We start from the raw sequence: 56,453 nt of genomic DNA on the forward strand, positions 1-56,453 counted from the left end.
GGGGTTAGCAGCAGTTTCAAGGCAACCTAACCCCGCCGCTATAATAAAAAGACCGACAAGAAACAATGTATAATTCATTAACTCAGCCGCAGGCCAGAATAATGCAGCACCAATAGCATATAAAAACAGCCCGGTAATGATACCTGCCTTATAGCTGAGTTTTTTCATCAGTATTCCGGCAGGCACTGGAATGACAAAGTAGCCGAAATAGAACGCAGATTGTATCAGGCCAGCCTGGAAGTTTGTCAGGGTAAAGGCTTGCTGAAACTGGGGGAGTAAAATGTCATTCAGGTTATTAGCGACTGCCCAAAGAAAAAAAAGTGAGCAGAGTAACGCGAAAGGAATAATGTAACGCTGGGCTTGCCCGGCATTGACCGCACGAAAACTCTGCGTTGGTATTGTTGTATTTCCCATAACACCCTCGTTAGTCAGAAGCGTCAGAATGTGACTTTCCTTTCTTTCCAGACGGTAAAAATAAAAGGTGCTTTACTCTTACTGGTGCGAATCTGGCGATCGGAATGATCTCGTGAATGCATTTTCATGTAAAAAAGGGGGGCGAATATGATGACAATCACATTTAACGGCAACGCGATATCTTTATGTGATCGTTATCACTTTAAATTTAATAAAAACAACCCTCATCGGGGAAAATAAACATGAAAAACCACAACCCCAGTGACCGATTTAATGTATTACTCCGGAAACGGGCATTTTCACGGTAAAAATCATCAAAACGACTGTTTGAATAAAAATCTTCTGAATCGGTCATTTTTACCGAAATGAATTAATCGAATAAGGATCAATTCCCTACTATTAATTGACGACGATCACAAAGTGAAACCACCGGAATTCTTTTAGCGTTATTCCCTATAAAGATGGTGCGCAAATATACGGTTAATTCATCAGGACAACAGGCTTGTTCTGCTGGTGCTTTAGATCATCAAGAGAGGTAACAAATGGAACGAAATAGACTGGCGCGGCAGATTATTGATACCTGCCTGGAAATGACCCGTCTGGGGCTAAATCAGGGCACGGCTGGCAACGTCAGCGTGCGCTATCAGGACGGGATATTGATAACGCCAACGGGGATCCCCTATGAAAAACTGACGGAGTCACACATCGTTTATATTGATGCCGACGGTCAGCATGAACAGGGCAAACTGCCTTCCAGCGAGTGGCGTTTCCATATGGCCGCCTACCAGACGCGTCCGGATGCGCAGGCGGTGGTGCATAACCATGCGGTGCACTGTACCGCCGTGTCTATTCTTAACCGCCCTATCCCGGCCATTCATTACATGATTGCCGCCGCAGGCGGTAATTCCATACCCTGCGCGCCATATGCCACATTTGGGACACGCGAGTTGTCCGACTATGTCGCCTTTGCCCTCAGGAACCGCAAAGCAACGCTGTTACAGCACCACGGATTAATTGCCTGTGAAGCAAATCTGGAAAAAGCCCTGTGGCTGGCGCATGAAGTTGAAGTACTGGCACAACTGTACCTTTGCACGCTGGCAATAACGGATCCGGTCCCGGTACTGGATGACGATGCTATCGCCATTGTGCTGGAAAAATTCAAAACCTACGGACTGCGCATTGAAGAATGACATCGCATAGCAAACAGGAGAAATGCCATGGCGAAAAGAATGATTTTGAACGAAACGGCCTGGTTTGGCCGGGGCGCGACAGGGATGCTTTGCGATGAGGTAAAGCGTCGCGGCTATCAAAAAGCGCTGATTGTCACCGACAGGACGCTGGTACAGTGTGGCGTGGTGGCGAAGGTCACGGATAAGCTGGACGAAGCGGGGTTGGCCTGGGAAATATACTCCGGCGTGCTTCCTAACCCGACAATCGGAATAGTACAGGAAGGGCTGGGTGTTTTTCAGAACAGCGGCGCAGATTACCTTATCGCTATCGGGGGCGGCTCGCCTCAGGATACCTGTAAGGCAATCGGCATTATCAACAATAACCCGGCGTTTAAGGATGTTCGTAGCCTTGAAGGCCAGTCCCCAACCCGTAACCCCAGCGTACCCGTTCTGGCCATTCCCACTACAGCCGGAACAGCGGCTGAAGTGACTATTAACTACGTAATCACTGATGAAGAGAAGCGGCGTAAATTTGTTTGCGTCGATCCGCACGACATTCCGCAGGTCGCTTTTATCGATGCAGATATGATGGACGGTATGCCGCCAGTGCTGAAAGCAGCAACCGGCGTTGATGCGCTAACCCATGCGATTGAAGGGTATATTACCCGGGGCGCATGGGCCTTGACCGATGCGCTACACATCAAGGCGATTGAGATTATTGCCGGCGCGCTGCGCGATTCAGTCAAGGGCGATCGAGATGCCGTCGAGGCGATGGCGCTGGGCCAGTATGTTGCCGGCATGGGCTTTTCCAACGTTGGCCTGGGGCTGGTTCACGGTATGGCGCACCCGCTGGGTGCTTTTTATGACACACCGCACGGCGTGGCGAATGCCATTTTGCTGCCCCATATCATGCGTTACAACGCTGACTTTACCGGCGATAAATTCCGCGATATTGCACGAGCGATGGGCGTGAAGGTTGAAGGGCTGAGCCTTGCAGACGCGCGCAATGCTGCCGTGGATGCCGTCTTCAGGCTTAATCACGATGTGGGCATCCCGCTCCATCTGCGTGAGGCTGGAGTACAAAAGGAAGATATCCCGATGCTGGCCCAGGCGGCATATGATGATGTCTGTACTGCCGGCAACCCACGGGAAGCGAGCCTGGCAGATATTAGCGAGCTGTACCATACCGCCTGGTAGTGCGACTGCGTTACCCGGTTTAGAGGCCCCTTCTGGGCCGGGTGACGCAGAGAGACAGTGCCATCAGTATTTAAAACCGTGATTTCGCAGCTGACGATCTACGCCGACAGATCCTATCGCTAATGGCCATTGTTGGGCATGATTGCCCTCTTATTGTGGCGAAGTTGAAGGGTGAAACTAGGGTATACGGCGAAAAACAGGCACAAAAAAACCACCTTTCGGTGGTTTCACGACACTGCTTATTGCTTTGATTATTCTGCTTTTTCCCATGGTAGCCGGAGTGGGACTTGAACCCACACAGCGCGAACGCCGAGGGATTTTAAATCCCTTGTGTCTACCGATTCCACCATCCGGCCAGGGAAGAAAGTGGAGGCGCGTTCCGGAGTCGAACCGGACTAGACGGATTTGCAATCCGCTACATAACCGCTTTGCTAACGCGCCGTAAAACTTTTTTACGCGACACCCGCGATTGCGCATGTCTTTAATCTGGAGCGGGAAACGAGACTCGAACTCGCGACCCCGACCTTGGCAAGGTCGTGCTCTACCAACTGAGCTATTCCCGCATGTCATCAAGTTAACTTCTAACCACTTGATTTCATTATCGTCCGGCTAGCTGTGCCGCCGTTCGATGCGTTGCATTCTACTGATATGACGGTATGAGTCAACGTTATTTTTTGCATCCCCGGATCGTTTGTTGAAAATTACGTCGAAACGATCACTGATCAAGCAAATCGCCGCGGGCAGCGTTTAAATATTGCAGCATAGACCACAGCGTTAGTACCGCAGCAACCCACAGCAGCCCAATCCCCGCCCACTCAACCCAGGCGTTTGGACGCCAGAGCATCCAGACCAGCGAGGCCATCTGCGCGGTGGTTTTCACTTTACCAATCCACGATACCGCGACGCTGCTGCGCTTACCCAGCTCCGCCATCCACTCACGCAGCGCAGAGATGATGATCTCACGACCAATCATAGTTGCTGCAGGCAGCGTTACCCACCACGTGTGGTAGTGCTCAGCCACCAGCACCATCGCGATAGCGACCATGACCTTATCGGCGACCGGGTCGAGGAAGGCACCGAAGCGGGTGCTTTGGTTCCAGCGGCGTGCCAGATAACCATCAAACCAGTCCGTAACCGCAGCCACCAGGAAAATCAGTGCACAGGCAAAAGGGGCCCAGACGACTGGCAGGTAAAACGCCAGTACAAAGAACGGGATAAGCACAACGCGAAAAAGAGTGAGCAACGTAGGGATATTAAATTGCATAATGACGGTAACTGTTTGTTGTCAGTAAAATTTAGCTCTATGTTGCTACAGAGCCCTCAATGTTTCAACGAGTAGTAGATCTTTTCTGCCAGCGCTTGCGAAATACCCGGCACTTTTGCAATTTCCTCCATGCTGGCATTGAGTAATCCTTGCAATCCGCCCATATATTTAAGCAACATCTGCCTGCGTTTTGGCCCGACGCCTTCGATGGTCTCAAGCGTACTGGTGTTTTTTACCTTCGCCCGTTTTTTCCGGTGCCCGCTGATGGCGTGATCGTGTGACTCATCGCGGATATGCTGGATAACATGCAGTGCCGGAGAATCCGGCGGCAGGCTGAAGCCCTCCCCTTCCGGTTCGAAGAAGAGCGTCTCCAGACCGGCTTTACGATCGGCCCCTTTTGCCACACCCAGCAGCAACGGATGGTTTTTATCCCAGCTCACATCAAGTGAGTCAAAGACCGCTTTCGCCTGCCCGAGCTGCCCTTTCCCGCCGTCAATCAGTATCACATCCGGGATTTTGCTCTCTTCGATGGCTTTACCGTAGCGACGGCGCAGCACCTGGTTCATGGCTGCATAGTCATCACCCGGCGTGATCCCGGTGATGTTATAGCGACGATATTCCGCGCGCAGCGGGCCGTTAGCATCAAACACCACGCAGGAGGCCACGGTCTGCTCGCCCATCGTGTGGCTGATGTCGAAGCACTCCATCCGTTTAACCTCCGGCAGCTTCAGGAGCGTAGCCAGTGCCGTTAAACGCTGGTGGACCGTCGATTGCTGGGACAGTTTTGTGGTAAGCGCCGTCGCCGCGTTGGTCCGGGCAAGTTTCAGGTAACGCGCGCGGTCACCGCGCGGTTTGGTCTGCACGTTAACCCGACGACCAGCCAGTTCTGACAGCGAATCCGCCAGCAGTGTTTTATCATCGAGATTGAAATCAAGCAGGATCTCCGATGGCAGCGTACGCATCTGACTCCCCTGCAGATAGAACTGGCCGACGAAGGTTTCAACCACCTCACCCAGCTCCGTCCCCCCCGGCACTTTCGGGAAATAGCTGCGGCTCCCGAGCACTTTACCCTGACGAATAAACAGCACATGCACGCAGGCCATGCCGGCGTCAAAGGCAACGCCGATCACGTCGAGATCGTCACCGGTGTTCGAGACAAACTGTTTCTCAGTGACTCTGCGCACCGCCTGGATTTGGTCGCGGATCCGCGCGGCCTCTTCGAACTCCAGCGCTGCACTGGCTTTCTCCATCCGGGCAATCAGCTGCGTTAATACCTGATCGTCTTTCCCGGCTAAAAACAGGCGCACATACTCGACCTGCTGCGCATACTCGTCTTCACTCACCAGTCCGGCAACGCATGGCCCCAGACAGCGGCCAATCTGGTACTGCAGACACGGGCGCGAGCGATTGCGATAGACACTGTTTTCACACTGGCGAACAGGGAAGATTTTTTGCAGCAGCGCCAGCGTCTCACGTACGGCATAGCCGTTGGGAAACGGGCCGAAATATTCACCCTTGGCATGTTTTGCACCGCGGTGCATAGCAAGCCGGGGGTGCGTATCGCCACTCAGGAAGATGAACGGATAGGATTTATCATCGCGTAACAGCACGTTGTAGCGCGGCTGATAGAGCTTAATATAGTTATGCTCAAGCAGCAGCGCCTCCGTCTCGGTATGCGTGACGGTAACATCAATATTCTGTATGAGTGCGACCAGTGCTTCGGTCTTGCGGGAGGCAAGGTTACTGCGAAAATAGCTGGAGAGGCGCTTTTTGAGATCTTTCGCTTTCCCCACGTAGATAACCGTACCGCCAGCGTCATACATACGATAGACGCCAGGCTGGCTGGTTACGGTTTTCAGAAATGCTTTTGAATCGAACACATCACTCACTGACTTAACAACGTCTCCGCATTACATAAACCATGCCGGATGGCCAGATGAGTCAGTTCAACATCACCATGAATGTTCAGTTTGCTGAACATGCGATAACGATAGCTGTTCACCGTTTTCGGGCTAAGATTCAGCTGTTCCGAGATCTCATTTACCTTCTGACCTTTGGTGATCATCAGCATAATCTGCAATTCACGCTCGGACAAACTGGCAAACGGCGATTCCGTTTTCTCGGGTTCGATCTGACTCAGGGCCATCTGCTGAGCAATGTCGGAAGCAATGTAACGCTGTCCGGCAAACACGGAACGGATAGCATTGACAACCTCCTGCGGCGCGGCACCTTTACTCAGGTAACCGGCAGCGCCCGCCTGCATCACTTTCGCGGGCAGCGGGTTTTCAGTATGCACGGTCAGCATGATGACTTTTGTATCAACAAAGGTACGCGCGATTTTGCGGGTTGCTTCAAGACCACCGATACCGGGCATGTTCATATCCATCAACACCACATCGGCCGAATTAGTGCGGCACCATTTTACGGCATCTTCGCCGCAACAAGCCTCACCAGCAACTTTAATACCTTTTATATCTTCAAGAATGCGTCGTATCCCTGCGCGCACCAGTTCGTGGTCATCAACAAGAAGGACGTTGATCAAAGGAAATGTCTCCAGAATAGGGATAACGCTACTGAGTGATAATTTGGTTTATATTAACGGTTTTCCTCACAAGATTAAAACGTTAAAAAATCGGCTATTCGATTTCGCTCTCGTTTTTGGAAATTAGGCTGTACAGAACGTGGAAAGAGAGCCCGCGCCACCAGGGCTTGTGCAGCTTTTTTTAAGCATCTGTATTCAAAAAGTTACAAAAAACCTGTCGCCTGAGTCCGTAAAAAAACAGTTCTTAAATTTTTGTAACAATAATTAACGACAAGCGAACCGGGTATAAACAATTCGTCGCTATTAACGCCGCACAGTTTAGCGGCACGCGTTGTTTACGCAAATAAACATCCAGTGTAAAAGTACGAAAAACAACCGCTGCATTTTTTGCTGCGCCTTGTGGTATACTCCGCCGCCTTGACTTTCATCGTCGCGCACGAGCGCCGTTTTATAATGAGGAAAATAAATGAGCACACCTGAATTTGCCACTGCGGAGAATAACCAGGAACTGGCACAGGAAGTAAACTGCCTGAAATCGCTGCTAACGCTGATGCTACAGGCGATGGGCCAGGCTGACGCCGGTCGTGTGATCATTAAAATGGAAAAACAAATCGCGCAGATGGAAGACCAGGCTGAATCCGCGGTATTTGCCAACACCGTTAAGCAAATTAAACAAGCCTACCGCCAGTAATAAAAAACGGCTGGATGCGGTGCATTCAGCCGTTGCCTCGTCTGACACGCAGAACGTACTCTCTACTCAAATAAGCCCGGTCGCCGCCGCGTAACACGCGATCTGCGTCTTGTTAGGCGCATTGAATTTCTTCTGCATATTCTTCTGATGAAAGTTAACCGTATTCTCTGAGATGGAGAGAATGATCGCAATTTCCGCCGACGTCTTCCCTTCCGCGGTCCATTTAAGAATTTCCCGTTCACGTTTGCTGAATTTCATCTCAGGCGGCATCACCATCTCATCTTCAAATCGAATCAACGATGTTAAGGCCACTTGCACCAGCAGTTGTAACCGCAGCTCTATTTCCTCGTGGTCTAGCGGGCTCTCCAGCATGCTAGTACGAGAAACCGACAGAAAACCGAGAGCATGATTCGGCAGCATCAGACACTGCGTTATTCCTGTACGTAAGCCGTGCTCCCGTGCGCTATGCCATAATTCCTCAGCATCCGCGAATAATTCGTCAGTCCAGGGTAAATGCCCCTGGATGAAATTCTCCGGTTTTAACACCGGGTCAATGGCGAAATAATTCTTCGACTGATATTGCGCCTGCCACAGTGGCGGATAAGTGGTATGCACAGAAATCTTAGGCCGCGTAAAAGGCACGGGATGGCGTACGCAGAGTGCGTAATAATCGAATTCTAGCGCCTGAGTTTGTCGCTGAAGTTCCTGATATACCTCGTCGGCACAGGTCAATTTCTGAAACCGGAGGGAGCATTCCCGTCGCCAGGTGAAAAAGTCTGAATCCTTCATACTTACTAAATGAAGCCTCTGAAATGATATTCATTATTATGGTGAATATAACCTAACACATAAAACTTATTTCTAACTACAAAATATCGGCAACAGCACAATTAACTTTACGTTTGATAAGGTTTATTGGGCCTGAGCGGAATAAAAAAACACGGTGTCGGGCGCAGGGGGAGAATAATTTGCCCCAGATGAATTTTCTGGAGCAAATTAGTGCAAAAATTCTACTGCATAAGGAATTTTTCAAGGAACTGACGGGTTCGCGGCTGCTGTGGGTTGGCAAATAAGTGTTTTGCCGGCCCCTGCTCCACGATCCTTCCCTGATCCATGAAAATGGCGCGGTCCGCCACGTCACGAGCGAAGCTCATCTCGTGGGTAACGATAACCATTGTGCGTTTCTCCTGTGCCAGCTGGCGGATGGTGTTCAGCACCTCGCCCACCAGCTCAGGGTCGAGCGCAGAGGTCGGTTCATCAAAGAGGATCACATCCGGGCGCATCGCCAGCGCGCGGGCAATTGCCACACGCTGCTGCTGACCACCTGACAGGCGGCGCGGGTAGCTGGTTTCTTTACCGGCCAGCCCGACTTTTGCGAGCAACTCGCGCGCGCGAACCGTCGCGTCCTCTTTGGCTTCCCCTTTTACAATGACCGGGCCTTCAATGATGTTCTCCAGCACCGTCCGGTGTGGGAAGAGATTGAAGTTCTGGAAAACAAAGCCCACATGCTGGCGCAACTGGCGAATCAGACCTTTTTGCTGGCTGATGGATTTGCCGGTATCAATCGTAATATTCCCCACCCGAATCGTGCCTTCTTCAGGCTGTTCAAGCAGGTTGATGCTGCGCAGCAGCGTTGTTTTCCCGGAACCACTCGGGCCGATAATGGCGACCACTTCACCCTGCTCAACCTCCAGATCAATCCCGTGGAGCACCGTTTGACCGTGGAATTTTTTCACCAGGTTTTTAACGTCGATAGCACTCATTTTGGATCACGCTCCTGGCGGTTAAGCTGGTTTTCGAAATAGTTTTGCAAGGCGGATAACACCGTCGCCATTACCCAGTAAATCAGCGAGGCCGCCAGATACATGGTGAACACTTCCAGGGTGCGCGAGGTAATAAGCTGCGCCTGACGGAACAGTTCCGGTACCTGAATAGTGGCCGCCAGCGACGTGTCTTTCACCAGGCTGATAAAGCTGTTGCTGAGCGGCGGAAGCGCCACACGCGCCGCCTGAGGCAGAATGGCTCTGCGCAGCGTTTGCCAGGGCGTCATACCGATACTGGCCGCCGCTTCCCACTGCCCTTTATCAATGGACGAGATTGCCGCACGCAGCGTTTCAGAGGTGTATGCCGCCGTATTGAGCGACAAACCAATCATCGCCGCCGGGATCGGATCCAGCTCAATACCAAACTGCGGTAAACCGTAGTAGATCATAAAGAGCTGCGCGATAAGCGGCGTGCCGCGAAACACAGAGATATAAAAACGCGCCACCCAGCGTACTGGTAAGACGGGTGACATACGCATTAAGGCCAGCACAAACCCGAGTACCAGTCCGAAGAACATCCCGCCAATACTGAGCTGTAACGTAAATACCGCACCTTTAAGCAGGTACGGCAGGGAATCAATAACCAGTTGAATACTTTCTTGCATTATTATTTTTCGACCTGATTTTAGATATGAGGATGGTAGGCAAACAGCGCAGGTGCCCCGCCGGTGTGAACAAACAAAATCGGCCCTTCATCCTTAAAGCGCTTCTGTTCAATGCCATCGATAAGACCGGCCATCGCTTTGCCCGTATACACGGGATCAAGCAGTATACCCTCGAGGCGCGCCAGCAATTTCACCGCGTCCATCCCCTCTTCATTAGGCGTGCCGTAGCCTGGTGCAAAATAGTCGTCCCAGAGCTGGATATCAGCCGTTGCCTTCAACGCCAGTTGCTCTGCCACCGCCTGCTGTAAGGTGACCACTTTCGGCTTCTGGTCCGCGATGCTACGCGATACCGTCACGCCAATAAGCTCGACGTCGGGTAATAATTGCTCCAGACCAACGGCCAGCCCTGCGTGGGTACCTGCACTGCCGGAAGCAACAACGACAGAAGAGAGGCTGACCGCCCCCTCGCATTGCTGGGCAATCTCCAGCGCACTTTCCACATACCCCAGCGCGCCCAGCGCATTCGAGCCGCCGACAGGAATAACGTAGGGACGAAAACCCTGCGCTTCCAGACGCGTCGCCAGTTCATCAAGTTGTGCGGTCGGGTCGGTTAATGCCTCGACCATTTCGACTTGTACGTTAAACAGATCCAGCAGCAGACGGTTGCCGTTAGTCAGATAGTTTTCTGCGTGCGTTCCAATTGGGTTTTCCAGCAATGCCACACAGTGGAGACCCAGCTTTGCGGCCACCGCGGCGGTCTGGCGGACATGGTTAGACTGAATGGCACCTGCGGTAATGAGCGTATCCGCGCCTTCACGCAGGGCGTCAGCGGCCAGAAACTCCAGCTTACGCAGCTTATTGCCCCCCATCGCCATCGGCGTTACGTCATCGCGCTTGATAAAAATATCGCGTCCTAAATAGTCAGAAAATCGCGGCAGATACTCCAGCGGAGTCGGCGCGCCGATAAACTCCAGGCGGGGAAAGCGCGTTAAATTCTGTAGTGACATGGGTTCTCCGGTAACACAGACTCAAGGTGATATTTTTCATTATGCACGCAGACGCGTAAGAAATAAAAAAGGCGCTTTTAAAAGCGCCTTTTTTTAACGTCAAAGACTTATTTCGTGACGTCTGCCCCGAACCACTTCTCAGAAAGGGCTTTCAGGCTGCCGTCTTTTTGCATGTCAGCAATCGCGGAGTCAATCGCTTTAACCAGGTCGTCGTTGCCTTTACGAACGGCTACACCGGATTCCTGACGAGAGAACGCATCACCAGCTACCGCCAGGGTATTGTTGGTTTTCTTCACCAGATCCAGCGCGGCTAGACGGTCAACCAGAATCGCATCAATACGACCTACGCGGAGATCCTGGTATTTTGTCGGGTCATCATCGTAAGTGCGGATATCCACACCCTGAACGTTCTGGCGCAGCCACTCTTCATAGTTGGTTCCCAGACCGACACCGACTTTTTTGCCTTTCAGGTCAGCGGCCGTTTTGATGGTGCCTTCGTTACCTTTCTTCACCAGCGCCTGGATACCAGACACGGTGTACGGCGTGGAGAAGTCATACTTCTTCTTACGCTCGTCAGAAATGGTCACCTGGTTAATCACCACATCAATACGTTTGGAATCCAGCGATGCCAGCATACCGTCCCATTTGGTCGGTTTGATGGAGGCTTTCACGCCAAGGTGTTTCGCCAGTTCCTGTGCAAATTCCACTTCAAAACCGGTGAGTTTACCGTCATCGCCCTGGAAGCTGAACGGAGGATAGGTTCCTTCCAGCCCGACCAGCAGCGTACCGCGCTCTTTCACTTTATTCAGCAGATTTTCTGCGGCGAACGTTTTCACGCTCATACCCGCGACCAGCGCGACTGCCATTACACCCATCAGCGCCTGACGACCCAGAAGTGCTAATTTCATAAATACCCCGATATAGTGGAATTTTTGAGTAGTGTAGAGAAATCACCTGCAAGGTCAAAGGCGACTGCGCTACATCTTATTCTTTTTTAATATATATCAGAAGTTGTTCCAGCGTGGGCTTTCTGCTTTATCACACCCGGCATTTGTACCTTATATTGTGCATACTTGCGCAGCGCAATGCGGTAGTTGTTGGTGCTGGTCGCAGGCAGCCACGGCTCAAGATTCTCATCCAGATAGCCGGTCTTCAGCAGATCGCGGGAGATGTTGTTCACGGTGAGATGTTGTCCGAGACGGCGCAGGCGGACGACATATTCGCGTACGGTTCCGTGGCTCATCTCCGTTTGTTCAAACAGGAACTGTTTGAAGCCGATAATGTCGAAGAAGTCGCTTTGCTCTTTGCAGTGGAGATCACCGCAGAAACGGCAAAGCGCCACCCACTCTTTTTGTTCTTCGAGCCATGCTGCTTCATCCATCAACGTGTCGAGGCGTGAAATCGCGATCTTATTAACGATTTCGCCTCGACGAACCAGCGTGATACGATCGAGTAACTTGTTACAGTGGGCGCAATGCGTCTGGCTGTGTTTAAAGTCTTTCAGGTAGCGGCTTAAAGGCCGTCTTTTAGATTGCTGCACCGTCATGATAACTCCTGGTTGTCAATACGTTGTGCGGCATTTTTCAGGTGAATCAATCACCTATAACTTACCCAGCTTTGTGCGTAAACGTTTAATGGCCTGGCTGTGCAACTGGCTCACCCGAGACTCTCCCACTTCCAGAACAGCGCCAATCTCTTTGAGATTAAGCTCTTCCTGATAATAGAGGGTCAACACCAGCTGTTCGCGCTCAGGTAAAGCCTCAATCGCTTCCATTACGCGCTGGCGTAAATTACCTTCCATTAAATGGTGTAACGGGTTTTCTTGCTGATGCTCATCCGTCACCAGCTCGATGCTATCGCCATGCTCTTCTCGCCACTCGTCATAAGAGAAGAGTTGGCTATTATTGGTATCGAGCAACATCTGACGATACTCTTCAACAGCAATGCCAAGACGTTCCGCCACTTCTGTTTCCGTAGCGTTACGTCCCAGTTCCTGTTCCAGCTGCCCCATCGCATGCGCCACTTCGCGCGCGTTGCGGCGAACACTGCGCGGCACCCAGTCGCGGCTGCGCAGCTCATCCAGCATCGCACCACGAATACGCTGAACTGCGTAAGTCGTAAATGCCGTTCCTTGCAGAGCGTCGTATCGGTCAACTGCATTCAATAACCCGATACCGCCCGCCTGTAGCAGATCGTCAAGTTCCACGCTCGCCGGCAAACGCACCTGGAGGCGCAATGCTTCGTGACGCACCAGTGGGACATAACGCTGCCACAGCGAGTGTTTATCCATTACACCTTCAGCGGTATAGAGTGAATTCACGATAAACAGCCCTGCGTTAGTTGAGTTATCGGCATGATTATCCGATTCTGCAGGGCGTTCAATTGGATGAATAGTGGGTAAAATGGGGGGTTATTTGGGGTAATAAAGACACCGCAAGATAGTAACCTTTTGTTTTATGTTGAAATTATTATTTTTCAATATCATTCCTGGCAGCAATTTGTAGCTAACGCGGGATTCTGCCCCCAATAAAAAAGGTCTTTCGTTACGTTTTGCTTTAATATATCTATTACAACCCTAATGCCAACACACGTTTTAATGAAGAAAAACCCGCTTTTTCCAATCCGCTAATTAACGAGAAAAAATGACGGCTATTCCTTCCCTGAGAGGTCTCGCTCATGGTTTATCTTAGGCCCAAAGTATTAATTCAGGCATCCTGGCAGTTAAGAAAGCAAGGTTGCGGCGAGACTCAGTCAGCCTTTAGAACGTTGGGGATAAGATGAAACTGGCAATTTATGGCGCAGGTGGCCTTGGTAGAGAAGTGCTCGAACTCGCACAAGAGATAAACGCTACGGAATCGCGCTGGGATGCTTTGTGTTTGATCGATGATAATCCCCAATTCGATCAATTAAACAGTTATCCCGTTGTCACCCTGCACGCTCTCATACCCGACGAATGTGAAATCGTTATTGCTGTTGGCGAACCTTCACTGCGCCGCGCCCTGGGACAGAGGGCCTTTGAGGGCGGATTCCGGCTGGCCACGCTTGTCCATCCCAGTGCCCGCCTGAGCCCATCCTGTACCCTCGGAGAAGGATGCGTAATCAGCTATGGTGCATTCATCTCTTGCGACACCGTCATTAGTCGCAATGTGCATCTTCAGCCTAATGCCAGTTTGGGACATGATTGCTATATAGGGCAGGACTCAATTATCTCTTCTTATGCCAATCTTGCTGGTAAATGCAGGATCGGCGAACGCGTCTTTATTGGTATGAACGCCGTCATCCGTGAAACCACAGCCATTGGTGATGACACTGTTGTCAGTATGGGGGCCGCCGTTTTTAACGATATCGCACCCACAATGATTGTGATGGGTAATCCAGCGCGGGCGATTCGTCCGAATATAGATAATAAAGTATTTAAGTAGACCCTGTTTTTGGGCGCTCACAAAAGCATGAACTTTTGGCCATAACCAGTTCACCTAACACATTTTAGGTGTTAAGAAATTTCCTCGCTATACTGGAGAAAAATGATGTCAAACTTGGAAACTTACAACCGCATCTTCACTGAAACCTTTGAAGTTTCAGAAGATATTTTGTCTGGCTATAAATATCAGGATACACCATCCTGGGATTCAGTTGGTCATATGACCATGATTGCATCACTTGAAGATGCATTTGACATCATGATGGACACGGATGACATTATTGAATTCGCATCCTGGGAAAAAGGCAAAGAGATCCTTAAAAAATACGATGTAGAAATTCAGGGCTAAGTGATGATGCTTCACGCAAAAACGGCCGTGATCACAGGATGCTTACAGGGTATCGGTAAGGCTACGCTGGAAACGTTCGCCCGTTCGGGTGCGACAGTATTTGCTTGCTGCCAGGCTCCCGAACCTGCCTTTACTGATTTCATCATAGAAATTAGCGAGAAATATCAGGCGGAAATTATTCCACTGTATTTCGACCTGCAGGATAACGATGCAATAAAACAAGCCGCAATGACGATTCAGAAGACTAAAAAAAAGGTTGATATTTTGGTCAATGTTGCTGGCGCAAATTTTGATGCCAATTTTCAGATGGTAACGCTCGAACAGTTGCAAAAAACATTTACTATCAATTTCTTCTCGCAAATCGCTTTCACGCAATATATTGCCCGTATCATGCTTCGCCAGAAAAAGGGCAGCATTATCAATATTTCCAGTATTTCTGCCCTTGACGGAAACTCGGGTCAACTGGCCTATGCCAGCGCAAAAGCAGCGTGGATTGCGGCCACCAAAACACTTTCTGCTGAACTCGGCCCACAGGGCGTGCGTGTTAACGCTATCGCGCCAGGCGTTATTCGTACAGCAATGACAGCCGCACTCTCAGAAGAAGTTATGGCACGACAAATGGCGCGTTGCGAATTAAAACGCCCGGGTTTGCCTGAAGAAGTGGCGAATACGTTGATGTGGTTGGCGTCCGATGCCTCCAGTTATACCACCGGGCAGGTTATCCGCATCGATGGCGGAATGGGTTGAGGGAAGCAGAAATGTTGATGCAAGGTAAAACCGTTTTAATTACTGGCTGCCGCCGTGGCATGGGTCTTTCTATGGTCGAGGTATTTGCTGCCAATGGCGCAAACATTTACGCCCATGCGCGGGAAGCCGATGATGTGTTCATAGAGAAAATGGCTGCCATAGCCGACCACCATCAGGTTGCGATCTGGCCTGTCAGTTTCGATATGACAGATTATGGCGCAATGAAACTGGCCATAAAAAACATCATGTCCGACAAGCGTCCGCTGGATGCGGTGATCAATAACGCCGGCATCACGTTGAATGGTCTGTTTCAGATGACCAGTGAAGCGCAGCTTCGTGAACAGTTCGAGGTGAATTTCTTTTCCGTTTATCTTTTCAACCAGTACATCGTCAGAATGATGGTTCGCAATCAGCGCGGCAGTATTGTTAATATTGCCTCGACTGCAGGAGAAGATGGGAACCCGGGAAAATCTGCCTACGGCGCATCAAAAGCAGCGCTCATTGCGATGACAAAATCCATCGCGGCGGAATTGGGTGAAAAAGGTATTCGCGCCAACTGTATCGCACCCGGCATTACGGATACGGATATGCTGCTGACGATGCCCGCTCACGTCATAGAAGAGGCAAAAAATAGTGCCGATCTGCGACGCGCAGGTATCCCTGCAGAAATTGCAGAGGCGGCACTGTTCCTCGCAAGCGATCTCTCTTCCTACATTACCGGCCAAACGATCCGAGTTGATGGCGGTTTGAAATGATACACACGCACTCAGAAACAGAAAACGCCTCTCGTCGTATTAGACAGCAAATTGTGCGCGTGGCTCATCACGCCCCAAGCGATGGTGTTCATATCTCACCTGCCCTTTCGATGGTGGATATCCTCAGCGTTCTTTACGGGAATGTAATGCGGTATGAGGCAAACGACATTACCAGCTCACATCGCGATGTTTTTATTCTGAGTAAAGGTCATGCAGCGTTGGGGCTTTATGCCACTCTGTGTGAGTTTGGCATCATGACCCCTGAGCAACTTAACACTTTCGAGTTGAATGGTTCTGTCCTGCAAGTGCATCCCACTAAGCATCCTGAATACGGCATCGATTTTTCTGGAGGTAGTCTGGCTCAGGGACTTTCCTTTGCTACCGGGCTGGCATTGGGACGCCGTCTTAAGGGTGACACGTGGCATACTTATGCGTTAGTAGGGGATGGAGAATGCAATGAAGGTGCCATTTGGGAATGTGCGTTCATGGCCGCACATCATAAAGTGGATAACCTGACGCTGATTGTCGATCGTAATGGTTTACAGTCTGATGGACACACTGAAGATGTCATGCGCATGGATCTCGAAGCCCTCTGGCGTGCTTGCCACTGGGAAACCATTGTCTGTGACGGACACGATCTGGGGGCGCTGGTTAATGCTTTTGCTCAGCCGCACAACGGCAAACCCAAAGTTATTATCGCCAATACCATTAAGGGTAAGGGCGTGTCCTTCATGGAAAATAATAAAGAGTTTCATCGCAATCGCATTTCTGCACAACAGCTCAACGATGCGCTAGTCGAACTTAATGGGGCACATCATGCTTGAGTTTAAACCCGCCACCATCCGTTCATGGTCAATGCTCGGCTCACGGGGCACCTTTGGCATGGCGCTGCTGGAACTGGCACGCGAACACGAAAATATCGTGGCGCTTTCCGGCGATCTGTGTAATTCCTCCGGCCTTGACCGCTTTAGTACCACCTGGCCTGAACGCTTTTTTAACGCCGGAATTGCCGAGCAGAATATGGTCGGTGTGGCTGCGGGCCTTGCGGCCAGCGGCTTTGTCCCCTTTGTCACTTCGTTCCCCAATTTTCTGACCCTGCGTGCAGCCGAACAGGTGCGTTTAAACCTGGGCTATATGCAGGAAAACGTTAAGCTGGTCGGCCTGGCTTCAGGATTAGCAACAGGCATGTTTGGCGCAACCCATCATGGTATTGAAGAACTGGCGATGCTGCGATCCGTTTCGAACATCACTATTTTCTCCCCAGCGGACTGTACGGCCACGGTGAAAATGACCCATGCCGCCTTTGAACATAAAGGACCGGTCTACCTGAGGTTAACGGGTGGAATGCGTGCGCCAATCGTCTATAAAGAGGACTTCGAACTGGTGCCAGGCAAAGCCAATACGTTGCTTGAGGGTGAGGATATTGCCATCATCGCCACCGGCAGCATGGTCCACACTTCGCTCACCGTAGCCGGGCATCTCGCGGACCAGGGCGTGCAGGCAACGGTGATTGACATGCACACAATCAAACCTCTGGACGTGGCGACACTTCAACAGCATCTGGATAAAAAACTGCTCGTAACGGTAGAAGAGCACAGCGTGACGGGTGGTCTGGGAAGTGCAGTTGCAGAATTTCTTGCCGGGGAAGAGTGTCGGCCGAAACTGATGATTGCCGGTATTCCTCAGGGTTATCCACACGCAGGAGACTATGCCTGGATGCTTGAGCAAAGTGGGCTCACTGCAGCACAACTGACAGCCCAGATATTAGGTGCATTATAAATTATGGCGTTCTGGCATACTGATAAGGTTTCACCTGACCATCTCGCTCTAGTGGACGATCGAGGACAGGCGCTTCGCTGGGGTGAACTCACAGACCGCGTTCAGAAGCTGGCTGAAACTATTCCGCCTCGTACATTGGTCTTTATTTTTTGCAAAAATCAGTGTGACACCATAATTGGTTATCTGGCTTGCCTTAAGCAAAATGCAGTTGCACTGTTGCTTGATAGCGAGCTTAACGACGCAATGGTTAAGTCACTCATCGACACCTACCACCCCTCGTATTTATGGCGCGAAGAGCACGGTACTTTCCGCCTGCAAGCTACCGGTCTTACACCATTCCAATTGCATGATGATCTTGCCCTATTGATGACAACCTCGGGATCCACTGGAAGTAGCAAACTGGTGCGATTAAGTCAACGCAACCTGGAAAGTAATGCTACAAGCATTGCGAATTATCTTGCTATCGACTCTCAAGAGCGCGGGCTGGTCAGCCTGCCGCTGAATTACGTGTATGGGTTATCAATCGTCAATAGCCATCTGAAAGCTGGCGCGACGCTGCTTCTGACAAGCGCAAGTGTCATGCAGCGTGAGTTCTGGACATTTGTGCGTGATGAACGTGCCACCTCGCTTGCTGGAGTGCCCTACACTTGGGAAATGCTCAAAAAATTGCGTTTTATGCGCATGGATCTTCCTGATATGCGAACGCTAACCCAGGCTGGCGGAAAATTGGCTCCTGCGCTGGTCAAAGAGTTCACCGATTATGCCGATCAACACGGAAAACGTTTTGTGGTGATGTATGGCGCAGCTGAAGCAACATCTCGCATGGCCTGGCTTGCCCCAGAATTTGCGCAACGCAAAAGTAGCACCATTGGTACTCCCATCCCCGGCGGCGAATTTATATTGCTTGACGAAAACGGTGACATTATCACTGCCCCCGATGTTGACGGAGAGTTGGTCTATAAGGGTGAGAATGTGGCGCTTGGCTACGCAGAGCGTGGTTGCGATCTGGCATTAGGAGATACATTCCAGGGCATTCTGCACACCGGCGATATTGCTCGCGTAGATACCGACGGGTTTTACTCTATTGTTGGCCGTAAAAAGCGTTTCCTTAAAATTTTTGGCAACCGCCTCGGTATGGATGAGATGGAAACACTACTGAAAACAGCATTCCCGGATCTTAACTGCGCATGCGATGGGCGCGATGATTTAATCTGTATTTTCATTACAGATGCCGCTTTTGAAAGCGCAGTAAAACACTATGCAGCTGCTAAAAGCCAGCTTCATCATTCCGCGTTTCGCGTTATCACACTGGATGAGATACCCAAAAACGCCGCGGGTAAGACGATTTATCCTAAGCTGAAAAATTATGTCCCTTCCGTTTGAAGCAATATTAGCGCAGGCGCCCTACTCGCTCGCACGGGAAGAAAAGCACGCGCTGCAACTGGCCAGGCTGCGCGAGCTTACCGCGCACCATTATGCGCATTGCGAACCTTATCGTCGTATGCTGGATGCACAATCCTTTAACCCCGCTACGCTTAGCGATGTAACCTCATTGCCTTTTCTTCCAGTTTCTCTGTTTAAAACACTGAAATTACAAAGCGTACCGGATAGTGATATTGTAAAAACAATGACCTCATCCGGCACAACCGGACAGCAGTTCTCCCGAATTTATCTGGACAAGGCAACAGCATCCCATCAGCAAAAAACGCTGGTAAAAATTGTCAGTCAATTTACTGGCTCTGGGCGTTTGCCTATGCTGATTATTGACTCTCCTGAAGTGTTAAAAGATCGGCAGCAATTCTCTGCCCGCGGCGCCGGAATTTTAGGCTTCTCATTATTTGGTAGCGATCGTGCCTGGGCATTAGACGAGAGCATGACGCTGAATTTACCCGTAATTGAAGCCTTTTTAGAGAAGCATCAAGGTAAGCGGATTCTGCTGTTCGGTTTCACCTTTATGGTCTGGCAGCACTTCTATCAGGGATTAAAAACAAGCGCTCATCAGATTGATCTCAGTAATGCCCTGTTAATTCACGGCGGCGGCTGGAAAAAGCTGCAAAGTGAAGCGGTGACCCCCGAGGTCTTTGCTGAAAGTTTGAATGAACTTTGCGCCCTGTCGGCGGTACACGATTATTATGGCATGGTCGAACAGACCGGCTGTATTTACATGCAATGCGAGCATGGACATCTGCACACGTCGATTTTCTCGGACGTCATTATCCGCGACCCGCACGATTTTTCCGTTCTCCCCCACGGCCAGTCAGGCATTATCCAGGTAATATCCCTGTTACCCGAATCCTATCCCGGACACGCTTTGCTAACCGAAGATGAAGGCGTCATTCTGGGTGAAGATGACTGTGATTGCGGGCGAAAAGGCAAATACTTGCGTATTTTAGGACGGTTGAAGAAAGCCGAATTACGGGGGTGTAGCGATACATATGCAGCACAATCTTAGCGGTCTGGACTTTATTCTGGGGGATGAAACGCTCCTGCACAGTATGCCTGAGCAAAAAGCGTTACCACTTTTTGCCCCGGACATTATCGAGTTTCTGGACACCTTTTCCCGCCTCACGTTAGCCGATAACGAAGCGAAAAACTGGCCAGATGTGATCGGTCTGGGTTTCTGGTGTCGTCCCTCATCTATCGCTCGTATGCAGTATGAAAACTGTTCAGTTGCTCACCGCTATGGACGTGGAGTGGCATTTCATATCGCTCCGGGCAATGTAGCCGTGAATTTTGCCTATTCGCTTATTGTTGGGCTACTAACCGGTAACGCCAATATTGTCCGTTTACCCGGACGCGTTCACCCCCAGACGGCGATAGTGGTACGGTTATTTAATAGTGCGCTCCAAAGCCACCCAATGATGCGGCCAAGAATTATTCTTGTGCGTTATGATCGACAACGACACATCAATGATGCGCTGTCGGCAATATGCGACACACGCATTATCTGGGGTGGCGACAAAACCATAGCAGATTTGCGTCAATCTTCACTTCCCCCCCGGGCTCTGGACATTGCATTCGCCGACCGTTACTCCATCGCGGTGATTAACGCAGATGCTTATCTGGCGCATCCTGAAAAGGAACAACTTGCGCGGGCATTTTACAATGACACGCTCTTAAACGATCAGAACGCGTGTACTTCTCCGTCTCTTATCGTCTGGCTGGGTGAAAATCTACAGCAGGGGCGAGCCCTGTTCTGGCAAAATTTTGAGGCGCTTGCCGCTGCTCGTTATACGCCTGAGCCCGTCTCTGCGGTGAATAAACTGACGCAATTGTACTTGCTCAGTGCTCGTTTTGCTGGCGTGAGAAAAGTGTCCGGGGCACAAAATATCATCGTGCGCGTTGAACTCTCTGCCCTCGAAAAAGAGACGCTCGACTGGCGCGGCAATGGTGGTTTTTTCATGGAGTACGTGGCGCGGTCGCTTGATGAAATCAATCCGATTTGTCACTCACGTTGCCAGACAATGGCCACCTTTGGCGTCTCGTCTGATGAGCTGAATAATTGGCTTGCTTCGGGTCTCAGAGGGGTAGACCGTATTGTCTCCCTTGGCCAGACGCTTGATTTTTCTCTGCAGTGGGACGGCTATGATTTGGTCGCCATGTTGACCCGTGTTATTGCTCGTCCCTCCTCTTTCACTCACCTTGCGCATAATGCTGGAGAAAATGTTGAAAGCCATACTTGATATGCTCAGTGAAACCCGCAATCACTTCATCGATATGCTGGCACGGATGCAGACAAACGGTCACCCCATCGTGCTTTGTGGTGCAGGTTATGTCTCGCAAATCACCTGGGATTTTATGCAGCGTCAGGGAATGTCCGTTGATTATGTTGCGATAAGTGATGCGTGGCTTAAACCTGGGGATGAATTCAATGGCAAACGCATTGTCAGTTTAGAGTCCCTCACGGCTCAGGAATCACAATATAACTACATTATCGCTATGCAGTTTATCGATGAGCCATTACGTGTAGAGCTTGAACGTAATGCCGGCGTGATCCTCTTTTATGATCCCACCTTTGTGGGCATTAATGCGGGTGAGCACTTTACTACTGCGTGGTGTGAAACACACCAGGACAAGCTTAATGAATTTTATGACAACCTTACCGACGAGGCGTCGAAAACCACGTTAATTGCTTATCTGAACCAGCGGATAAGCGCGCGCGAAATCTACTGCCACAGTGTCTTTCACCCGGAACATTACTTCCCACGTGAGTTGATACGCTTCGGTGCTGAAGAGATCTTAGTCGATGGCGGGGCGTATAATGGCGATAGCATTGCCGCTTTTGTAAATGCCCTTGAGCAGCAAAATGTTGCCCCTGCGGCTAAAATTTTCGCCTTTGAACCGGACAAAAACACGTTCGCATTACTGGAACAAAATACGGCTAATTTGCCCCAGTGCGTGTGCATTAATGCGGGAATATGGAATACAAACGCCACGCTGCGTTTTAATGCCGGCCATGCCCTTTCTTCTGCCATAACTGATTCACCTGACGCCGAAGAAATTGCGCTTAACAGTATTGATAACGTCGTTGTTGGCGAGAAAGTTACTTTTATAAAGATGGATATTGAAGGCTCAGAACTTGAAGCATTAAAAGGTGCGCAGGCGACGATAGAAAAACACTATCCGATATTGGCAATTAGTCTTTACCATAAGCCAGCCGATCTCATCACCATTCCACAATTTATTCACCAGATACAGCCTGGCTATCATTTTTATCTGCGTGCTCATCATCCCAGACTGGCATGTGAATTAGTGCTTTACGCTATTCCTCCGCACAGATTACCCCCCCATTAATAGTAAAAGGCTTTGATATCCAAAGCCTTTTTATATTATGCAACCTGATAATTTATTGAAGGAATCGTGGCGTGGCGTCGCAGGATATCGATGACTCGCATTTGATCCTCGATTTGCAGGTCAGGATAAATGGGCAGGCAAAGTATCTGCTCGGCAAGTCGACTGGCGACAGGCAATTTATCGGACGCCGCAGAAGGCAGGTGATTGTACATCGCAAACGAGCTAATGAGGGGATAGAAATAACGTCGGCAGTAGACATTCTCTGTTTTCAACGCCTCGTAGAGCGCATCCCGACTCAGCGGAAAACTGCTGTCAATAAGGACCGGATAATAGGCGTGATTCCATTCAAATCGGTCTGCAGCATCAAAGAACGTTACGCCGGGAATATCCTTCAGCGCCTCACTGTAACGCTTTGAAATAGAAGCCCTTTCAAGAAGCGCATTATCAATATATTGCAACTGAAGCAGACCAAATGCCGCTTCCATCTCGTTCATTTTGGCATTAATACCCGGAGCGACAACACGCGTTTCACCGGCGAAACCAAAGTTTTTAAGATAATCAATACGTTGCTTGGTACGGTTGTCATGACAAATTATCGCACCGCCCTCAAAAGTATTAAACACTTTAGTCGCATGGAAGCTTAATACCGACAGATCGCCATGGTTAAGTATACTGTTCCCGCTCTGGCGAACGCCAAAAGCATGGGCCGCATCGTAGATAACTTTTAAACCATAAATATCAGCAATCTGCTGAATCTTATCAACATTGCAAGGAATACCATAGCAATGAACTGGCATAATTGCTGTGGTTTGAGGCGTGATTAATTCTTCAATGCGTTCAGGATCGATATTAAATGTGTGCGGGTCGATATCGACAAATACAGGGGTTAAACCATTCCATAAGAGCGTGTGCGATGTCGCCACAAATGAATACGGCGTAGTAATCACTTCCCCCGTTACGCGCAGCGCCTGAAGCGCGGTCAGCAATGCCAGCGTACCATTTGCAAAAAGGCATACGTATTTGACACCCAGATAACGTGCCAGGGCTTCTTCCAGTTCTTGATGAAATTCACCACCGTTAGTAAGAATTCGGTTCTGCCAGATTTTTTGAAGATATGGCATGAACTCCTCTAAAGGAGGCATTAAAGGACTGGTGACGAAAATTTTATCGCCCATGTGCAAACCTGCATGTAATGAAGACGTGATTCATCATAGCGAGCATCGTCACCAGCTTATCGGTAAAATAACCGACATTTTACAGCCTATTTGAACTGACTATATGCAGATCCCCTGCCATCGTGGAAACAAGGGCAGAAAAAGGCATCTGTTTTGCGCCTGAACCTCTCAAAGATATGCGACATTTATCAAGACGTTCTTTCAATCTCATTCACAACTGCGCTGACTGGCAGCAAATTCTATAACGTGGAGCATCATGACGATCTCATGCCTCATCTGTAACAGCGAAATGAAGTTCTATTTCGAAAAAGCCAAGTATCTTGCACCTTCAGCGGAAAAATTCACGCAAAAACTGATGCCAGTGCAATATTACCAATGTCCTGAATGCGGATTTTTCAGTTCAAAAACCCATCAGGAACTTTCCCTGGAGGAATGGGAAAAATTCAATACTGATTTTCACCATTACAATGAGAATGGCGGGCGTGAAACGCTGGGCTTCAATCAGCCTCCCTATGCTGAACAGGCGCTGATGATAGAGTTACTGGCGCGCAATAATATTATCGACGACAGCCGAATTCTTGATTACGCGGCAGGCTACGGTACGCTTAGCCATCTCATCCAGAAGTATTTCAATCGCAACACCTTTTGCTACGATAAATATGTCCAGAACCCGGACTTTACCTACATAGATGATCCCGATGACAAAAGCTGGTCGTTAGTCGTCAACTCCGCCATGTTTGAGCACGTGTTAACACGTAACGATCTGGATAACGTCAACCATTTGGTCTCTGATGCTGGCAGTTTGTTTATTCATACCGTCGTTGTTGAGAAAGTACCCGAAGATCCAAACTGGTTTTATATCGACGTCCCGGTACATACCTGTGTGCATACCAATAAAAGTATGAGCATTTTGATGGAACAGTGGGGATATCGCTCTTCCGTCTATAGTCCTAAGAGCAAATCGTGGATTTTCCTGCGACAGCCTTACAAAGAAGTGAAGCCCATAATTGAACGCATCAACCAAGAGCTCCAAACGGCCTGGCTTTTCGGTAAAGATGGATTTCTCGATTACTGGAAATAGTTTTGGCGTTCTAAAAGGCAGGTAGCATACATTTGCCACCTGTCTTTTCACTACAGACGTATTATGTAGTCAACAGTTTCATTATCATCCGTTCAATGTCTGACTTGTAATAATCAGCTCGTGGGGTTGTTCTCCACGACAATACATATGCCATGCTTCCCTAAGCGCTTTTTCTAAATTGACAGCAATTTTATTACCTGAATCATTCTCTCTCGGGATTCTGGCACGCATTCCCCGGCGAATGATTGCAAGTTCAGCAATATTGTCACGCCAGGCAACGGCTTTACTGATGTATTCCTGTTCATCAACGGCAATAAACTGTTCAAGTTGATACCCGCCCATAATATCCACACCCTGTAGACAAGGGATCGTTGGCCCACTCAGAGTAAGGGTCGGGACTCCCATCCATGCACCATGATGAGTCGTTGTCCCACCGGTATAAGGGAAAGTATCCAGTAAAATATCGATTTCATGGTGATAAGCGAGATAGTCCTCCAGTTCAACTAAGCCTCTGAAAATCAGTTTATCCTCGGCAATTCCCAGTTTCTGCATGCGCTTTGTCATCGCAGCAATCATATCCGCATCAGTCATAAACCCCATAAGCAGTTTTGACTCAGGATAGGCAAGCATGATTTTCGCCCATACGCCAAGCACATGGTCATTAAGCTTTTTAGCCCGGTTGAAACTACCAAAGGTGATATACCCATTACGTAGCGCAGGTAGTTCATTTATTTCCGGGCTTTGAGGATGGGGCTCAAAGTGCTTACGCGTCTCGACAAACATGATCTTTTCAGATAGCTGATCTCTGAGAGCCTGTGACTTAATCAGGGTCGTCGGCAATAAAATATAATCCATTTGACTGATGCCAGTCGTTCCTGGATAACCTATCCAAGTTAATTGGATTGGAGCTGGACGCAGCGCAAATGCCGGTAGACGGTTATACGCCGTATGCCCGGATAAATCGAAGAGTATATCAATTTCATCTTCGGCAATGACATTGGCCAGTTCTATATCACTAAGGGCATCAACCTGACGCCATAACGTCGCGGTATCACGAAAATGCCGATAAACACTGTCTTCATTCATGAAAAGCGTACTATATGCCACTAGATCAAATTTTTCACGATCCAGTGCGTTCCAGGTCGGCAGCAAAAAATTAGCTACGGGATGTTGGCGTAAATCTCCTGAAACGAACCCTATTTTGAGCTTTCTGTCTGGTTCTTTAGTATTTTTTAATACGGGTTTAAACTCGCACCCTTTCGCCCATTCATCAACCCGATAACCAAAATCAAGATGTTTTCCCAGCAATTCTTCAGGGGATACCGTGGCATCATGGCTCATTACAAACAGTAAGTTACTGAAGTATCCGAAATTATAATTGCTAAGCTCTACGGCCTTTTCCATAAAATAGCGCGCTTCTGCCATTTTATGGTTGTCACTCAATACAATCCCGGTGAGCCCAAGTGAACTGGGCCCCGGGTGCTGGAAGCGCATAATCTCCCTGCAGCATTTTTCCGCTAATGTCATATCGCCATAGGCATGATGCAGCGATGCCAGACTTAGCCAGTAATCAATATTTTTATTATTCAGACGAAGCAATGTACGGACAATTTGCCGTGAACCGTAGAATTCACGCTTACGCTGCAACACCGTGGCAAGATCATAATAGATATCAAGGCTCGAGAAATAATAGCCCATCAGTTTACAAAGCGACGCCAGCGCGTCATCCCAGGCGGAAGTCAGCACGCATGTTTTTGAATAGCAGCGAAGGACGTGAATATTGTCTGGATTTTTTTCCATTAACCCACGAGCATACTCGCGGGCTTCTTCAGAACGGCCTTTTTGGATCAGGCTGTTTGCGCGCTCGTAGATAGCGTCCACGTCCGGGTCGGCTAATACGGGTTCGGCATTGCTCTTGATAAGCATTCCGCCCTGCTGTTGATCGACACTAAGCAACAACAACAGAGAAAGTTGCGATTTTAGTACGTCGAGCATGCCTGCACGCAGAAAACACTGCAGTTGCTTTTTCCAGGCCTCAGGCGAGCCGGTTAGCAACCCTTTAATTTTCAATGAAGAGTAGAGTTCCCAGTTCGTCTGCCCGGCATGCCCCATTTCGAAGCGCAAATAATTCCACTCAGCAGGTGTCAATGAAACCCACTCTCCCCACAGGTTCATGATGCTTACATCGTTCGCAGGACACGCTGGTGGTAGCAACCCTACCGGTGCCAGGTCATCATTTTGCGCAGCGTTGTATGCCCCAGGGCTGGCACTCCAGAAAAATCCGTCAGCACAGGTCATAAACAGCGTTTTTAATGCTTCCCACACCGTCTCCTGATAATCCTCATGCGTTTCAGGAGCCCGGCAATTGAGCACAAGCTGTTCGAAACTTAAGGACATAGGCCAGGCATTGCCCAACAACTCCATGATCCTGATAATAATGGCATTGTCGGTACGCATGATCCGTCCATTATTATTTCTGAACACGCGGGGCGCTTTTGCAGAATCCAGTTCGATCGGCATAAAGCTTCCGGCCCAGTGCAGGTTTCTCAGGAGGTTCAGATCCGGGTGAACCGGCGGCGAGAGGCGATTTAGGTGGCACAGCAAGGAAAAGCGTTCTTCGCGTTGAACGGCGTAATCAAGATATTGCTGCGACAAGGTTCTGCTTGCCCCGTCGCTGACGGCACCCAGTAACTGTTCGATTCTCGGACTATAGAAGCTTCCCAGTTCCGACTGTGGCAGCAAATCGCCCAGGAACTGCAGACCGGCGAGTTCAGCCTGTGCGTTAAAATCCCCGAGGGTGCATGCCCCGTCACTCGGGCTTAAATAGGCCAGAATTAGCGCGTTATCGTCCATTTCTTCAGCGAGAAGGACTTCATTTTTCAGCGAACCCTCTTCCAGCGTGAGCAACATAAAGCTCAGCATGGCGCGGGCTGACGCCAGCAGGTCGCTGCCCTCTTCTGCGCGATCAAGATGGAACCGTAACGCTTCACCCAACGTTATGCGCGCTATGCTGCCAGGCAGTACTGACCACTTAATGGCAATAACGCCGTTGGCAGATAAATGCGCCTGGCACCATGTCAGCAACGCTTCCCGTTCGCTTTTTCCAAGAAAAGCAAAGGTCTGATGAATAATGATGTAATCTAACTCACCCGGATCCGCGGCGAGCAAATCCCCTAATCCTGCAGCAAACAGTTCAACGTTATGACATCCCAGTTCGGCAGCAAACTTCTGCCCCTTCACGATCGCCTCTTCGTCAATATCGATACCCAGAGCGATACTCTCAGGATGCGCCCATGCGTGCATAATCAGACGCGTTGCTGAACCACAGCCAATCTCCATGACACGGGCAAACGCAGGCAGTGGCGTGGTCAGATGATTAAGCACCGCAGCGGCATGAATGGTCTCGGGGCTGACCCGATAATAGGGGTACTGTGTCGTCACGTTTTTTCCAGATTCTGTTCTTACGGTCACAGGGCAAATGCTTCAGCGTTGATACGTGCGAATAAGCGACGATTTATATTCCTGGTATGGGCCTGCTGTGTTCCTTGCCACCCAACAGAACGCCTCCTCACCCGACTGGCTATCGAGTATTCCGCTACGCTCGGCACGCGCGATCGCCAGACGGTCTTCTGGCGAAAGCATGTCCAGACAGGAAAAGAGTGCGACTTGCTCCAGACCAGGCGCATGATTGCCGCTGGCGAGGTTGGTATGGATGAACGGCACAACGCGGTCGAAATATCGTTGCGCTACGCCGCCGGGTTTTGCGTAAATAAAACCGGCAAAAACCTCTTCCCAGAAAGGTGAGGATTCGGTTTGCAGGAGCAACAGCGCCGTTTCTGGCTCACACCACGGCTTACGCACCAGCACATTAGGGTTAATGGCAATAATGGGAGTGTTAAACGCCTGCAGTGCGTGGTGCAGGAAAACGATGCGACGTGCAGCACGGACTACCGACATGTCCTCATTACGGGTTATTTGCTCATGGCTTGCAGAGAGGTTGAGCTCAGGTAGCTGTTCGCGAAGGGTCATCAGGCTATGTTTAACATCATCATTGCCGTTAATTAGATGCACGTGCACATCAAGGACGTCGCGATTGGTCTCATAGAGTGAATAGAGCATCGGCACAGCGTGCTCGAAATAATCCTCGCTGTCGCACGTGACTAGCACCGTTGTTTTGGCAGCTGTGCTTTTTGCGATCCAGTAATCGTAGGATTGATTTTCCACCGCGTGCTCGCTCATGTGAAGCGATCGAAAATCGATGTACGAATCGGGTATGCCCCCCAGCCTGTAGATGCCGCAGGTAATCATCAACAGGGCCATAGGATCTTCGCCGATTAATGCAGCGTCTGCCGTCAGAGCCTGGATAACAACCATCGCCTGGTTGAAATCATTTTCCATTAAACAGATCAACAGCAGGATTTTCAGCACAGGTGCCGAATTGCTAACCAGCGAAAGGTTGTTGTTAATTAAAAATAACGCTGAGCTGATTTCATTGACGCGGAACAGAAGCTGAATGGCGGCGACAAGATAGTGAATGTTGTCATCGGCTTTTAACGCCGACACAATATATTCTGTCAGTTGGGTACTCATCTCGGCAGAAAGAGTTTGTTTTTCGCCAATGACGGACTCATCCAGTGCGGTGTTTGCCAGCACGATGGCACATAGCATGTCTTTTAAAGCCGTATCCTTTTCAGCATCCAGCCCCGTTTCGGCCACACGAATCATGGGCTCGAGCGCAGTGAAATTAGTGCTTTTAAAACTGAAAATTTCGGCCGTGATGTTGGCGGGCATAACATCGGCTTCTGGCAGATCAATGAATCGGGTAAACACATTCCGATAAAACTGACGCATAGCCCGGCTACGTGCGAATTCACTCATCTTATAACTCTTCGGTAAACTGTCGTCAGACGACCGGAAAAGGAGATTTTAGGCAGAGTAACACTGTGTTTCGGGGGGTGATGGCGGGAAAACGCTGCTAAATGCAGCCTTATTTTACAGATTACGATCCGGTGATTTTACGGAAAAATAGTGAAAAAAAAGGCTGCTGTTTCCAGCAACCTTTTTTAAAGATAGTGCGTCTATTAACGCAGCAGGGACAGCATCGCCTGTGGAACCTGGTTTGCCTGAGACAGCACGGAAGTACCAGCCTGCTGCAGGATCTGCGCGCGGGACATGTTAGATACTTCAGTTGCGTAGTCAGCATCCTGGATACGAGACTGAGCAGCAGACAGGTTAGTGATAGAGTTGTTCAGGTTGTTAATGGTAGATTCGAAACGGTTCTGAATCGCACCCATGTTAGAACGAGCGGTATCAATTTTAGAGATAGCGTTGTCAGCTGCAGTGATGAACGCTTTAGCAGTGCTGTTATCGGTGATGGTACCGGTCAGGCCAGCGTCGAGGCTGGTTGCTTTAGCGTTGATCAGTGCGCCAGTGGTGATAGCGATGCTATCAGTTGCACCAGTACCTGCGCCAACCTGGATGTTCAGAGAAGCAGTCTGGCTACCGTCCAGCAGTTTTTTGCCGTTGAAGTTAGCAGCGCCAGCGATACGGTCGATTTCACCCAGACGCTGAGTAATTTCAGTGCTGATTGAGGTGTAGTCAGTGGTACCGTTAGTATCGTTCGCAGCCTGAACAGCCAGCTCACGGATACGCTGTAAGTTGGAGTTGATCTCGTTCAGGTTACCTTCAGCAGTCTGAACCAGAGAGATACCGTCGTTGGCGTTACGAGCAGCCTGAGTCATCCCTTTAATCTGAGAGTTCATACGGTTTGCAATCGCCTGACCCGCAGCATCATCTTTAGAGCTGTTGATACGCAGACCAGAAGACAGACGCTCAATAGCGGTGCCCAGAGAAGACTGAGATTTGTTCAGGTTGTTCTGAGTGGTCAGGGACAACAGGTTAGTATTGATAACTGACATAATTTTAATTCCTTCAAAAATGGTTTCTAGGGTCGGTGCCTAACACTCACGGCGTCTCTCACCGTCAACAAGGTTATCGACGCTCGAACAGCAGACTTTAGAAAATATCGAAGAAAATATTTAATTATTTGTTTTATAAAGGTTTATTTTACACTAAAGCGGCTGCAGAGTGCATGATGAATAAAAGATTAACGCAAAAAATCACCGTCTTATTCTCTTCGGTATATTTCTTCGTCATGCACCCTGTTGATTTAAAACGCGTCATTTAGGTCGCTTATTCAGCGATATATTTTTTAAGCTTGCCGTAAACTTTTCGTCGAACGGGCCGATAAACGACTGAAACATCCATTAAGAAGGAACACTACATGGCGACTATCAGTAATCTCGGGGTGGGCATGCCCGGCCTGTCAGATCTGTACGATAAGCTGCAGGCAGCAGAAGAAACAAAATTGACGGCTATTGCCAAGCAAAAAACCACCTACGACGCGCAGATTACCGGTTACGGCAAATTACAAAGCGCCCTGACGAATCTGCAAACCGCAGCTGCTAAGCTCGCAAAAACAGATACGTGGAACTCAACCTCCATTAGCAGCACCAATACTGCATTTTCGGCTATCAGCACCTCCGGCGCTAACGTTGGTGATGTGACAGTCAACGTCAGCAAGATTGCTAAAGGCCAGGTGCTGACGACCACGCCAGGCACTATCGACAGCAATACTAAGCAGTTAGGTGGCACCACGGGCACCAACAGCCGAACCATTACCATTACCCAGGCAGGCGCTGACAGTAAACCACTGACGGTAACCCTGGCCGATGGCGATACCTCCCTGAACGGGATCGCTAAAGCCATTAACGCTGCCAACGGCGGTGTCTCGGCAAGTGTGGTGAAAGCGGATGATGGCGACTATCGTCTGATGCTGACCTCCAAAACCACCGGTACCGATTCTGATATGACGGTAACAGTGACCGGCGACGATACGCTGAAAGGCATCATTGGCAGTGGCGCACTTACCGAACAGGTGAAATCACAAAATGCCGTCGTTAACGTCAACGGTATCCAGATTGTCCGCCAGACCAATACCATCACTGACGCCATTCCAGGGGTAACATTAACCCTGAAAGCACAGAGCACGGCCGATGAAACCCTGACCGTAACCCGCTCTACAGACGATAACAAAAAAGCCATTACAGAATGGGTAACTGCCTATAACTCTCTGCAGTCCACCATTGCCTCATTGACGAAATATGAGCCACCTGCGGTGGGTGCAACCGCCCAGTCTTCGAATAACGGCGTACTGATGGGTGACAGTACTATCCGCGGAGTACAATCCGATCTGCGTGCTTTATTGACCAATGTGCAGAGCGGTTCCTATGCCATTATGGCCCAACTTGGCATCACACAGGACCCGGTCAAAGGCGCGGACGGCGCGGTTGGCAACCTGAAAATTGATGATAAGAAATTAACCAAGATCCTCACGGATGACCCGGCTGGCGTGCAGGCCTATTTTGTCGGGGATGGTAAAACCACCGGTTTCGCCACCCAGATGAACAATACGCTGACTGACATGCTGAGCACCTCTGTAGGTAAAGAAGGCGTCATTCAGAATGCGAAGGACGGCATTAACGCCACGCTCAAATCCATCGGTAAACGTTATGACGCGATGGAGTTGACGATTGAAGCCACGATGGCGCGCTATAAAAAGCAATTTAACGATTTAGATAAGCTGGTCACAAAATTCAATGGCACGGCCACTTATTTGACCCAACAGTTCAGCAGTAAGTAAGAAAGGAAACGATATGTATAGCAAATCTGGTGTACAAGCCTATCAGCAGGTAGGTCTTGAATCTGCTGTCTTGAGTGCCAGCCCGCACCAGTTGGTTGTCATGTTGTTCGACGGTATCCATAGCGCGCTTATCCGGGCGCGCCTTTTCCTTGAGCAGGGGGACATCCCGGCAAAAGGAGAGGCCCTGTCTAAGGCCATTAATATTATCGAAAATGGCCTTAAGGCTGGGTTAAATATGGATGTGGGAGGAGAACTCCCCCGCAACCTTTCTGCGCTTTACGACTATATGGTACGCCGTTTGTTACATGCCAATCTACGCAATGACATCGAAGCTATTACCGAAGTCGAGGCTCTGCTGCTCAATATTTCCGACGCCTGGAAGCAAATCGGCCCGGGTTATACTCCCAAGCAGGATTAACTTTAATGAACGACTCCAGCTTATCCCTTAAAAAGTGGCATGCTCTTTATGCGCTTAGCAATACAATGCTGAGCCTTGCTCAATCCGGGAAATGGGATGAGCTCATCGAACAGGAGGTTGCATACGTTTCGCTGGTTGAAGAGATCAGCACGACTCCTTTTCCACCCGACAGCAAACACATCCAGGATCAGGCGATGGTGATACTGAATCAGGTGCTGCAGAATGAACTCCTCCTCAAGGATTTGTTGCAGGAAAGAATGAGTGAGTTGAGCGGTCTTATTGCCCAAACCAACAAGCAAAAAAACGTTAACGTTACCTACGGGAAGTTGTCAGGCAACATATTATTTCCCGGAGAGATGAATCATTAATTCACATTAGCGATTCTTGATCCATACTCCAGAAGTCTGCCAAACGGCTTCTGGAGCACGGACGATGAAAAACCCCACCCTGTTACAATGTTTTCACTGGTATTACCCTGCGGGCGGTGAATTGTGGCGAGAGGTCACGGCGTTAGCCCCCAATCTTAACGAAATCGGCATCAATATGATCTGGTTGCCGCCAGCCTGTAAAGGCGCATCCGGCGGGTACTCGGTCGGATACGACACTTACGATCTCTTCGACCTCGGTGAGTTTGACCAGAAAGGCAGCGTCGCCACCAAGTACGGTGACAAAGCTCAGCTGCTGGAGGCCATCGACGCACTCAAAAGTAATGAGATCGCCGTCCTCCTTGACGTGGTGGTTAACCACAAAATGGGCGCAGACGAGAAAGAACCCGTCCGCGTTCAGCGCGTCAACGAACAGGATCGCACGCAGATCGACGATGAGATCATTGAGTGTGAAGCCTGGACACGCTACACCTTCCCTGCCCGTGCCGGGCAATATTCGCAGTTTATCTGGGATTACAAATGCTTCAGCGGCGTCGACCATATTGAAAACCCCGATGAAGACGGCATTTTTAAAATCGTCAACGACTACACCGGTGAAGGCTGGAACGACCAGGTTGATGATGAGATGGGTAATTTTGATTACCTGATGGGCGAAAACATTGATTTTCGCAACCATGCCGTCACCGAGGAAATCAAGTACTGGGCCCGCTGGGTCATGGAACAAACTGGCTGTGACGGTTTTCGTCTGGACGCCGTCAAACACATTCCCGCCTGGTTTTATAAGGAGTGGATTGAGCACGTTCAGGAAGTCGCAACGCAACCGTTGTTTATCGTGGCGGAATACTGGTCCCACGAAGTGGATAAACTGCAGGCCTATATTGACCAGGTCGATGGCAAGACGATGCTGTTCGATGCCCCCCTGCAGATGAAATTCCACGAAGCATCGCGCCAGGGTCGGGAATACGACATGAGCCAAATCTTTACCGGCACCCTGGTCGAAGCCGATCCGTTCCATGCGGTAACTCTGGTTGCCAACCATGACACTCAGCCTTTGCAGGCACTGGAAGCGCCGGTTGAAGCGTGGTTTAAACCGCTGGCCTATGCCCTGATCCTGCTGCGTGAAAACGGAGTGCCCAGCGTCTTTTATCCGGATTTATTCGGTGCCAGCTATGACGATACGGGCGGTGACGGCGAAACCTACCATATTGATATGCCGGTCATCGAGCAGCTTCACGAGCTGATCCTCGCCCGCCAGCGTTTTGCCCACGGCGTGCAGACGCTGTTCTTCGATCACCCAAACTGTATCGCCTTCAGCCGCAGCGGCACCGAAGACGATCCTGGCTGTGTGGTGGTGATGTCGAATGGCGATGACGGCGAGAAAGTGATTTGTCTGGGTGAAAACTACGGCAACAAAACGTGGCGTGATTTTCTCGGCAATCGCGAAGAAACGGTCACTACCGCAGCGGATGGCGAAGGCACCTTTACCTGCAAAGGTGGAAGCGTCAGCGTGTGGGTGATTGAGGATGCGTTGTAGTTGTAAAAGCATCTGACGCGAATTGAATGCCGGGTCAGGCGAAGCTGCCACCCGGCAACATGCACTACGGAAGTTTACTCTCCAGCGGATTTTTGCTCAGATAATCTGCGCACTCTACCGTCGGACGATCGACCTTCTGTAGCTCCATACCATCATACTCAAGAACAGAGCCATCGCGCTCCAGCGGATAAATATCCAGCTTGCGGGTGACGTTATAATAACTGTCTGAACGCAGCATGATTTTACCCGGTACGGCGATCACGCGCTGCCACTGACGGCAGTCCAGCGTATCGCCCTCCTCCGTCACCACCAGCGTGGCAATCGCCTCTGGGCTCACCATTTTGCTCTGCGGCCCTTTTGACTGCCAGTACCCTGCCAGATGCGCCGGGACGGGGTGTTTGATCACTTCCTGATAGTTATCCACCTGAACGCACCCAGTCAGTGCCAGCAGCGCGCCAGCAATTGCTATTTTTTTCATCATCTTTCCTGCATTCGAAGAAAAAAATATTGTGGCATTAAAGCGCTTGGGCTGCCAGCGAAGATCGACGGGGCTTAAACCTGCATCCCCATCACTTCCTGATAAGCAGACACAAGCTTGTTACGCACCTGAATCCCCATCTGCAGGGAAACCGAGGCTTTTTGCAAATCGGTCATCACATCATTCAGTGCCACGCCCGGCTCGCCGAGGGTGAACTTCTCCGCCTGAGTACGTGCGGCGGTCTGGGTATCGCTGATACGGTCAAGCGCGGCGTGCAGTTGTCCTGCAAAACTGATGCTCGGTTGTTCTGCCACATTCTGATTACGGGCCGTCATCGCCGTTGCCTGCAACTGACTGATCACCCCTTCAATACCCTGTATAGCCATGACTCTCCCCTGAATGGTTTTTTACGGGGTCAAGACTAACAGCTTGTCAATAAGATAATGGCGGTAAATAGCGTGAAAAAACCAGGTTATTTGACGCATAGAAAATCCTGAATCATCAAATAATGGCAGGGCCATCAATATGGAACTTTTGTCGTGTTTGCCGACCCGGGAGTCAGTTTTGTTTCTCTACACGAATAACGTAAACCACCAGGATTTAAGAGGTGCGCAATGAGTGCAACAGCATCGACAGCGCCACAAAATAAATCACTCGAGTGGATGAACCGCCTTCGCGCGAATCCTAAAATCCCGTTGATCGTGGCAGGCGCTGCCGCAATTGCGATCCTTGTAGCGATGGTCTTGTGGGCGAAAAGCCCTGATTACCGCACGCTTTACAGTAACCTTTCCGATCAGGATGGCGGTGCCATCGTCACCCAGCTTACCCAGATGAACATCCCTTATCGCTTTGCGGATAACGGCGGTGCGCTGGAGGTACCGGCTGATAAGGTGCACGAACTTCGTCTGCGCCTGGCGCAACAGGGACTGCCAAAGGGCGGTGCGGTAGGTTTTGAACTGCTGGATCAGGAAAAATTCGGTATCAGCCAGTTCAGCGAGCAGGTGAACTACCAGCGTGCGCTGGAAGGTGAGCTGGCCCGTACGATTGAAACATTGGGTCCGGTGAAGAGTGCCCGTGTGCACCTGGCCATGCCTAAGCCCTCCCTGTTTGTCCGCGAGCAGAAATCCCCGTCGGCCTCAGTCACCGTTAACCTCCAGCCTGGCCGTGCAATGGATGAAGGACAAATCAGCGCGGTGACCCATCTGGTCTCCAGCGCCGTTGCCGGTCTCCCGCCGGGTAACGTGACGCTGGTTGATCAAAGTGGTCATCTGCTGACCCAGTCCAATACCGCAGGCCGCGATCTGAATGACGCGCAGCTGAAATATGCCGCGGATGTGGAAGGTCGCGTGCAGCGTCGCATCGAAGCCATCCTTGGCCCGGTCGTGGGTAACAGCAACGTGCATGCGCAGGTTACCGCGCAGATTGACTTCTCTAATAAAGAACAGACCGAAGAGCAATACAGCCCGAATGGCAACCCGGCTCAGGCGGTAATGCGCTCTCGTCAGGTCAATGAAAACGAACAGGTTGGCGGCGCATACCCAGGCGGTGTGCCGGGCGCACTGTCTAACCAGCCAGCACCGGCTAACGCGGCGCCAATCTCAACGCCACCGGCTAATCAGCAGAACGGTCAGCAAACGAATCAGCAGACCACATCAACAGCCAGCACCGCCGGTCCGCGTACCAGCAGTCGTAACGAAACCACCAACTACGAAGTGGACCGTACTATCCGCCACACCAAACTGAACGTGGGCGATGTACAGCGTCTGTCGGTTGCGGTGGTGGTGAACTACAAGACGCTGGCGGATGGCAAGCCGTTGCCGTTGACCGCCGAGCAGATGAAACAGATTGAAGACCTGACCCGTGAAGCGATGGGTTACTCCGAGAAGCGCGGCGACACGCTCAACGTGGTGAACTCACCGTTCAACTCGGTTGAAGAGTCAGGTGGCGAACTGCCGTTCTGGCAACAGCAGGCGTTTATCGATCAGCTGCTGTCCGCAGGTCGCTGGCTGCTGGTTCTGATTGTCGCGTGGCTGCTGTGGCGTAAGGGCATTCGTCCTCAGCTCCAGCGTCGTGCTGAAGCTGAAAAAGCGGCGCGCGAACAGGTCAGTACCCGTCAGGAAGTGGAAGATGCGGTTGAAGTTCGCCTCAGCAAAGACGAACAGATGCAGCAACGCCGTGCTAACCAGCGTATGGGCGCCGAGGTCATGAGCCAGCGCATTCGCGAAATGTCAGATAACGATCCGCGCGTCGTGGCGCTGGTCATCCGCCAGTGGATGGGTAACGAACATGAGTAACACGCTTTCAGGCACCGATAAAAGCGTCATCCTGCTGATGACCATTGGCGAAGACCGTGCGGCCGAGGTGTTCAAACACCTCTCGCAACGCGAAGTACAGATTCTCAGTGCGGCAATGGCAAACGTACGCCAGATCTCTAACAAACAGCTGACGGAAGTGCTGTCTGAATTTGAGCAGGAAGCCGAACAGTTTGCCGCGCTCAACGTCAACGCCAACGACTATCTGCGCTCCGTGCTGGTCAAGGCGCTGGGCGAAGAGCGTGCTGCCAGCCTGCTGGAAGACATTCTGGAAACGCGCGATACCGCCAGCGGTATCGAGACGCTCAACTTTATGGAGCCGCAGAGTGCCGCCGACCTTATCCGCGACGAGCACCCGCAGATTATCGCCACCATTCTTGTCCACCTCAAACGTGGCCAGGCGGCCGATATTCTGGCGTTGTTCGAAGAGCGCCTGCGTCACGATGTGATGCTGCGTATCGCGACCTTCGGTGGTGTCCAGCCAGCCGCGCTGGCGGAGCTGACCGAAGTGCTGAACAACCTGCTCGATGGCCAGAACCTCAAGCGCAGCAAAATGGGCGGCGTGAGAACGGCGGCAGAGATCATCAACCTGATGAAAACGCAGCAGGAAGAAGCGGTCATTACCGCCGTTCGCGAATTCGACGGCGAGCTGGCACAGAAAATTATCGACGAGATGTTCCTGTTCGAAAACCTGGTCGAAGTGGACGATCGCAGCATCCAGCGCCTCCTCCAGGAAGTGGACTCCGAGTCGCTGCTTATCGCCCTCAAAGGTGCCGAGCAGCCGCTGCGCGAGAAGTTCCTGCGCAACATGTCTCAGCGTGCGGCAGATATCCTGCGCGACGACCTTGCCAACCGTGGCCCGGTCCGTCTGTCTCAGGTGGAAAACGAACAGAAAGCCATCCTGCTTATCGTTCGTCGTCTGGCGGAAACCGGCGAGATGGTGATTGGCAGCGGAGACGACACCTATGTCTAATGAACTGCCGTGGAAGCGCTGGACGCCCGACGATCTGGCGCCTCCCCTGTCAGAGTTCACACCCGCCGTGCTGTCGCCCGAAGAGGGCTACCCGGATGTCGAGCAGCCTGAGCTGAGCGAAGAAGAGCAGCGCGCGCAGATGCTGGCCCAGTTGCAGATGCAGGCCCATGAGCAGGGCTACACGGCTGGCCTGAACGAAGGACGTCAGAAAGGCCACGATCAGGGGTATCAGGAAGGTCTGGCCAAAGGGTTAGAACACGGCATTGAACAGGCGCGCCAGCAACAGGCTCCGCTTCACGCCCGTATGCAGCAGTTGGTCAGCGAGTTTCAGCACACGCTGGATGCGCTGGACAGCGTCATTGCCTCAAGGCTGATGCAGATGGCGCTGGAAGCCGCCCGTCAGGTGATCGGCCACGCGCCGGCGGTGGACAACACCGCGCTGATTAAACAAATTCAGGGTCTGCTTCAGCAGGAGCCGCTGTTCAGTGGGAAACCGCAGCTGCGCGTTCATCCGGACGACCTCCAGCGCGTGGAAGAGAGTCTGGGCGCGACGCTGAGCCTGCACGGCTGGCGTCTGCGCGGCGACCCGTCGTTGCATCACGGAGGCTGCAAGGTCTCTGCCGATGAAGGTGACCTGGATGCCAGCGTTGCGACCCGCTGGCAGGAACTGTGCCGCCTGGCAGCACCGGGAGTCGTCTGATGACTGCACGCCTCACCCGCTGGCTCAACACGCTCGATAATTTTGAAGCGAAGATGACGCAGCTGCCGTCCGTTCGCCGTTACGGACGACTCACGCGGGCCACCGGCCTGGTGCTGGAAGCCACTGGCCTGCAGCTTCCGCTGGGAGCCACCTGCGTGATTGAGCGTCAGGATGGACAAGAGACGCGTGAAGTTGAGAGCGAAGTCGTCGGCTTTAACGGCCAGCGCCTGTTCCTGATGCCCCTTGAAGAAGTTGAAGGCATTCTGCCCGGTGCGCGCGTGTATGCGAAAAACATCAGCGGCGATGGACTGCAAAGCGGGAAACAGCTCCCGCTTGGCCCTGCCCTGCTTGGCCGCGTTCTGGACGGAAGCGGTAAACCGCTGGACGGCCTGCCCTCACCGGACACCACCGAAACCGGCGCGCTGATCACCCAGCCGTTTAACCCCCTTCAGCGTACCGCCATCGAACATGTCCTCGACACCGGCGTGCGCCCGATTAACGCCCTGCTGACCGTAGGCCGCGGGCAGCGTATGGGCCTGTTTGCCGGCTCAGGGGTGGGTAAATCCGTCCTGCTTGGCATGATGGCACGCTACACCCAGGCCGATGTCATCGTCGTGGGTCTGATCGGTGAACGTGGTCGCGAAGTAAAAGACTTTATTGAAAACATTCTCGGTGCAGAAGGCCGTGCCCGCTCGGTGGTCATCGCCGCACCGGCGGATGTCTCACCGTTACTGCGTATGCAGGGTGCTGCGTATGCCACCCGTATCGCGGAAGATTTCCGTGACCGCGGCCAGCACGTGCTGCTGATTATGGACTCCCTGACCCGCTATGCGATGGCGCAGCGTGAAATCGCTCTCGCCATCGGAGAACCTCCGGCGACCAAAGGTTATCCGCCTTCGGTCTTTGCCAAGCTCCCGGCGCTGGTCGAACGTGCAGGAAACGGCATCAGCGGCGGCGGCTCAATCACCGCTTTTTATACGGTTCTGACCGAAGGCGATGACCAGCAGGACCCTATTGCCGACTCCGCGCGAGCGATCCTCGACGGTCATATTGTGTTATCGCGCCGTCTGGCCGAAGCCGGTCACTACCCGGCAATTGATATCGAAGCATCAATCAGCCGTGCAATGACGGCATTGATTACAGAGAAGCACTACGCCCGCGTGCGTAACTTCAAACAACTCCTCTCCAGCTTCCAGCGCAACCGCGATCTGGTGAGCGTGGGGGCGTATGCCAAAGGCAGCGACCCGATGCTCGACAAAGCGATTAGCCTGTGGCCGCAGCTGGAGGCGTTTCTGCAACAAGGTATTTTTGAACGCGCCGACTGGGAAGACTCACTCCAGGCACTGGAGCTGATTTTCCCGCAGGTGTAACACAGGTGGAGGGCGAAGGTCATGGCGCAAAACAGCGCGTTATCAACGCTGAAAGATCTGGCTGAGAAAGAAGTTGATGATGCCGCATTGCAGCTCGGCGCAATGCGACGCGGGTGCCAGCAGGCTGAAGAGCAGTTGAAGATGTTAATCGACTATCAGCATGAATATCGCACCAACCTCAATACCGATATGACACAGGGCATTGGAAGCCAGCGCTGGATTAACTATCAGCAGTTTATTCAGACACTGGAAAAGGCGATTGAACAGCATCGCCAGCAGCTTAACCAGTGGACCCAGAAAGTCGACACCGCGCTAAATTTCTGGCGCGAGAAAAAGCAGCGACTGCAGGCCTGGCAGACCTTACAGGACCGACAGATCGCGGCAACGACCCTGGCGGAAAACCGTCTGGATCAGAAGAAAATGGATGAGTTTGCCCAGCGCGCATCAATGAGGAAACCGGAATGATCACATTGCAACAACTGCTGATGACCGACAGCGACCTGTCGGGCGGCATGCAAACAGGGAAAGGCACCGACGGTGCACAAGACTTTCTTTCTCTGCTGGCAGGCGCCCTGACTGACGCAACAGGCCAGGGCAACGATGCGCCGCTGACGCTGGCTGACCTGAAAGCAGCCGGCAGTAAGCTGTCAAAAGTTGCTCAGGAAGCCGGGGGAGAGAACACCCTGCAGGACAAAATAGCCAACCTGCTCTCGCGTCAGCCAGCCCTGACAGGCGATGAACCGACAGCAGCCACCCCGCTGGAAACCCTCGTTTCCGGGCTGGTGCCGGTTTCAAAAGGTGATGCCCTGAAGACCCTGAGCGCGGTGAAAACGCAGGATGACAGCAAAAGCGAGCTGAGCGAAGAAGAGCTGGCAGGGTTGAGCGCGCTGATGGCGATGCTGCCCCACCAGCAGGCGGCAACGCCGGTGGCCTCTGGCGCGACAGGCAATGGCGTGACGGCGAAATCAACGCTGAACGCTGCCGCGCTTTCGCAAAATGGTGTAGGTCAACAGTCCATGAGCACCCTGCTGTCGGGCCATGAAAAAGTGCAACAAGCGTCGACTTATCAGGCGCAGGCGCAAAACGCGGATCCGTCTCAACCGGTCAACGCACCGGCGACCCCGATCGTGGCCGCCGCCGCTGAGAAGCAGGATCTCGCCAGTTCATCCTCTTCAACAGCCCCGACCGCAACGCTTGCGCCCGTCATTTCCAGCAACGTCACAAGCCACGCTGCCGCAACCGTTGCCACGGCACCGGTATTGAGCCAGCCGCTGGGAACCCAGGAGTGGCAGCAATCCCTGAGTCAGCACATTACGTTGTTCACGAAACAGGGCCAGCAGACCGCAGAGTTGCGTCTGCACCCGGAAGATCTGGGCCAGGTCCAGATTACCCTGAAACTGGATGATAACCAGGCACAGCTGCAAATGGTGTCGGCGCACAGCCACGTGCGTGCTGCCCTGGAAGCTGCACTGCCGGTCCTGCGCACGTCGCTTGCTGAGAGTGGCATTCAGCTCGCGCAAAGCAGTGTCAGCAGCGAGAGCTTTGCCGGACAGCAGCAGTCCTCCTCTCAACAGCAGCAACAGGCTTCACGTTCCGGTAATACCGGCGGTTTTAATGAGGAGAGCGATGAGTTACTGCCTGCCCCTGCCGCCCTGCAATCCGCGGCGCGTGGCAACAGTGCCGTAGACATCTTTGCCTAAACGCCAGAGGTAGCGTGATTATCCCCGTCTTTTCCACGCTTTGACGACAGCAGGACACGGGATAATCACCTTATTAAGCTGTACCGAAACAGGAAGCTCGTATCAGATGACTGACTCCGCGATCACCAAAAAAAGCAAGCGTTCCATCTGGATCCCGCTGCTGGTGTTAATCACGCTCGCCGCCTGCGCTACCGCGGGCTATAGTTACTGGCGTATGCAGCAGGAACCTTCTACCGCTGCGGCCAAAGCCGAACCGCCTCCTCCGCCGGCACCGGTATTCTTCCCACTGGATACCTTCACCGTGAATCTGGGTGATGCGGATCGTGTGCTGTATGTGGGTATTACGTTACGCCTGAAAGATGAAGCCACGCGTGCGCGCCTGAATGATTATCTTCCTGAAGTGCGTAGCCGTCTGCTGCTGCTGTTCTCTCGTCAGGACGCCTCAACGCTTGCTACCGATGACGGTAAGCAAAAGCTGGTCGACGCCATTAAACAGACGCTGGCGACCCCGCTGGTAAACGGTCAACCCAAGCAGGAAGTCACTGACGTTCTGTATACAGCCTTCATACTGCGGTAACGACATGGGCGACAGTATTCTTTCTCAGGCAGAAATCGACGCGCTTCTTAACGGCGACAGCGATAAGAACGATGATCCGCAACCGGGTATTGGCGGCGATAGCGATATTCGTCCTTATGATCCCAATACCCAGCGCCGCGTAGTACGTGAACGTCTGCAGGCGCTGGAGATCATTAACGAACGCTTTGCACGTCAGTTCCGTATGGGGCTGTTTAACCTGCTGCGTCGTAGCCCGGATATCACGGTCGGTGCGATCCGTATTCAGCCGTATCATGAGTTTGCCCGCAACCTGCCGGTGCCAACGAACCTTAACCTGATCCACCTGAAACCGCTGCGCGGCACAGGTCTGGTGGTGTTTTCGCCAAGCCTGGTGTTCATTGCGGTGGATAACCTGTTTGGTGGCGACGGGCGTTTCCCGACCAAAGTGGAAGGGCGTGAATTTACCCACACCGAGCAGCGCGTCATCAACCGCATGCTGAAGCTGGCGCTGGAATCTTACAGCGACGCGTGGAAAGCGATTAACCCGCTGGAAGTGGAGTACGTACGTTCTGAGATGCAGGTGAAATTTACCAATATCACCACCTCCCCGAACGATATCGTCGTGAATACCCCGTTCCATGTGGAGATCGGTAACCTGACCGGTGAGTTCAACATCTGCCTGCCGTTCAGCATGATCGAACCGCTGCGTGAACTGCTGGTCAACCCGCCGCTTGAGAACTCACGCAACGAAGATCAGAACTGGCGTGAAAACCTGGTGCGTCAGGTTCAGCATTCTCAGCTTGAGCTGGTGGCGAGCTTCGCGGATATCCCGCTGCGCTTATCCCAGATCCTGAAATTACAACCCGGCGATGTTTTGCCGATAGAAAAACCCGACCGCATTATTGCCCATGTGGATGGTGTCCCCGTGCTGACAAGTCAGTACGGCACAATTAACGGTCAGTATGCGTTACGCGTTGAGCACTTGATCAACCCGATATTGAATTCGCTGAATGAGGAACAGCCCAAATGAGTGACATGAACAATCCGTCCGATGAAAACAGCGGAGCACTGGACGATCTGTGGGCTGACGCGTTAAACGAGCAAAAAACGACTCCGGCCAAAAGTGCAGCGGATGCTGTGTTCCAGCAGCTCGGCGGCGGCGATGTCAGCGGTACGCTGCAGGATATTGATCTGATTATGGATATCCCGGTTAAGCTGACCGTGGAACTGGGCCGCACCCGCATGACCATTAAAGAGCTGCTGCGTCTGACGCAGGGTTCCGTGGTGGCCCTTGACGGTCTCGCCGGCGAACCGCTGGATATTCTGATCAACGGTTATCTCATTGCCCAGGGTGAAGTCGTGGTGGTTGCCGATAAATACGGCGTGCGCATCACCGACATTATTACGCCATCTGAACGTATGCGTCGTCTGAGCCGTTAAGCATGAAAACCCAGGCAACAATATCACAGCCCTCTGCCGTTCCCGGCTCTCCGCTGCTCCAGGTGAGTGGCGCGTTGCTCGGTATTATTGCCTTTATTCTTATCGCCGCATGGCTGGCGAAGCGCTTCGGCCTGGCGGGTAAAACCGCCGGTACCCGCGGTCTGAAGGTCAGCGCCAGCACGACACTGGGGCCACGCGAGCGCGTGGTCGTTGTCGATGTGGAAGATGCACGGCTGGTGCTGGGCGTGACTGCCTCCAGCATCAACGTCTTGCATAAACTGCCGCCAGCCCCGGCAACGGGTGACGAGCGCGCAGAAGTCCCTGCGGATTTTCAGTCCGTCATGAAGAGTTTGCTTAAGCGTTCCGGGAGATCCTGATGCGCCGTTTGTTATCCCTTACGCTTGCGGGCGTCGGCCTGTTTGCCCCTGCGGTTTATGCACAACTGCCCGGTCTGGTCTCAACCCCTCTTGCAGGCGGCGGGCAAAGCTGGTCGCTGCCGGTGCAGACGCTGGTTTTCATCACCTCGCTGACGTTTATTCCGGCGATCCTGCTGATGATGACCAGCTTCACCCGAATCATCATCGTCTTTGGTCTGTTGCGCAATGCGCTGGGCACCCCGTCCGCGCCGCCTAACCAGGTACTGCTGGGTCTGGCGCTGTTTTTAACCTTTTTCATTATGTCGCCGGTTATCGACAAGATTTATACCGACGCATACCAGCCGTTTAGCGAAGATAAAATCTCCATGCAGGAGGCGCTCGATAAAGGGGCTCAGCCGCTGCGGGAGTTCATGCTCCGCCAGACCCGGGAGGCGGACCTGGCACTCTTCGCCCGCCTGTCCAATACCGGCGAGCTTCAGGGACCGGAAGCCGTTCCGATGCGTATTCTGCTGCCTGCGTATGTCACCAGTGAGCTGAAAACGGCCTTTCAGATTGGCTTTACCATCTTTATTCCGTTCCTGATTATCGATCTGGTGATCGCCAGCGTTCTGATGGCGCTCGGGATGATGATGGTGCCCCCGGCCACCATTGCCCTACCCTTTAAGATCATGCTCTTTGTCCTGGTCGATGGCTGGCAACTGCTGGTCAGTTCGCTGGCGCAGAGTTTCTACAGTTAAGGAGCCGTAATGACGCCAGAATCGGTCATGATGATGGGCACGGAAGCGATGAAAATCGCGATAGCCGTTGCCGCGCCGTTACTGCTTGTCGCGCTGGTGACCGGTCTGATTATCAGTATCCTGCAGGCCGCCACGCAGATTAACGAAATGACGCTGTCATTTATCCCAAAAATCATCGCCGTGTTCGTGGCGATTATCGTTGCCGGGCCGTGGATGCTGAACCTGTTGCTGGACTATATGCGCAACCTGTTTACCAATCTGCCGTACATCATCGGCTGACCCGACGATGCTGCACTTCACCAGTGACCAGTGGGTTCAATGGCTTGGCGTCTATTTCTGGCCGATGCTGCGTATCCTGGCGCTGATTACAACGGCCCCCATTCTCAGTGAGAAAACGATACCCAAGCGCGTCAAAGTGGGGCTGGGCATCATCATCACCATTATCGTCGCCCCTTCTCTCCCGCCCGTGGATATTCCGATCTTCTCGGCGAAAGCGGTGTGGGTTGCACTGCAACAGGTGATGATTGGCGTGGCCGTAGGCTTTACCATGCAGCTTGCCTTCGCGGCCGTGCGGACCGCCGGCGAACTGATTGGCCTGCAAATGGGTTTATCATTCGCCACGTTTGTGGATCCCGGTAGCCACCTCAACATGCCGGTGCTGGCGCGCATTATCGATCTGCTCGCCATGTTGCTGTTCCTGTCGTTTAACGGCCATCTGTGGCTCATCTCCATGCTGGTGGATACTTTCCATACGCTGCCGATTGGGGAAAACCCGGTGAACAGCAACGCGTTTCTGGCGCTTACGCGTGCGGCCGGGCTTGTTTTCCTGAACGGCCTGATGCTGGCGCTGCCGATCATCACCCTGCTGCTGACCGTGAACCTCGCCTTAGGCTTACTCAACCGAATGGCACCGCAGCTCTCGGTGTTCGTCATTGGTTTTCCGCTGACGCTGACGGTCGGTATTTTATTAATGTCATTACTGATGCCCCTTATCGCCCCCTTCTGTGAGCACTTATTCGGCGAGATATTCAATCTGTTAGCAGATATTGTCAGTGAGCTACCGCGTAAATAATAGCCCTCACAGTTGATATTGTCTTTCTGAGGATATTCCTAAAATAAAATGTGAAAAACATCTTCCAGGATATATCTGACGCGGTTTAATTGTTTCTAACCACCTCACAATACTTAATATTTACTTTACTTTAAGAAGATTCCTGGCAAATTATACGTAACTTTACGGGATAGTGAGTCCGCCTGAAAGTCTTTGTCATGCTCACAGGTTTATTAATTTTTTCCATCCCGTATGGCTGTTATGAGCTCTCAGGCAGATGGTGAATTATCGTTACGCATTGAGTGAGGGTATGCCATGTCAACGATCATTATGGATTTATGCAGCTACACCCGGCTAGGGTTAACCGGGTACCTGGCAAGCAGAGGGGTAAGAAAGAGAGACATCAACGATGCACACACCGTTGACGAACTCGCAGCCGCTTGTGACGAACTTAAACCAGGCGTGGTGTTTATTAATGAGGACTGTTTCATTCACGATCCAGCCAACAGTCAGCACATTAAGCAAATCATTAATCAGCATCCAAAAACCCTGTTTATTGTTTTTATGGCGATCGCGAATATCCATTTCGATGAGTATTTGTTGGTTCGTAAAAATTTATTGATCAGTTCTAAATCGATTAAACCAGAGTCGCTGGATGACATTCTGGGTGATTATTTGAATAAAGAAGTTAAAAATGTAGGAGCGGTTAACTTACCCACCCTATCATTAAGCAGGACTGAATCAAGCATGCTGCGAATGTGGATGGCAGGGCAAGGGACTATTCAGATCTCAGACCAGATGAATATTAAAGCCAAAACCGTTTCGTCACATAAAGGAAATATTAAAAGGAAAATTAAAACGCATAATAAGCAAGTGATCTATCACGTGGTACGCCTCACCGATAATGTGACGAACGGGATTTTCGTCAACATGCGTTAGTCGCTAAAAAAACCCTTTGCACCCTACCTTTGATCTCTGGCCTGGCCAGAGATTTTTGCTTCTGTGGACAGTGTCGGGCACGCCAGTCGCCACCCGACGCCATGCTATTGCGCTTTCTCTACAAAGATGCCATCCGGGTGTCCCAGTTCGTTAAAAAACCAGATGCCGAGCGGGTAGTCTTCAAGTGATACCAGGTACATCGTGCCTTCACTAAACTCTTCAATTGCCAGGACCACACCCGGGCGGCGCGGCCCACCGTCCGTTTTAACGGTTACCCGATCGTTGACCTTCATACGTTCCTCCTCTGGTTTTGAGCCAGTGTAGAACAAAACGCCTTAACTGGCATCGCTGCCCGGTGTGAATGGCGTTTTTGTGCGCAGTCTATACTTAGGGTTGGAGACGGCAAAATGAGGTACCCCGTAATGAAGACCGACAAAGAGTACAGCGACACCATCAAACGCGAGGTTGAGGTGGATGTCGATGCCCTGCTGGCCGCCATCAATGAGATCAGTGAGTCAGAAGTCCGTCGTTCGGACGACAATTCAGACAGGGTCATTGTGAACGGAAGGGATTATCACACCTACCGTGAACTGGCGGAGGCCTTCGAGCTTGATATACACGATTTTAGCGTGTCTGAAGCAAATCGTTAGGACGAAAAAAATCCCGGTCATGGGGATGGCCGGGATCAAAACTTGCTTATGCAAGAAGCACTTGAAAATTCGTTACACCAGGAAATCTGATGTACACAAAACACTATCCTCAACCATTTTGTATGACAAGCATATATTCTCATGGCGAATATAATATTTGGTACATAATAAATTTAGTTATGAGGGACAACATGCGCTGCATGCGGGTTTGGCAGGAGAGAGACCCTTTTGCCTCACTTAAGCATTAGGAATTTTTTTAGGAATATTCTTAGTCGGCGGTTTGTCAGTTATCAGGAGTCGTTATGCCTTCATTGCAGGATAGCCTGCTGATCTTTTCCGATCTCGACGGCTCGTTGCTCGATATTCATACGTACGAGTGGCAACCGGCCATGCCCTGGCTGGACACCCTCCAGGATAACCAGGTGCCGGTTATTCTCTGCAGCAGCAAGACCGCGGCAGAAATGCTGGATATCCAGCAGGATCTGGGCCTGGAGGGGTTGCCCTTCATAGCTGAGAATGGCGCGGTGATTCAGCCCGACGTGCGCTGGGAGACAGGTCAACGCCACATCAGGGGGATGACGCACCGTGACATTCGCCCGCTGATCGACCAGATTCGCCAGCAGCGGGGCTTTAAATTCACCACCTTTGATGACGTCGACGAACGGGTTATCAGCGAGTGGACGGGGCTGACGCGCTATCGTTCGACCCTCGCGCGCCGACACGAAGCCTCCGTCACGCTCATCTGGCGCGACAGCGATGAAAAAATGGCGCAATTTGACGAGGCGCTGGCGCAGTGCGGCCTGAAATGCCTGCAGGGAGCCCGCTTCTGGCATGTTCTGGATGCTCGCTGCGGTAAAGACGTTGCGGTTGACTGGCTGATTGAGCAGTACCGTGCGCGGGAAGGCATTGTGCCGGTTACCCTGGGGCTCGGCGATGGTCCAAATGATGCCCCGCTGCTGGACAGCGTGGACTACGCCGTGGTGATTAAGGGCATTAACCGGCAGGGCATCACGTTACGCGACGATAACCCCGCCCGGGTGTACCACACGCAACAGCCCGGCCCCGCGGGCTGGCAGGAGGGGCTGGATCACTTCTTATCCTGATCGTGCCAGAACACCCGGTTGCGCCCGCACTGCTTGGCCTGATACAACCGGGCATCCGCCACTGACTGCAACTGTTCGAAATCGTAATTGTCCTTTTCCTGGGCGCTACTTACCCCCAGTGAGGCACTGATACGCACGGTGGTACTCTTTTTCACCAGGATCTCTTTACTGTTGATGCGTGAGCGAATGCGTTCCGCAATCCCCCTCGCCTCTTCAAGCCCGCTGCCGGGCAGTACCACGCAGAACTCTTCCCCACCCACGCGTCCGGCAACATCATTCTTGCGCAGTGCGCTGCCAATCAGGCCTGCGGCATGGGAAAGCACTTTGTCCCCGGCCTGATGGCCAAAGCGATCGTTAATGCTTTTAAAATGGTCGAGATCGATTTGAATCACCGAGAACGGCAGCGACTGCTGCCGACATTTTTCCGACAGCATTTTGGCACGCTCAAACAGGGCACCACGGTTATTCAGGCGGGTGAGCGGATCGTGCCAGGCCTGCCACTGCAAAGAGTGCTGAAGCGTATACATATTGCTGACCATCCGACGGATAACCAGCCACGAGATAAGAAGCATAGCGGTGAAGAGTGCCCAGAGCAGCGCCAGCACGATACTGATACTGCCGAAGTCCCCCTTCACGCCTTCATGCAGGGTATGAACGCGTAAAATCACACCATCGAAGTGATCGAGCCGCTCCCAGCTGATAAAGCGGCTTCCGAGGCGGATCCCCCCGCCGGTATCGTTCTCAATCGCGTGCGCTATCTGCGCCGTTTCGCGTTCGTCAAACCGGTTCACCAGACTACCGGTCTCTTCTGACGTGGCAATCATATTCAGCCGGGTGTCGTACAGCTGATATTCCCCCTCTGTACGCTCTTGCGTTGCCTCTTCCAGCAGATGTTTCATGGTCTTCAATGAGAAATCCATCGCCACAACGCCATACCAGTAATGGTCAAAATAGATCGGTACGCTGGCCGTGATCATCCGTTCACCACCGGTCCAGGGCGACGGGCTGGAGATAAACCAGCGCACCGCGCGAGCGCGATTGTTACGTTCAGACTGCTGGGTAAACCACGGCTGGGTAACCAGATAGTAATAGCGCTGGCTAATATCACTCGTCTGTTCAGGCGTGTCCGTCGCAAGGTAAAACCCGGCGCGTGACGCATAGATAACCCGCTCTTCACTTTGCCCCACCGAGGACGCCAGTCGGAGTAAATACCCCACTTCGAGGGCGGCAGAAATTTCATTGCTGATACGCTCAGGATCACGATTCAACAACGTGGTTTTTTCGACGAACGCATCCGACACGCCGTTGATGGGGAGAGTGCGTTTTTTATCAACGGCGAGCTGCCAGCTGGGGCGCGTGCGAAAGGCGTTAAAGCGTGAAATCGCTTCATACAGGACATCAAAGGCCAGCGGCGTCTGGATGGCATCACGCATGCTTTTGCGGAAAAAAAGCATTTTATCCACGCTGTACTGTAACTGCCGGTCCAGCGAAGTGGCTACCGTTTCCAGATGATTACGCTGGCTGGAGATATACGCATCTTCCAGTACCACCACCTCTCGCCAGGTCAGGAGCGTGGAAAATATCAGTACGATGAGAAAACAGAGATTAACAATCAACCCCGGATTGCTACGCATATGCAGCCATTGCAGAAAAGATCGTCTTACAACAAAGGTCTCGCGCTGCACACACACTCCCTGATTACTGCCCGACGCCGGATACGGAAGGTAAAAACGCCCGGCAAAGCCGGGCGTTATGTCATTAAGCCTTGTCTCGCTTGCGCTGCCCGTCTCCCGGCTGAAGCTCATCTTCACGGAACGCTTCCCGCTTGATGCTATAACCGTCGTGCCACCGGCATTCCACCATACCGCTGGAATACCCGGTGACAATCATACGTGGGCCGCCCTTCTTAGGCTTAACTTCATCACTGACCAAAAAGACCATACCTGCCTCCTGTATCAGGGTGAAACGTTTTCAATTTAGACGAGGAATGATCTTTTTGCACCCCGCAACAGGTAACAATTAGTGCGACGTTCCGCGGATTTTTTCGACCAGTTTTACGGCCCCAACCACGATAATGCCAATGATAAAGCCCAGCACAAGATTAAGCAGCGTGGGCAGAATTGCCGCCACTATGCTGCCCTGCGCCGAGGCGAAATGTTCAATAGCATGGTGCAGCGGCGCGATACCGTGAACCACAATACCGCCTCCGACAAGGAACATCGCCAGCGTGCCAACCACTGACAGGCTCTTCATCAGCCAGGGCGCGGTCACCAGCAGGCTTTTGCCGATACCTTTGGCGATAGCGCTCGATTTTTCTTCCAGCCAGTAGCCGATATCATCCAGCTTAACGATAAGCCCCACCAGCCCGTACACCCCCACCGTGACCAGAATGGCGATCCCGGAGAGGATCAGGACCTGGTTCAGAAGCGGTGCTTCAGAGACAATACCTAACGTAATGGCCACGATCTCCGCCGACAGAATAAAGTCGGTACGAATGGCACCTTTCACCTTATCACGCTCGAAGGTTTTAGGATCCTGCGCGGCCAGCGCCTCAAGACGCTGCTGGCGCATTTCCGGCGTGTCGCTGTTCTTACGTGCGGCGAACGAGTGCAGGATCTTCTCAGCGCCTTCGAAGCATAAAAATGCGCCGCCAATCATCAGCAGCGGCGTGATCGCCCATGGGATAAACGCGCTGATCAGCAGCGCAAGCGGCACCAGGATCACCTTATTCAGGAATGAGCCTTTCGCTACGCCCCATACCACCGGTAATTCACGGTTGGCCCGAACGCCACTCACCTGCTGGGCGTTGAGCGATAAATCGTCTCCCAGAACCCCGGCGGTTTTCTTCGCCGCCAGTTTTCCCATCACCGAAATGTCATCCAGTAAGGTGGCAATATCATCCAGTAATGTTAATAAGCTACTTCCTGCCAAAATCTCATTCCTTCTTTTTTTGGTAATTAAGTGAATAGTATGGAGCAAAAGTGTAAACCCGGAAACAGGCACCTCACGTCAACAAAAAATTCACATCAACTACACAATTAAAGCGCTCGCCAGGCCGATAGTTTTGGCGTTTACTGTCAGCGACCTTTTCATTTTGTCGCGAGGGATTATGCGTTTCCGGCAACTGCTACCGCTCATTGGGGCACTTTTTTCGCTGTATATCATCTGGGGTTCCACCTACTTTGTCATTCGTATCGGCGTGGAGAGCTGGCCGCCGCTCATGATGGCGGGCGTACGCTTTCTCTCGGCGGGCGTGTTACTGATGGCCTTCCTGCTGTTACGGGGCCATAAGCTGCCTCCGCTTCGCCCGATGCTCAATGCCGCCCTGATTGGCCTGCTGCTGCTGGCCATAGGGAATGGATTTGTGACGGTCGCCGAGCACCAGAACGTGCCGTCCGGAATCGCCGCCGTCGTGGTCGCGACCGTCCCGCTGTTTACCCTGTGCTTTAGCCGTCTTTTCGGCATCCGCACCCGCAAGCTCGAATGGGTAGGGATTGGGATCGGGCTTGCCGGGATCATCCTGCTCAACAGCGGCGGTAACCTGAGCGGAAATCCGTGGGGCGCAGTGATTATCCTGATCGGCTCGATGAGCTGGGCATTTGGGTCGGTATACGGTTCACGAATTGAGCTGCCAACCGGCATGATGGCGGGCGCGATTGAGATGCTCGCGGCGGGAATTATGCTGCTGATTGCCTCAACGCTGACGGGCGAAAAACTGACAGCCATGCCGGACCTTTCGGGCTTCCTGGCCGTGGGTTACCTGGCATTATTTGGCTCTGTCATCGCCATTAACGCCTATATGTTCTTGATCCGCAATGTCTCGCCGGCGATCGCGACCAGCTACGCTTACGTGAACCCGGTGGTTGCTGTACTGCTGGGCACCAGCTTTGCGGGCGAAACGTTATCTCCGGTGGAATGGCTGGCGCTGGGCGTGATTGTCTTTGCCGTTGTGCTGGTAACGCTGGGGAAATATTTGCTTCCTGCGAAGCCGGTTGTTACGCCGTGTGAGGTGGAGAAACCGTAAACGGGTGAATACCCTGGGTGTCGATCTGCGCGGCCTGCCCGCCGCCGCAGATCCACTCTTCCAGCCGTTCTGTCAGGTCGGCATCGTTACGTCTTAATCTGCCGCGCAGCGCGCACTCCCAGACAATCAACACCCGCCAGCCCTGCGCGAGAAGCGTGCTAAGGTCACGGTTGTCCCGCGCGACGTTCTTGCCAATCTTCTCCAGCCAGAAATCCGTACGCGTCGCGGGAACCTTAAACAGGTAGCAGTCGTGGTGATGCCAGAAACAGCCGTGGGTAAAGATGATGCATTGATACGCATCGATAACGAAATCTGGACGGCCCGCAAGTGCGGCATCCTGCACGCGGAAATCAAACCCCGCCTCGGTCAGCAGCCCGGCTAGCCGCTTTTCAATGGCGGTATCACGCGTGCCGATGGCACGCATGTTTTTACTGCGCGTCGCCTTATTGTGAACATCCGTCATTGACGGCCTCACTCTCACGTAACGCCACGGCCTGTCTGATGCGGGAGGCGAGCAGTTTTGCCACCGCCGCAAACGCGGGAACAACCACCGAGTTACCAAACTGCCGATAAGCCTGGGTGTCCGACACCGGAATGCGGAAGGTGTAACCCTGCGGGGTCTCAAACCCCATCAGCCGAGCGCATTCACGCGGCGTTAAGCGGCGCGGACGGTGACGCTGGTTATCGGGATCGTCAAAATCTTTCTCCCCCAGCGCTTTATCCCAGCCCCGGTCGATCAGGATCTCTGCGCCATCTTTATAGTAGCGAGCGGACAACGTGCGCGTCACACAGTGCGGATCGTTCGGATTAACCATCCCGAAGCCAAAACCGTTGCCTTTGGCCTGGTGTTTTTTCGCATAGCGGTAAAGGTATTTCCACAGCACCGGGGTGAGGATAAATTTCGCGTCGACGACAGGTTCCAGCAGGTCGGCCACGGTTGGGCGACGCGCAGGATATAAAGAGGGAATATCCCGCAGGGTAAAATCCCCCTTCAGGTTGAGGTCGCGGCGAAAACCAACCAGCACAATGCGTTCGCGGTGCTGCGGAAGAAAATGTTTACCGTCGATGATTTTCGGGTCATCCGCGCCCATATGCTGAGCGTCCGCTACGTCATACCCCAGCTCATCGAGCGTTTGCATGATAATGCGGAAGGTCTTTCCGCCGTCATGGCTCTTGAGATTCTTGACGTTCTCCAGCACGAAAATCGCCGGACGACGGGCATCGATAATGCGGACAACATCAAAGAACAGCGTGCCTTGCGTATCGCAGGCAAAACCGTGGGCGCGTCCGAGGGCATTCTTTTTCGACACACCGGCCAGCGAGAAAGGCTGGCACGGGAAACCCGCCAGCAGGACATCATGGGCCGGAATTGACTGGCGAATGTGCTCAGCCGCCTCTTCATCACTCACGCCGCTTTTGTGGCTCAGCGTAACATCACGGATATCGGCGTTGAAACGGTGTTCATGGGGATCGCAGTACCAGTTGGCTTTGTAGGTACGGACCGCATGTTTGTTCCACTCGCTGGTAAACACACACTGCCCGCCAATGGCCTCAAACCCGTGTCGAATGCCGCCAATGCCGGCAAACAGATCGATAAAACGGAAGGCATAGTTCGGGTGCGCGGCTGAAGGACGCGGAAGCAGGTTTTGCAGGTAACGAAACTCGCCCTCACTCAGACGCTGCCCTGCCCGCTCGCTGGTCAGCAGTCTCTTCAGGATTGCCGGGCTCCAGTGGCTCTCACCGTGCGCCACCAGCTGATTCGCCAGCGTTTTAGCATCATAGATATCCAGCAGCTGGCGCAATAAAGCCTGCACCGTTGCCGTTGATTTCTCAGCCTGCTCTGGCGCGGGCTCACTCACTGATCGATTTTCCTGCATTCTTTTAACCGGAGAATAAAGACTGGAAACAGATTACCACAGTTCACTCGCTCAAACTGCGGCGGAAGCGGCTCAGCACCTGGCTATCCAGCCCCAGGCAGTCGCCCTGTAATTCGGCACTTAATTTCGCCATAAACTGGATGAGAAAATCGGCGTTGTGTTGCGCAAGTTCGCGCCCCACGTCTGTGTGCATTGTATCAGGCAAGCGCAGCAGCTTGGTCTGAAAATGGTCGAGGGCAAAGGCGCGGTCATTAAGGGTGCGCGCATCGGCAAACGGGTCTTCAGCGTTAAAGAGCGCCACGCCCAGCGCCCCCGATACCGCAAAGACGCGCGCAAGACCAATAGCACCAAGTGCTTCCAGCCGGTCAGCATCCTGAACAATTTTGGCTTCAAGACTGTGCGGCACAATAGCGGCGCTAAAACTGTGCGCTTCAATGGCATGCTCCACGGCCGCATAGCGTTCAGAGGAGAAATCCGGAAAATCGCGACGCAGAATATCGAGCGTCTTGCTGGCCGCCAGACGTGATGACTGGCTGCGTTGGGGATGGTTTTTCGGCAGGCTGACAATGTCATGGAAATAACAGGCGGTCAGTACCACCAGTGAATCGACCGCCTGGTTCGCCATGATTTTTTGCGCCGTCATCCAGACACGACGAAAGTGCGAAATATCATGCGCAGCGTCGTGGGTCGCGTGGTTTTTATCGAGCCAACGCTCAAAGCGAGACTGCCACTGCGTAAGTTCCATCATCACGTCCTGTTGTTAAAACGGCTACAATAGCAACTTTCCCCGCCGCTATCACGGCTTGTCCTGACAGGGACGCGTGTACCCTGCATTCCCGAGGAAATATATTTAATATCAATTGGAGATATTAAATAATACTGCCGCTAAATACTTAATGATAATTTATTTCTATATATTCTAAACTCTAATTCACCAGAAAAATAAAGCGACAGATAGAAATGTTTTGCAATATTTCTACGATTTTAATTACATTTATTTTTGAACCAAAATGACATTGCGTAGAATAGTATCAATCCTGTAATAACAGAGAGTGATTACATATATTCATATTAATTATCTTTAAAGGGAATATATAATGAAAAGAAAAGTTCTGGCAATTCTCGTACCCGCATTATTAATGGCTGGCGCAGCACATGCAGCTGAAATGTATAACAAAAACGGCAATAAAGTTGATCTGTACGGTAAGATCGATGCGCGTCATACTTTCTCTGATCACCCTGGGGATGATGGCGATGAAACCTATGTACAAATTGGTTTCAAAGGCGAAACACAAATCACTAACGATGTTATT

The 56,453-nt window shown here is 51.9% G+C and carries 60 protein-coding genes, 3 tRNA genes and 1 pseudogene (2 of these 64 only partly in view); 37 read left to right on the plus strand and 27 right to left on the minus strand.

Annotated features, from left to right (window positions below; translation table 11 throughout):
• A protein-coding gene (gene fucP / locus AC2FAP_RS08900) for an L-fucose:H+ symporter permease (protein WP_447841150.1) crosses the window boundary here: on the minus strand, positions 1-414 show its 5' end (the start). 897 nt of this gene lie to the left of the window's left edge; only the first 414 of its 1,311 coding nucleotides appear in the window; the start codon lies at positions 412-414; its stop codon lies off the left edge, out of view.
• A gap of 542 nt (positions 415-956) precedes the next feature.
• Here fucP and fucA point away from each other — a divergent pair.
• On the plus strand, positions 957-1,604 hold the full coding sequence (gene fucA, locus AC2FAP_RS08905) for an L-fuculose-phosphate aldolase (RefSeq protein WP_020883353.1): 648 nt from the start codon (positions 957-959) through the stop codon (positions 1,602-1,604).
• 27 nt (positions 1,605-1,631) lie between these two features.
• On the plus strand, positions 1,632-2,780 hold the full coding sequence (fucO, locus tag AC2FAP_RS08910) for a lactaldehyde reductase (protein ID WP_331704431.1): 1,149 nt from the start codon (positions 1,632-1,634) through the stop codon (positions 2,778-2,780).
• A 269-nt stretch (positions 2,781-3,049) separates the two neighbouring features.
• On the opposite strand, the gene AC2FAP_RS08915 is transcribed toward fucO, so the two are convergent.
• From AC2FAP_RS08915 to uvrY, 6 genes are all read right to left on the minus strand, one after another.
• Positions 3,050-3,136, minus strand: a tRNA-Leu gene (locus AC2FAP_RS08915).
• A gap of 11 nt (positions 3,137-3,147) precedes the next feature.
• Positions 3,148-3,221, minus strand: a tRNA-Cys gene (locus tag AC2FAP_RS08920).
• A 46-nt stretch (positions 3,222-3,267) separates the two neighbouring features.
• Positions 3,268-3,343: transfer RNA gene (locus AC2FAP_RS08925), tRNA-Gly, on the minus strand.
• Positions 3,344-3,495: 152 nt separating this feature from the next.
• On the minus strand, positions 3,496-4,044 hold the full coding sequence (gene pgsA / locus AC2FAP_RS08930; RefSeq protein WP_014170706.1) for a CDP-diacylglycerol--glycerol-3-phosphate 3-phosphatidyltransferase: 549 nt from the start codon (positions 4,042-4,044) through the stop codon (positions 3,496-3,498).
• A gap of 56 nt (positions 4,045-4,100) precedes the next feature.
• The gene (gene uvrC / locus AC2FAP_RS08935) at positions 4,101-5,933 is read right to left on the minus strand and encodes an excinuclease ABC subunit UvrC (protein ID WP_014170707.1); all 1,833 of its coding nucleotides are present in this window, start codon (positions 5,931-5,933) and stop codon (positions 4,101-4,103) included.
• Positions 5,930-6,586 (minus strand): UvrY/SirA/GacA family response regulator transcription factor, encoded by a 657-nt coding sequence (gene uvrY / locus AC2FAP_RS08940; RefSeq protein ID WP_013096026.1) that lies wholly within the window; start codon positions 6,584-6,586, stop codon positions 5,930-5,932. The genes uvrC and uvrY overlap by 4 nt, the downstream gene beginning before the upstream one ends.
• Before the next feature lie 399 nt (positions 6,587-6,985).
• Here uvrY and AC2FAP_RS08945 point away from each other — a divergent pair, with 399 nt between their 5' ends.
• Positions 6,986-7,066 (plus strand): hypothetical protein, encoded by an 81-nt coding sequence (locus AC2FAP_RS08945; protein ID WP_418251707.1) that lies wholly within the window; start codon positions 6,986-6,988, stop codon positions 7,064-7,066.
• Positions 7,053-7,277, plus strand: a complete 225-nt coding sequence (locus AC2FAP_RS08950) for a DUF2594 family protein (RefSeq protein ID WP_003859644.1) — start codon at positions 7,053-7,055, stop codon at positions 7,275-7,277. The genes AC2FAP_RS08945 and AC2FAP_RS08950 overlap by 14 nt, the downstream gene beginning before the upstream one ends.
• Positions 7,278-7,343: 66 nt before the next feature.
• On the opposite strand, the gene sdiA is transcribed toward AC2FAP_RS08950, so the two are convergent.
• The 7 genes from sdiA to AC2FAP_RS08985 form a co-directional block, all read right to left on the minus strand.
• Complete coding sequence (gene sdiA, locus AC2FAP_RS08955; RefSeq protein WP_449541770.1) at positions 7,344-8,066, minus strand: quorum-sensing transcriptional regulator SdiA; 723 nt, start codon at positions 8,064-8,066, stop codon at positions 7,344-7,346.
• A gap of 221 nt (positions 8,067-8,287) precedes the next feature.
• Positions 8,288-9,040, minus strand: coding sequence for an L-cystine ABC transporter ATP-binding protein TcyN (tcyN, locus tag AC2FAP_RS08960; RefSeq protein ID WP_014170709.1), 753 nt, complete (start codon positions 9,038-9,040; stop codon positions 8,288-8,290).
• Positions 9,037-9,705, minus strand: coding sequence for a cystine ABC transporter permease (gene tcyL / locus AC2FAP_RS08965; RefSeq protein ID WP_014170710.1), 669 nt, complete (start codon positions 9,703-9,705; stop codon positions 9,037-9,039). The genes tcyN and tcyL overlap by 4 nt, the downstream gene beginning before the upstream one ends.
• A gap of 20 nt (positions 9,706-9,725) precedes the next feature.
• Positions 9,726-10,712 (minus strand): D-cysteine desulfhydrase, encoded by a 987-nt coding sequence (dcyD, locus tag AC2FAP_RS08970; RefSeq protein ID WP_257805615.1) that lies wholly within the window; start codon positions 10,710-10,712, stop codon positions 9,726-9,728.
• 107 nt (positions 10,713-10,819) lie between these two features.
• On the minus strand, positions 10,820-11,620 hold the full coding sequence (gene tcyJ / locus AC2FAP_RS08975; RefSeq protein ID WP_020883350.1) for a cystine ABC transporter substrate-binding protein: 801 nt from the start codon (positions 11,618-11,620) through the stop codon (positions 10,820-10,822).
• 86 nt (positions 11,621-11,706) lie between these two features.
• Positions 11,707-12,258 (minus strand): flagella biosynthesis regulatory protein FliZ, encoded by a 552-nt coding sequence (gene fliZ / locus AC2FAP_RS08980; RefSeq protein WP_014170713.1) that lies wholly within the window; start codon positions 12,256-12,258, stop codon positions 11,707-11,709.
• 54 nt (positions 12,259-12,312) lie between these two features.
• Positions 12,313-13,032 carry an RNA polymerase sigma factor FliA gene (locus AC2FAP_RS08985; protein ID WP_014170714.1) on the minus strand — a complete coding sequence of 240 codons (720 nt, stop codon included), beginning with the start codon at positions 13,030-13,032 and terminating at the stop codon, positions 12,313-12,315.
• 457 nt (positions 13,033-13,489) lie between these two features.
• Here AC2FAP_RS08985 and AC2FAP_RS08990 point away from each other — a divergent pair, with 457 nt between their 5' ends.
• The 10 genes from AC2FAP_RS08990 (at position 13,490) to AC2FAP_RS09035 (ending at position 22,557) form a co-directional block, all read left to right on the plus strand.
• Positions 13,490-14,134 carry an acetyltransferase gene (locus AC2FAP_RS08990; RefSeq protein ID WP_063215619.1) on the plus strand — a complete coding sequence of 215 codons (645 nt, stop codon included), beginning with the start codon at positions 13,490-13,492 and terminating at the stop codon, positions 14,132-14,134.
• A 105-nt stretch (positions 14,135-14,239) separates the two neighbouring features.
• A complete protein-coding gene (locus AC2FAP_RS08995) occupies positions 14,240-14,482 on the plus strand; it encodes a hypothetical protein (protein ID WP_063215618.1) in 243 nt (80 codons plus the stop codon).
• 3 nt (positions 14,483-14,485) lie between these two features.
• Positions 14,486-15,229 (plus strand): SDR family NAD(P)-dependent oxidoreductase, encoded by a 744-nt coding sequence (locus AC2FAP_RS09000; protein WP_181240724.1) that lies wholly within the window; start codon positions 14,486-14,488, stop codon positions 15,227-15,229.
• A gap of 11 nt (positions 15,230-15,240) precedes the next feature.
• Positions 15,241-15,984, plus strand: a complete 744-nt coding sequence (locus AC2FAP_RS09005) for an SDR family NAD(P)-dependent oxidoreductase (protein WP_063215616.1) — start codon at positions 15,241-15,243, stop codon at positions 15,982-15,984.
• A complete protein-coding gene (locus AC2FAP_RS09010; RefSeq protein WP_113656019.1) occupies positions 15,981-16,808 on the plus strand; it encodes a transketolase in 828 nt (275 codons plus the stop codon). Before AC2FAP_RS09005 ends, AC2FAP_RS09010 begins: the two co-directional genes overlap by 4 nt.
• A complete protein-coding gene (locus tag AC2FAP_RS09015) occupies positions 16,801-17,763 on the plus strand; it encodes a transketolase family protein (protein ID WP_063934424.1) in 963 nt (320 codons plus the stop codon). The genes AC2FAP_RS09010 and AC2FAP_RS09015 overlap by 8 nt, the downstream gene beginning before the upstream one ends.
• A 3-nt stretch (positions 17,764-17,766) precedes the next feature.
• The gene (locus AC2FAP_RS09020; RefSeq protein WP_449541771.1) at positions 17,767-19,146 is read left to right on the plus strand and encodes an AMP-binding protein; all 1,380 of its coding nucleotides are present in this window, start codon (positions 17,767-17,769) and stop codon (positions 19,144-19,146) included.
• Positions 19,130-20,215 (plus strand): LuxE/PaaK family acyltransferase, encoded by a 1,086-nt coding sequence (locus AC2FAP_RS09025; RefSeq protein ID WP_449541772.1) that lies wholly within the window; start codon positions 19,130-19,132, stop codon positions 20,213-20,215. Before AC2FAP_RS09020 ends, AC2FAP_RS09025 begins: the two co-directional genes overlap by 17 nt.
• Complete coding sequence (locus AC2FAP_RS09030; RefSeq protein ID WP_113656020.1) at positions 20,199-21,446, plus strand: acyl-CoA reductase; 1,248 nt, start codon at positions 20,199-20,201, stop codon at positions 21,444-21,446. Before AC2FAP_RS09025 ends, AC2FAP_RS09030 begins: the two co-directional genes overlap by 17 nt.
• Complete coding sequence (locus tag AC2FAP_RS09035; RefSeq protein WP_449541773.1) at positions 21,427-22,557, plus strand: FkbM family methyltransferase; 1,131 nt, start codon at positions 21,427-21,429, stop codon at positions 22,555-22,557. The genes AC2FAP_RS09030 and AC2FAP_RS09035 overlap by 20 nt, the downstream gene beginning before the upstream one ends.
• Positions 22,558-22,592: 35 nt before the next feature.
• Here AC2FAP_RS09035 and AC2FAP_RS09040 read toward each other — a convergent pair whose 3' ends face one another.
• A complete protein-coding gene (locus AC2FAP_RS09040) occupies positions 22,593-23,732 on the minus strand; it encodes a DegT/DnrJ/EryC1/StrS family aminotransferase (RefSeq protein WP_063215604.1) in 1,140 nt (379 codons plus the stop codon).
• 256 nt (positions 23,733-23,988) lie between these two features.
• On the opposite strand from AC2FAP_RS09040, the gene AC2FAP_RS09045 reads away from it, so the two are divergent.
• Positions 23,989-24,813 carry a class I SAM-dependent methyltransferase gene (locus AC2FAP_RS09045; protein WP_238159444.1) on the plus strand — a complete coding sequence of 275 codons (825 nt, stop codon included), beginning with the start codon at positions 23,989-23,991 and terminating at the stop codon, positions 24,811-24,813.
• Positions 24,814-24,897: 84 nt separating this feature from the next.
• Here AC2FAP_RS09045 and AC2FAP_RS09050 read toward each other — a convergent pair whose 3' ends face one another.
• From AC2FAP_RS09050 to AC2FAP_RS09060, 3 genes are all read right to left on the minus strand, one after another.
• Positions 24,898-28,254, minus strand: coding sequence for a bifunctional class I SAM-dependent methyltransferase/glycosyltransferase (locus AC2FAP_RS09050; RefSeq protein WP_238159445.1), 3,357 nt, complete (start codon positions 28,252-28,254; stop codon positions 24,898-24,900).
• A gap of 42 nt (positions 28,255-28,296) precedes the next feature.
• Positions 28,297-29,691, minus strand: coding sequence for a hypothetical protein (locus AC2FAP_RS09055; protein WP_063215598.1), 1,395 nt, complete (start codon positions 29,689-29,691; stop codon positions 28,297-28,299).
• Positions 29,692-29,894: 203 nt separating this feature from the next.
• Complete coding sequence (locus AC2FAP_RS09060) at positions 29,895-30,731, minus strand: flagellin N-terminal helical domain-containing protein (RefSeq protein ID WP_063215596.1); 837 nt, start codon at positions 30,729-30,731, stop codon at positions 29,895-29,897.
• A gap of 365 nt (positions 30,732-31,096) precedes the next feature.
• On the opposite strand from AC2FAP_RS09060, the gene fliD reads away from it, so the two are divergent.
• From fliD to amyA, 4 genes are all read left to right on the plus strand, one after another.
• Positions 31,097-32,515: a flagellar filament capping protein FliD gene (gene fliD / locus AC2FAP_RS09065; RefSeq protein WP_044856850.1), complete on the plus strand. Its 1,419-nt coding sequence runs from the start codon at positions 31,097-31,099 to the stop codon at positions 32,513-32,515.
• A gap of 13 nt (positions 32,516-32,528) precedes the next feature.
• Positions 32,529-32,933, plus strand: a complete 405-nt coding sequence (gene fliS / locus AC2FAP_RS09070) for a flagellar export chaperone FliS (protein WP_014170724.1) — start codon at positions 32,529-32,531, stop codon at positions 32,931-32,933.
• A 5-nt stretch (positions 32,934-32,938) separates the two neighbouring features.
• Entirely contained in the window at positions 32,939-33,301 is a 363-nt protein-coding gene (gene fliT, locus AC2FAP_RS09075) for a flagella biosynthesis regulatory protein FliT (protein WP_014170725.1), read from the plus strand.
• A gap of 64 nt (positions 33,302-33,365) precedes the next feature.
• The gene (amyA, locus tag AC2FAP_RS09080) at positions 33,366-34,853 is read left to right on the plus strand and encodes an alpha-amylase (protein WP_020883341.1); all 1,488 of its coding nucleotides are present in this window, start codon (positions 33,366-33,368) and stop codon (positions 34,851-34,853) included.
• A gap of 64 nt (positions 34,854-34,917) precedes the next feature.
• Here the strand turns inward: amyA and yedD are convergent, their stop codons facing one another.
• Positions 34,918-35,331, minus strand: a complete 414-nt coding sequence (gene yedD, locus AC2FAP_RS09085) for a lipoprotein YedD (protein ID WP_020883340.1) — start codon at positions 35,329-35,331, stop codon at positions 34,918-34,920.
• A 74-nt stretch (positions 35,332-35,405) separates the two neighbouring features.
• Complete coding sequence (gene fliE / locus AC2FAP_RS09090; RefSeq protein WP_014170728.1) at positions 35,406-35,717, minus strand: flagellar hook-basal body complex protein FliE; 312 nt, start codon at positions 35,715-35,717, stop codon at positions 35,406-35,408.
• A gap of 228 nt (positions 35,718-35,945) precedes the next feature.
• Between fliE and fliF the strand changes: the two genes are divergently transcribed.
• The 14 genes and pseudogenes from fliF (at position 35,946) to rcsA (ending at position 47,486) form a co-directional block, all read left to right on the plus strand.
• Complete coding sequence (fliF, locus tag AC2FAP_RS09095; RefSeq protein WP_014170729.1) at positions 35,946-37,625, plus strand: flagellar basal-body MS-ring/collar protein FliF; 1,680 nt, start codon at positions 35,946-35,948, stop codon at positions 37,623-37,625.
• On the plus strand, positions 37,618-38,616 hold the full coding sequence (gene fliG / locus AC2FAP_RS09100) for a flagellar motor switch protein FliG (protein WP_014170730.1): 999 nt from the start codon (positions 37,618-37,620) through the stop codon (positions 38,614-38,616). The genes fliF and fliG overlap by 8 nt, the downstream gene beginning before the upstream one ends.
• Positions 38,609-39,316: a flagellar assembly protein FliH gene (gene fliH / locus AC2FAP_RS09105; protein WP_079231917.1), complete on the plus strand. Its 708-nt coding sequence runs from the start codon at positions 38,609-38,611 to the stop codon at positions 39,314-39,316. The genes fliG and fliH overlap by 8 nt, the downstream gene beginning before the upstream one ends.
• Complete coding sequence (gene fliI, locus AC2FAP_RS09110; protein ID WP_032678467.1) at positions 39,316-40,686, plus strand: flagellar protein export ATPase FliI; 1,371 nt, start codon at positions 39,316-39,318, stop codon at positions 40,684-40,686. Before fliH ends, fliI begins: the two co-directional genes overlap by 1 nt.
• 21 nt (positions 40,687-40,707) lie before the next feature.
• Complete coding sequence (gene fliJ / locus AC2FAP_RS09115; protein WP_014170734.1) at positions 40,708-41,151, plus strand: flagellar export protein FliJ; 444 nt, start codon at positions 40,708-40,710, stop codon at positions 41,149-41,151.
• On the plus strand, positions 41,148-42,386 hold the full coding sequence (gene fliK / locus AC2FAP_RS09120; RefSeq protein ID WP_032680682.1) for a flagellar hook length control protein FliK: 1,239 nt from the start codon (positions 41,148-41,150) through the stop codon (positions 42,384-42,386). Before fliJ ends, fliK begins: the two co-directional genes overlap by 4 nt.
• A gap of 106 nt (positions 42,387-42,492) precedes the next feature.
• The gene (fliL, locus tag AC2FAP_RS09125) at positions 42,493-42,963 is read left to right on the plus strand and encodes a flagellar basal body-associated protein FliL (protein WP_020883336.1); all 471 of its coding nucleotides are present in this window, start codon (positions 42,493-42,495) and stop codon (positions 42,961-42,963) included.
• Positions 42,964-42,967: 4 nt separating this feature from the next.
• A complete protein-coding gene (gene fliM / locus AC2FAP_RS09130; protein WP_014170737.1) occupies positions 42,968-43,972 on the plus strand; it encodes a flagellar motor switch protein FliM in 1,005 nt (334 codons plus the stop codon).
• Positions 43,969-44,382: a flagellar motor switch protein FliN gene (fliN, locus tag AC2FAP_RS09135; protein WP_014170738.1), complete on the plus strand. Its 414-nt coding sequence runs from the start codon at positions 43,969-43,971 to the stop codon at positions 44,380-44,382. Before fliM ends, fliN begins: the two co-directional genes overlap by 4 nt.
• 2 nt (positions 44,383-44,384) lie before the next feature.
• Positions 44,385-44,759: a flagellar biosynthetic protein FliO gene (fliO, locus tag AC2FAP_RS09140; protein WP_025203802.1), complete on the plus strand. Its 375-nt coding sequence runs from the start codon at positions 44,385-44,387 to the stop codon at positions 44,757-44,759.
• Positions 44,759-45,496 (plus strand): flagellar type III secretion system pore protein FliP, encoded by a 738-nt coding sequence (gene fliP, locus AC2FAP_RS09145; RefSeq protein ID WP_008500316.1) that lies wholly within the window; start codon positions 44,759-44,761, stop codon positions 45,494-45,496. The genes fliO and fliP overlap by 1 nt, the downstream gene beginning before the upstream one ends.
• A gap of 9 nt (positions 45,497-45,505) precedes the next feature.
• Positions 45,506-45,775, plus strand: a complete 270-nt coding sequence (fliQ, locus tag AC2FAP_RS09150; protein WP_008500315.1) for a flagellar biosynthesis protein FliQ — start codon at positions 45,506-45,508, stop codon at positions 45,773-45,775.
• Between the two features lie 7 nt (positions 45,776-45,782).
• A pseudogene (gene fliR, locus AC2FAP_RS09155) lies at positions 45,783-46,584 on the plus strand (flagellar biosynthetic protein FliR).
• Between the two features lie 278 nt (positions 46,585-46,862).
• Positions 46,863-47,486, plus strand: a complete 624-nt coding sequence (rcsA, locus tag AC2FAP_RS09160; RefSeq protein WP_008500313.1) for a transcriptional regulator RcsA — start codon at positions 46,863-46,865, stop codon at positions 47,484-47,486.
• A gap of 104 nt (positions 47,487-47,590) precedes the next feature.
• On the opposite strand, the gene dsrB is transcribed toward rcsA, so the two are convergent.
• Positions 47,591-47,779, minus strand: coding sequence for a protein DsrB (dsrB, locus tag AC2FAP_RS09165; RefSeq protein WP_020883333.1), 189 nt, complete (start codon positions 47,777-47,779; stop codon positions 47,591-47,593).
• A 129-nt stretch (positions 47,780-47,908) separates the two neighbouring features.
• Between dsrB and yodD the strand changes: the two genes are divergently transcribed.
• Positions 47,909-48,136 carry a YodD family peroxide/acid resistance protein gene (gene yodD, locus AC2FAP_RS09170; RefSeq protein WP_008500310.1) on the plus strand — a complete coding sequence of 76 codons (228 nt, stop codon included), beginning with the start codon at positions 47,909-47,911 and terminating at the stop codon, positions 48,134-48,136.
• A 302-nt stretch (positions 48,137-48,438) separates the two neighbouring features.
• A complete protein-coding gene (locus AC2FAP_RS09175) occupies positions 48,439-49,239 on the plus strand; it encodes a mannosyl-3-phosphoglycerate phosphatase-related protein (RefSeq protein ID WP_032680681.1) in 801 nt (266 codons plus the stop codon).
• On the opposite strand, the gene dgcQ is transcribed toward AC2FAP_RS09175, so the two are convergent.
• The 3 genes from dgcQ to AC2FAP_RS09190 all read right to left on the minus strand — a co-directional run bounded on the left by dgcQ (position 49,224) and on the right by AC2FAP_RS09190 (position 52,170).
• A complete protein-coding gene (gene dgcQ / locus AC2FAP_RS09180; protein WP_044867762.1) occupies positions 49,224-50,924 on the minus strand; it encodes a cellulose biosynthesis regulator diguanylate cyclase DgcQ in 1,701 nt (566 codons plus the stop codon). The two genes, AC2FAP_RS09175 and dgcQ, sit on opposite strands and share 16 nt — an antisense overlap.
• A gap of 73 nt (positions 50,925-50,997) precedes the next feature.
• The gene (locus tag AC2FAP_RS09185; RefSeq protein WP_014170745.1) at positions 50,998-51,180 is read right to left on the minus strand and encodes a YodC family protein; all 183 of its coding nucleotides are present in this window, start codon (positions 51,178-51,180) and stop codon (positions 50,998-51,000) included.
• A 78-nt stretch (positions 51,181-51,258) separates the two neighbouring features.
• Complete coding sequence (locus tag AC2FAP_RS09190; RefSeq protein ID WP_020883330.1) at positions 51,259-52,170, minus strand: DUF808 domain-containing protein; 912 nt, start codon at positions 52,168-52,170, stop codon at positions 51,259-51,261.
• 178 nt (positions 52,171-52,348) lie between these two features.
• Between AC2FAP_RS09190 and yedA the strand changes: the two genes are divergently transcribed.
• On the plus strand, positions 52,349-53,263 hold the full coding sequence (yedA, locus tag AC2FAP_RS09195; RefSeq protein ID WP_138013990.1) for a drug/metabolite exporter YedA: 915 nt from the start codon (positions 52,349-52,351) through the stop codon (positions 53,261-53,263).
• On the opposite strand, the gene AC2FAP_RS09200 is transcribed toward yedA, so the two are convergent.
• The 3 genes from AC2FAP_RS09200 to AC2FAP_RS09210 form a co-directional block, all read right to left on the minus strand.
• Positions 53,235-53,726: a very short patch repair endonuclease gene (locus tag AC2FAP_RS09200; protein WP_221716842.1), complete on the minus strand. Its 492-nt coding sequence runs from the start codon at positions 53,724-53,726 to the stop codon at positions 53,235-53,237. The two genes, yedA and AC2FAP_RS09200, sit on opposite strands and share 29 nt — an antisense overlap.
• On the minus strand, positions 53,707-55,122 hold the full coding sequence (locus AC2FAP_RS09205) for a DNA cytosine methyltransferase (protein WP_047355482.1): 1,416 nt from the start codon (positions 55,120-55,122) through the stop codon (positions 53,707-53,709). The genes AC2FAP_RS09200 and AC2FAP_RS09205 overlap by 20 nt, the downstream gene beginning before the upstream one ends.
• Positions 55,123-55,183: 61 nt before the next feature.
• Positions 55,184-55,885, minus strand: a complete 702-nt coding sequence (locus tag AC2FAP_RS09210; RefSeq protein WP_449541782.1) for a phosphohydrolase — start codon at positions 55,883-55,885, stop codon at positions 55,184-55,186.
• Between the two features lie 352 nt (positions 55,886-56,237).
• On the opposite strand from AC2FAP_RS09210, the gene ompC reads away from it, so the two are divergent.
• On the plus strand, positions 56,238-56,453 hold the 5' portion of the coding sequence (gene ompC, locus AC2FAP_RS09215) for a porin OmpC (protein WP_063156600.1). 951 nt of this gene lie beyond the right edge of the window; the window shows 216 of its 1,167 coding nt (coding positions 1-216); it begins with the start codon at positions 56,238-56,240; the stop codon falls past the right edge of the window.

The organism is Enterobacter cloacae complex sp. 394I7 (assembly GCF_057320345.1).

Excerpts from the sequence above, each read along its gene's own strand:
- fucA (WP_020883353.1), top strand. The coding sequence starts at position 957 with ATGGAACGAAATAGACTGGCGCGGCAGATTATTGATACCTGCCTGGAA.
- fucO (WP_331704431.1), top strand. The coding sequence starts at position 1,632 with ATGGCGAAAAGAATGATTTTGAACGAAACGGCCTGGTTTGGCCGGGGC.
- pgsA (WP_014170706.1), bottom strand. The coding sequence starts at position 4,044 with ATGCAATTTAATATCCCTACGTTGCTCACTCTTTTTCGCGTTGTGCTT.
- AC2FAP_RS08950 (WP_003859644.1), top strand. The coding sequence starts at position 7,053 with ATGAGCACACCTGAATTTGCCACTGCGGAGAATAACCAGGAACTGGCA.
- sdiA (WP_449541770.1), bottom strand. The coding sequence starts at position 8,066 with ATGAAGGATTCAGACTTTTTCACCTGGCGACGGGAATGCTCCCTCCGG.
- tcyN (WP_014170709.1), bottom strand. The coding sequence starts at position 9,040 with ATGAGTGCTATCGACGTTAAAAACCTGGTGAAAAAATTCCACGGTCAA.
- tcyL (WP_014170710.1), bottom strand. The coding sequence starts at position 9,705 with ATGCAAGAAAGTATTCAACTGGTTATTGATTCCCTGCCGTACCTGCTT.
- dcyD (WP_257805615.1), bottom strand. The coding sequence starts at position 10,712 with ATGTCACTACAGAATTTAACGCGCTTTCCCCGCCTGGAGTTTATCGGC.
- tcyJ (WP_020883350.1), bottom strand. The coding sequence starts at position 11,620 with ATGAAATTAGCACTTCTGGGTCGTCAGGCGCTGATGGGTGTAATGGCA.
- fliZ (WP_014170713.1), bottom strand. The coding sequence starts at position 12,258 with ATGACGGTGCAGCAATCTAAAAGACGGCCTTTAAGCCGCTACCTGAAA.
- AC2FAP_RS08990 (WP_063215619.1), top strand. The coding sequence starts at position 13,490 with ATGAAACTGGCAATTTATGGCGCAGGTGGCCTTGGTAGAGAAGTGCTC.
- AC2FAP_RS08995 (WP_063215618.1), top strand. The coding sequence starts at position 14,240 with ATGTCAAACTTGGAAACTTACAACCGCATCTTCACTGAAACCTTTGAA.
- AC2FAP_RS09000 (WP_181240724.1), top strand. The coding sequence starts at position 14,486 with ATGATGCTTCACGCAAAAACGGCCGTGATCACAGGATGCTTACAGGGT.
- AC2FAP_RS09005 (WP_063215616.1), top strand. The coding sequence starts at position 15,241 with ATGTTGATGCAAGGTAAAACCGTTTTAATTACTGGCTGCCGCCGTGGC.
- AC2FAP_RS09010 (WP_113656019.1), top strand. The coding sequence starts at position 15,981 with ATGATACACACGCACTCAGAAACAGAAAACGCCTCTCGTCGTATTAGA.
- AC2FAP_RS09015 (WP_063934424.1), top strand. The coding sequence starts at position 16,801 with ATGCTTGAGTTTAAACCCGCCACCATCCGTTCATGGTCAATGCTCGGC.
- AC2FAP_RS09020 (WP_449541771.1), top strand. The coding sequence starts at position 17,767 with ATGGCGTTCTGGCATACTGATAAGGTTTCACCTGACCATCTCGCTCTA.
- AC2FAP_RS09025 (WP_449541772.1), top strand. The coding sequence starts at position 19,130 with ATGTCCCTTCCGTTTGAAGCAATATTAGCGCAGGCGCCCTACTCGCTC.
- AC2FAP_RS09030 (WP_113656020.1), top strand. The coding sequence starts at position 20,199 with ATGCAGCACAATCTTAGCGGTCTGGACTTTATTCTGGGGGATGAAACG.
- AC2FAP_RS09035 (WP_449541773.1), top strand. The coding sequence starts at position 21,427 with ATGTTGAAAGCCATACTTGATATGCTCAGTGAAACCCGCAATCACTTC.
- AC2FAP_RS09040 (WP_063215604.1), bottom strand. The coding sequence starts at position 23,732 with ATGGGCGATAAAATTTTCGTCACCAGTCCTTTAATGCCTCCTTTAGAG.
- AC2FAP_RS09045 (WP_238159444.1), top strand. The coding sequence starts at position 23,989 with ATGACGATCTCATGCCTCATCTGTAACAGCGAAATGAAGTTCTATTTC.
- AC2FAP_RS09055 (WP_063215598.1), bottom strand. The coding sequence starts at position 29,691 with ATGAGTGAATTCGCACGTAGCCGGGCTATGCGTCAGTTTTATCGGAAT.
- AC2FAP_RS09060 (WP_063215596.1), bottom strand. The coding sequence starts at position 30,731 with ATGTCAGTTATCAATACTAACCTGTTGTCCCTGACCACTCAGAACAAC.
- fliD (WP_044856850.1), top strand. The coding sequence starts at position 31,097 with ATGGCGACTATCAGTAATCTCGGGGTGGGCATGCCCGGCCTGTCAGAT.
- fliS (WP_014170724.1), top strand. The coding sequence starts at position 32,529 with ATGTATAGCAAATCTGGTGTACAAGCCTATCAGCAGGTAGGTCTTGAA.
- fliT (WP_014170725.1), top strand. The coding sequence starts at position 32,939 with ATGAACGACTCCAGCTTATCCCTTAAAAAGTGGCATGCTCTTTATGCG.
- amyA (WP_020883341.1), top strand. The coding sequence starts at position 33,366 with ATGAAAAACCCCACCCTGTTACAATGTTTTCACTGGTATTACCCTGCG.
- yedD (WP_020883340.1), bottom strand. The coding sequence starts at position 35,331 with ATGAAAAAAATAGCAATTGCTGGCGCGCTGCTGGCACTGACTGGGTGC.
- fliE (WP_014170728.1), bottom strand. The coding sequence starts at position 35,717 with ATGGCTATACAGGGTATTGAAGGGGTGATCAGTCAGTTGCAGGCAACG.
- fliF (WP_014170729.1), top strand. The coding sequence starts at position 35,946 with ATGAGTGCAACAGCATCGACAGCGCCACAAAATAAATCACTCGAGTGG.
- fliG (WP_014170730.1), top strand. The coding sequence starts at position 37,618 with ATGAGTAACACGCTTTCAGGCACCGATAAAAGCGTCATCCTGCTGATG.
- fliH (WP_079231917.1), top strand. The coding sequence starts at position 38,609 with ATGTCTAATGAACTGCCGTGGAAGCGCTGGACGCCCGACGATCTGGCG.
- fliI (WP_032678467.1), top strand. The coding sequence starts at position 39,316 with ATGACTGCACGCCTCACCCGCTGGCTCAACACGCTCGATAATTTTGAA.
- fliJ (WP_014170734.1), top strand. The coding sequence starts at position 40,708 with ATGGCGCAAAACAGCGCGTTATCAACGCTGAAAGATCTGGCTGAGAAA.
- fliK (WP_032680682.1), top strand. The coding sequence starts at position 41,148 with ATGATCACATTGCAACAACTGCTGATGACCGACAGCGACCTGTCGGGC.
- fliL (WP_020883336.1), top strand. The coding sequence starts at position 42,493 with ATGACTGACTCCGCGATCACCAAAAAAAGCAAGCGTTCCATCTGGATC.
- fliM (WP_014170737.1), top strand. The coding sequence starts at position 42,968 with ATGGGCGACAGTATTCTTTCTCAGGCAGAAATCGACGCGCTTCTTAAC.
- fliN (WP_014170738.1), top strand. The coding sequence starts at position 43,969 with ATGAGTGACATGAACAATCCGTCCGATGAAAACAGCGGAGCACTGGAC.
- fliO (WP_025203802.1), top strand. The coding sequence starts at position 44,385 with ATGAAAACCCAGGCAACAATATCACAGCCCTCTGCCGTTCCCGGCTCT.
- fliP (WP_008500316.1), top strand. The coding sequence starts at position 44,759 with ATGCGCCGTTTGTTATCCCTTACGCTTGCGGGCGTCGGCCTGTTTGCC.
- fliQ (WP_008500315.1), top strand. The coding sequence starts at position 45,506 with ATGACGCCAGAATCGGTCATGATGATGGGCACGGAAGCGATGAAAATC.
- rcsA (WP_008500313.1), top strand. The coding sequence starts at position 46,863 with ATGTCAACGATCATTATGGATTTATGCAGCTACACCCGGCTAGGGTTA.
- dsrB (WP_020883333.1), bottom strand. The coding sequence starts at position 47,779 with ATGAAGGTCAACGATCGGGTAACCGTTAAAACGGACGGTGGGCCGCGC.
- yodD (WP_008500310.1), top strand. The coding sequence starts at position 47,909 with ATGAAGACCGACAAAGAGTACAGCGACACCATCAAACGCGAGGTTGAG.
- AC2FAP_RS09175 (WP_032680681.1), top strand. The coding sequence starts at position 48,439 with ATGCCTTCATTGCAGGATAGCCTGCTGATCTTTTCCGATCTCGACGGC.
- AC2FAP_RS09185 (WP_014170745.1), bottom strand. The coding sequence starts at position 51,180 with ATGGTCTTTTTGGTCAGTGATGAAGTTAAGCCTAAGAAGGGCGGCCCA.
- yedA (WP_138013990.1), top strand. The coding sequence starts at position 52,349 with ATGCGTTTCCGGCAACTGCTACCGCTCATTGGGGCACTTTTTTCGCTG.
- AC2FAP_RS09200 (WP_221716842.1), bottom strand. The coding sequence starts at position 53,726 with ATGACGGATGTTCACAATAAGGCGACGCGCAGTAAAAACATGCGTGCC.
- AC2FAP_RS09210 (WP_449541782.1), bottom strand. The coding sequence starts at position 55,885 with ATGGAACTTACGCAGTGGCAGTCTCGCTTTGAGCGTTGGCTCGATAAA.